Annotated in this window: 58 protein-coding genes and 3 pseudogenes (2 of these 61 only partly in view); 14 read left to right on the forward strand and 47 right to left on the reverse strand. The window is 34.9% G+C overall.

Annotated elements, in window-relative coordinates:
- From D2908_RS01190 to D2908_RS01200, 3 genes and pseudogenes are all read right to left on the reverse strand, one after another.
- A pseudogene (locus D2908_RS01190) lies at positions 1–1,148 on the reverse strand (SAG1250 family conjugative relaxase) (it extends 733 nt beyond the left edge of the window).
- Positions 1,135–1,500 (reverse strand): plasmid mobilization relaxosome protein MobC, encoded by a 366-nt coding sequence (locus D2908_RS01195; protein WP_049548767.1) that lies wholly within the window; start codon positions 1,498–1,500, stop codon positions 1,135–1,137. Before D2908_RS01195 ends, D2908_RS01190 begins: the two are co-directional and overlap by 14 nt.
- 9 nt (positions 1,501–1,509) lie before the next feature.
- Positions 1,510–1,869, reverse strand: coding sequence for an SAG1252 family conjugative relaxosome accessory protein (locus D2908_RS01200; RefSeq protein WP_050238673.1), 360 nt, complete (start codon positions 1,867–1,869; stop codon positions 1,510–1,512).
- A 361-nt stretch (positions 1,870–2,230) separates the two neighbouring features.
- Here D2908_RS01200 and D2908_RS01205 point away from each other — a divergent pair, with 361 nt between their 5' ends.
- Positions 2,231–3,406: an ATP-binding protein gene (locus tag D2908_RS01205; protein WP_033607241.1), complete on the forward strand. Its 1,176-nt coding sequence runs from the start codon at positions 2,231–2,233 to the stop codon at positions 3,404–3,406.
- 85 nt (positions 3,407–3,491) lie between these two features.
- Here the strand turns inward: D2908_RS01205 and D2908_RS01210 are convergent, their stop codons facing one another.
- From D2908_RS01210 to D2908_RS01225, 4 genes are all read right to left on the reverse strand, one after another.
- Entirely contained in the window at positions 3,492–5,309 is a 1,818-nt protein-coding gene (locus D2908_RS01210) for an ATP-dependent helicase (protein ID WP_033607239.1), read from the reverse strand.
- Positions 5,296–7,383, reverse strand: coding sequence for an AAA family ATPase (locus D2908_RS01215; protein WP_033607238.1), 2,088 nt, complete (start codon positions 7,381–7,383; stop codon positions 5,296–5,298). The genes D2908_RS01210 and D2908_RS01215 overlap by 14 nt, the downstream gene beginning before the upstream one ends.
- A 737-nt stretch (positions 7,384–8,120) precedes the next feature.
- A complete protein-coding gene (locus D2908_RS01220; RefSeq protein ID WP_117304278.1) occupies positions 8,121–9,338 on the reverse strand; it encodes a tyrosine-type recombinase/integrase in 1,218 nt (405 codons plus the stop codon).
- A gap of 81 nt (positions 9,339–9,419) precedes the next feature.
- Complete coding sequence (locus D2908_RS01225) at positions 9,420–9,623, reverse strand: excisionase (protein ID WP_000814512.1); 204 nt, start codon at positions 9,621–9,623, stop codon at positions 9,420–9,422.
- Between D2908_RS01225 and D2908_RS10065 the strand changes: the two are divergent.
- A pseudogene (locus D2908_RS10065) lies at positions 9,607–9,855 on the forward strand (hypothetical protein). The gene D2908_RS01225 and the pseudogene D2908_RS10065 overlap by 17 nt on opposite strands.
- A gap of 224 nt (positions 9,856–10,079) precedes the next feature.
- Here the strand turns inward: D2908_RS10065 and D2908_RS01235 are convergent.
- The 3 genes from D2908_RS01235 to D2908_RS10220 all read right to left on the reverse strand — a co-directional run bounded on the left by D2908_RS01235 (position 10,080) and on the right by D2908_RS10220 (position 11,089).
- Positions 10,080–10,310, reverse strand: a complete 231-nt coding sequence (locus tag D2908_RS01235) for a helix-turn-helix domain-containing protein (protein WP_000857133.1) — start codon at positions 10,308–10,310, stop codon at positions 10,080–10,082.
- On the reverse strand, positions 10,307–10,729 hold the full coding sequence (locus D2908_RS01240; RefSeq protein WP_000804599.1) for a sigma-70 family RNA polymerase sigma factor: 423 nt from the start codon (positions 10,727–10,729) through the stop codon (positions 10,307–10,309). Before D2908_RS01240 ends, D2908_RS01235 begins: the two co-directional genes overlap by 4 nt.
- Before the next feature lie 228 nt (positions 10,730–10,957).
- Positions 10,958–11,089, reverse strand: a complete 132-nt coding sequence (locus D2908_RS10220; protein ID WP_004249786.1) for a hypothetical protein — start codon at positions 11,087–11,089, stop codon at positions 10,958–10,960.
- A gap of 144 nt (positions 11,090–11,233) precedes the next feature.
- On the opposite strand from D2908_RS10220, the gene D2908_RS01245 reads away from it, so the two are divergent.
- The gene (locus tag D2908_RS01245; protein ID WP_001227347.1) at positions 11,234–11,587 is read left to right on the forward strand and encodes a helix-turn-helix transcriptional regulator; all 354 of its coding nucleotides are present in this window, start codon (positions 11,234–11,236) and stop codon (positions 11,585–11,587) included.
- 59 nt (positions 11,588–11,646) lie between these two features.
- Here the strand turns inward: D2908_RS01245 and D2908_RS01250 are convergent, their stop codons facing one another.
- The 16 genes and pseudogenes from D2908_RS01250 to D2908_RS01325 all read right to left on the reverse strand — a co-directional run bounded on the left by D2908_RS01250 (position 11,647) and on the right by D2908_RS01325 (position 26,109).
- A complete protein-coding gene (locus D2908_RS01250) occupies positions 11,647–11,814 on the reverse strand; it encodes a cysteine-rich KTR domain-containing protein (RefSeq protein ID WP_000336323.1) in 168 nt (55 codons plus the stop codon).
- A gap of 118 nt (positions 11,815–11,932) precedes the next feature.
- A pseudogene (tet(M), locus tag D2908_RS01255) lies at positions 11,933–13,854 on the reverse strand (tetracycline resistance ribosomal protection protein Tet(M)).
- A gap of 15 nt (positions 13,855–13,869) precedes the next feature.
- The gene (locus D2908_RS01260) at positions 13,870–13,986 is read right to left on the reverse strand and encodes a tetracycline resistance determinant leader peptide (RefSeq protein WP_001814923.1); all 117 of its coding nucleotides are present in this window, start codon (positions 13,984–13,986) and stop codon (positions 13,870–13,872) included.
- A 244-nt stretch (positions 13,987–14,230) separates the two neighbouring features.
- Positions 14,231–15,145 (reverse strand): conjugal transfer protein, encoded by a 915-nt coding sequence (locus tag D2908_RS01265; RefSeq protein ID WP_033705454.1) that lies wholly within the window; start codon positions 15,143–15,145, stop codon positions 14,231–14,233.
- 14 nt (positions 15,146–15,159) lie between these two features.
- Positions 15,160–16,161 carry a bifunctional lysozyme/C40 family peptidase gene (locus D2908_RS01270; protein ID WP_020224359.1) on the reverse strand — a complete coding sequence of 334 codons (1,002 nt, stop codon included), beginning with the start codon at positions 16,159–16,161 and terminating at the stop codon, positions 15,160–15,162.
- Positions 16,158–18,341, reverse strand: a complete 2,184-nt coding sequence (locus D2908_RS01275; protein ID WP_002345008.1) for a membrane protein — start codon at positions 18,339–18,341, stop codon at positions 16,158–16,160. The genes D2908_RS01270 and D2908_RS01275 overlap by 4 nt, the downstream gene beginning before the upstream one ends.
- Positions 18,342–18,343: 2 nt before the next feature.
- Positions 18,344–20,791 carry an ATP-binding protein gene (locus tag D2908_RS01280; RefSeq protein ID WP_117304280.1) on the reverse strand — a complete coding sequence of 816 codons (2,448 nt, stop codon included), beginning with the start codon at positions 20,789–20,791 and terminating at the stop codon, positions 18,344–18,346.
- Positions 20,775–21,167, reverse strand: a complete 393-nt coding sequence (locus tag D2908_RS01285) for a conjugal transfer protein (RefSeq protein WP_002345009.1) — start codon at positions 21,165–21,167, stop codon at positions 20,775–20,777. The genes D2908_RS01280 and D2908_RS01285 overlap by 17 nt, the downstream gene beginning before the upstream one ends.
- A gap of 86 nt (positions 21,168–21,253) precedes the next feature.
- Positions 21,254–21,751 (reverse strand): antirestriction protein ArdA, encoded by a 498-nt coding sequence (locus tag D2908_RS01290; protein WP_002345010.1) that lies wholly within the window; start codon positions 21,749–21,751, stop codon positions 21,254–21,256.
- Between the two features lie 118 nt (positions 21,752–21,869).
- Positions 21,870–22,091 carry a hypothetical protein gene (locus D2908_RS01295; RefSeq protein WP_001009056.1) on the reverse strand — a complete coding sequence of 74 codons (222 nt, stop codon included), beginning with the start codon at positions 22,089–22,091 and terminating at the stop codon, positions 21,870–21,872.
- Positions 22,092–22,133: 42 nt separating this feature from the next.
- Positions 22,134–23,339: a MobT family relaxase gene (gene mobT / locus D2908_RS01300; protein WP_015646596.1), complete on the reverse strand. Its 1,206-nt coding sequence runs from the start codon at positions 23,337–23,339 to the stop codon at positions 22,134–22,136.
- A gap of 34 nt (positions 23,340–23,373) precedes the next feature.
- Entirely contained in the window at positions 23,374–23,487 is a 114-nt protein-coding gene (locus D2908_RS01305; RefSeq protein ID WP_078102635.1) for a conjugal transfer protein, read from the reverse strand.
- Between the two features lie 28 nt (positions 23,488–23,515).
- Complete coding sequence (locus D2908_RS01310) at positions 23,516–23,953, reverse strand: hypothetical protein (protein ID WP_015646595.1); 438 nt, start codon at positions 23,951–23,953, stop codon at positions 23,516–23,518.
- 5 nt (positions 23,954–23,958) lie between these two features.
- Positions 23,959–25,353, reverse strand: a complete 1,395-nt coding sequence (locus D2908_RS01315; RefSeq protein ID WP_117304282.1) for an FtsK/SpoIIIE domain-containing protein — start codon at positions 25,351–25,353, stop codon at positions 23,959–23,961.
- 39 nt (positions 25,354–25,392) lie between these two features.
- Positions 25,393–25,779 carry a DUF961 family protein gene (locus D2908_RS01320; protein WP_000985016.1) on the reverse strand — a complete coding sequence of 129 codons (387 nt, stop codon included), beginning with the start codon at positions 25,777–25,779 and terminating at the stop codon, positions 25,393–25,395.
- Between the two features lie 15 nt (positions 25,780–25,794).
- Positions 25,795–26,109, reverse strand: a complete 315-nt coding sequence (locus D2908_RS01325; RefSeq protein ID WP_000420680.1) for a YdcP family protein — start codon at positions 26,107–26,109, stop codon at positions 25,795–25,797.
- Between the two features lie 430 nt (positions 26,110–26,539).
- Here D2908_RS01325 and D2908_RS01330 point away from each other — a divergent pair, with 430 nt between their 5' ends.
- Entirely contained in the window at positions 26,540–28,819 is a 2,280-nt protein-coding gene (locus D2908_RS01330) for a tetratricopeptide repeat protein (RefSeq protein WP_050088027.1), read from the forward strand.
- Here D2908_RS01330 and D2908_RS01335 read toward each other — a convergent pair.
- On the reverse strand, positions 28,803–30,044 hold the full coding sequence (locus D2908_RS01335; protein ID WP_050088028.1) for an aminotransferase class I/II-fold pyridoxal phosphate-dependent enzyme: 1,242 nt from the start codon (positions 30,042–30,044) through the stop codon (positions 28,803–28,805). The two genes, D2908_RS01330 and D2908_RS01335, sit on opposite strands and share 17 nt — an antisense overlap.
- A gap of 90 nt (positions 30,045–30,134) precedes the next feature.
- On the opposite strand from D2908_RS01335, the gene D2908_RS01340 reads away from it, so the two are divergent.
- Positions 30,135–31,031 (forward strand): tyrosine-type recombinase/integrase, encoded by an 897-nt coding sequence (locus D2908_RS01340; RefSeq protein WP_050088029.1) that lies wholly within the window; start codon positions 30,135–30,137, stop codon positions 31,029–31,031.
- A gap of 395 nt (positions 31,032–31,426) precedes the next feature.
- Here the strand turns inward: D2908_RS01340 and pezT are convergent, their stop codons facing one another.
- The 9 genes from pezT to D2908_RS01385 form a co-directional block, all read right to left on the reverse strand.
- On the reverse strand, positions 31,427–32,185 hold the full coding sequence (gene pezT / locus D2908_RS01345) for a type II toxin-antitoxin system toxin PezT (RefSeq protein ID WP_000405378.1): 759 nt from the start codon (positions 32,183–32,185) through the stop codon (positions 31,427–31,429).
- A complete protein-coding gene (gene pezA, locus D2908_RS01350; RefSeq protein ID WP_000579616.1) occupies positions 32,185–32,661 on the reverse strand; it encodes a type II toxin-antitoxin system antitoxin PezA in 477 nt (158 codons plus the stop codon). The genes pezT and pezA overlap by 1 nt, the downstream gene beginning before the upstream one ends.
- Before the next feature lie 152 nt (positions 32,662–32,813).
- Complete coding sequence (locus tag D2908_RS01355) at positions 32,814–33,041, reverse strand: hypothetical protein (RefSeq protein WP_000301902.1); 228 nt, start codon at positions 33,039–33,041, stop codon at positions 32,814–32,816.
- Positions 33,032–33,664 (reverse strand): DUF3990 domain-containing protein, encoded by a 633-nt coding sequence (locus D2908_RS01360; protein WP_117304283.1) that lies wholly within the window; start codon positions 33,662–33,664, stop codon positions 33,032–33,034. The genes D2908_RS01355 and D2908_RS01360 overlap by 10 nt, the downstream gene beginning before the upstream one ends.
- A gap of 81 nt (positions 33,665–33,745) precedes the next feature.
- The gene (locus tag D2908_RS01365) at positions 33,746–34,021 is read right to left on the reverse strand and encodes a hypothetical protein (protein WP_000495442.1); all 276 of its coding nucleotides are present in this window, start codon (positions 34,019–34,021) and stop codon (positions 33,746–33,748) included.
- Between the two features lie 38 nt (positions 34,022–34,059).
- On the reverse strand, positions 34,060–34,443 hold the full coding sequence (locus tag D2908_RS01370; protein ID WP_000159216.1) for a DUF5945 family protein: 384 nt from the start codon (positions 34,441–34,443) through the stop codon (positions 34,060–34,062).
- Positions 34,440–34,673: a DUF5965 family protein gene (locus D2908_RS01375; protein WP_000152419.1), complete on the reverse strand. Its 234-nt coding sequence runs from the start codon at positions 34,671–34,673 to the stop codon at positions 34,440–34,442. Before D2908_RS01375 ends, D2908_RS01370 begins: the two co-directional genes overlap by 4 nt.
- 50 nt (positions 34,674–34,723) lie before the next feature.
- Entirely contained in the window at positions 34,724–35,809 is a 1,086-nt protein-coding gene (locus tag D2908_RS01380; RefSeq protein WP_001019160.1) for a toprim domain-containing protein, read from the reverse strand.
- A 9-nt stretch (positions 35,810–35,818) separates the two neighbouring features.
- On the reverse strand, positions 35,819–36,460 hold the full coding sequence (locus D2908_RS01385; RefSeq protein WP_000933082.1) for a hypothetical protein: 642 nt from the start codon (positions 36,458–36,460) through the stop codon (positions 35,819–35,821).
- Between the two features lie 159 nt (positions 36,461–36,619).
- Between D2908_RS01385 and D2908_RS01390 the strand changes: the two genes are divergently transcribed.
- Entirely contained in the window at positions 36,620–36,817 is a 198-nt protein-coding gene (locus tag D2908_RS01390) for a hypothetical protein (protein ID WP_004249782.1), read from the forward strand.
- A 13-nt stretch (positions 36,818–36,830) separates the two neighbouring features.
- On the opposite strand, the gene D2908_RS01395 is transcribed toward D2908_RS01390, so the two are convergent.
- From D2908_RS01395 to D2908_RS01425, 7 genes are all read right to left on the reverse strand, one after another.
- Positions 36,831–37,127, reverse strand: a complete 297-nt coding sequence (locus D2908_RS01395; protein ID WP_000998891.1) for a DUF5966 family protein — start codon at positions 37,125–37,127, stop codon at positions 36,831–36,833.
- A 13-nt stretch (positions 37,128–37,140) separates the two neighbouring features.
- Complete coding sequence (locus D2908_RS01400; protein WP_117304285.1) at positions 37,141–37,425, reverse strand: DUF5962 family protein; 285 nt, start codon at positions 37,423–37,425, stop codon at positions 37,141–37,143.
- Positions 37,426–37,499: 74 nt separating this feature from the next.
- Positions 37,500–43,724 carry an SNF2-related protein gene (locus D2908_RS01405; protein ID WP_206269734.1) on the reverse strand — a complete coding sequence of 2,075 codons (6,225 nt, stop codon included), beginning with the start codon at positions 43,722–43,724 and terminating at the stop codon, positions 37,500–37,502.
- Positions 43,725–43,771: 47 nt separating this feature from the next.
- Positions 43,772–44,182, reverse strand: coding sequence for a thrombospondin type 3 repeat-containing protein (locus D2908_RS01410; RefSeq protein WP_117304289.1), 411 nt, complete (start codon positions 44,180–44,182; stop codon positions 43,772–43,774).
- 349 nt (positions 44,183–44,531) lie between these two features.
- A complete protein-coding gene (locus D2908_RS01415) occupies positions 44,532–44,744 on the reverse strand; it encodes a hypothetical protein (protein WP_033680325.1) in 213 nt (70 codons plus the stop codon).
- A 22-nt stretch (positions 44,745–44,766) separates the two neighbouring features.
- Positions 44,767–45,303, reverse strand: coding sequence for a DUF3990 domain-containing protein (locus tag D2908_RS01420; RefSeq protein WP_165847407.1), 537 nt, complete (start codon positions 45,301–45,303; stop codon positions 44,767–44,769).
- A 145-nt stretch (positions 45,304–45,448) separates the two neighbouring features.
- Positions 45,449–46,318 carry a LysR family transcriptional regulator gene (locus D2908_RS01425; protein ID WP_117304291.1) on the reverse strand — a complete coding sequence of 290 codons (870 nt, stop codon included), beginning with the start codon at positions 46,316–46,318 and terminating at the stop codon, positions 45,449–45,451.
- A gap of 127 nt (positions 46,319–46,445) precedes the next feature.
- Here D2908_RS01425 and D2908_RS01430 point away from each other — a divergent pair, with 127 nt between their 5' ends.
- The 8 genes from D2908_RS01430 to D2908_RS10075 all read left to right on the forward strand — a co-directional run bounded on the left by D2908_RS01430 (position 46,446) and on the right by D2908_RS10075 (position 51,558).
- On the forward strand, positions 46,446–47,570 hold the full coding sequence (locus tag D2908_RS01430) for a LeuA family protein (protein ID WP_078352170.1): 1,125 nt from the start codon (positions 46,446–46,448) through the stop codon (positions 47,568–47,570).
- A 2-nt stretch (positions 47,571–47,572) separates the two neighbouring features.
- Positions 47,573–48,223: an L-threonylcarbamoyladenylate synthase gene (locus D2908_RS01435; RefSeq protein WP_117304293.1), complete on the forward strand. Its 651-nt coding sequence runs from the start codon at positions 47,573–47,575 to the stop codon at positions 48,221–48,223.
- On the forward strand, positions 48,213–49,316 hold the full coding sequence (locus D2908_RS01440) for an MFS transporter (RefSeq protein ID WP_117304295.1): 1,104 nt from the start codon (positions 48,213–48,215) through the stop codon (positions 49,314–49,316). Before D2908_RS01435 ends, D2908_RS01440 begins: the two co-directional genes overlap by 11 nt.
- A complete protein-coding gene (locus tag D2908_RS01445; RefSeq protein ID WP_033680331.1) occupies positions 49,306–49,812 on the forward strand; it encodes a YbhB/YbcL family Raf kinase inhibitor-like protein in 507 nt (168 codons plus the stop codon). The genes D2908_RS01440 and D2908_RS01445 overlap by 11 nt, the downstream gene beginning before the upstream one ends.
- Positions 49,813–50,464: 652 nt before the next feature.
- Positions 50,465–50,728: a hypothetical protein gene (locus D2908_RS09995; protein WP_206269735.1), complete on the forward strand. Its 264-nt coding sequence runs from the start codon at positions 50,465–50,467 to the stop codon at positions 50,726–50,728.
- A gap of 55 nt (positions 50,729–50,783) precedes the next feature.
- The gene (locus D2908_RS09895; RefSeq protein WP_165847408.1) at positions 50,784–50,948 is read left to right on the forward strand and encodes a hypothetical protein; all 165 of its coding nucleotides are present in this window, start codon (positions 50,784–50,786) and stop codon (positions 50,946–50,948) included.
- A 1-nt stretch (position 50,949) separates the two neighbouring features.
- The gene (locus D2908_RS10070) at positions 50,950–51,198 is read left to right on the forward strand and encodes a hypothetical protein (protein WP_240628263.1); all 249 of its coding nucleotides are present in this window, start codon (positions 50,950–50,952) and stop codon (positions 51,196–51,198) included.
- A gap of 96 nt (positions 51,199–51,294) precedes the next feature.
- A complete protein-coding gene (locus tag D2908_RS10075) occupies positions 51,295–51,558 on the forward strand; it encodes a hypothetical protein (protein WP_240628264.1) in 264 nt (87 codons plus the stop codon).
- 34 nt (positions 51,559–51,592) lie between these two features.
- Here D2908_RS10075 and D2908_RS01460 read toward each other — a convergent pair whose 3' ends face one another.
- From D2908_RS01460 to D2908_RS01475, 4 genes are all read right to left on the reverse strand, one after another.
- A complete protein-coding gene (locus D2908_RS01460; protein WP_117304297.1) occupies positions 51,593–54,406 on the reverse strand; it encodes a phage tail tip lysozyme in 2,814 nt (937 codons plus the stop codon).
- Positions 54,407–54,474: 68 nt separating this feature from the next.
- Positions 54,475–56,775 (reverse strand): AAA family ATPase, encoded by a 2,301-nt coding sequence (locus tag D2908_RS01465; protein ID WP_206269736.1) that lies wholly within the window; start codon positions 56,773–56,775, stop codon positions 54,475–54,477.
- Positions 56,726–57,085 carry a PrgI family protein gene (locus tag D2908_RS01470; protein ID WP_001097589.1) on the reverse strand — a complete coding sequence of 120 codons (360 nt, stop codon included), beginning with the start codon at positions 57,083–57,085 and terminating at the stop codon, positions 56,726–56,728. Before D2908_RS01470 ends, D2908_RS01465 begins: the two co-directional genes overlap by 50 nt.
- A 53-nt stretch (positions 57,086–57,138) precedes the next feature.
- Positions 57,139–57,671, reverse strand: partial view of a conjugal transfer protein TrbL gene (locus tag D2908_RS01475; RefSeq protein WP_117304299.1) — the 3' portion only. 322 nt of this gene lie beyond the right edge of the window; only the last 533 of its 855 coding nucleotides appear in the window; its start codon lies off the right edge, out of view; its stop codon occupies positions 57,139–57,141.

A 57,671-nucleotide genomic window follows, 5' to 3' on the forward strand; every position in this document is an offset into this window, starting at 1 on the left:
ACGGTATCTCGTTTTTCCTTAAATATCTCAAAAGCTTCCTCAATCTCTTCAGTGGATACTTTATCCTTATCTCGTTCTTCTTGGAAAGCATGGTACTGTTCCTGTAAATTCTCTAATTCTTCTGAAGCAACGACTTCCTTATTTTTAAAATAATCTTGAAAAAATTTGACATCATATAATTTCTTATCACTTATTTTTTGATGACCTAAACTTATCTTTTGATTATCTTCTTCCAGGATAAAAGTTACATTTTTTTGTTTTAAGTCAATGGTTAGATTAAATTCTTTTGCTTTTGTTATTAACTCTTCTAAAGAATTGACACGGTTCAACAAAAATTCTAAACGACTTTCAATCTCTAGCTTAGCAAAATGCGTTCTAAAAAATTCTTCATCATATAGATCTCGTTTGCTGAGTTGGCGTCCTCGAATAGGTTTTGTCATTGCTCGATTCGTCATCATGAATCGACTATGCTTTTGACTAAAATCAATCTGAACATGCAACTGCTTTGCTTTCTCTAAAAAATCATCAAACGATTTAGATTGCTACAGCAAAAAATAAAGACGTTGTTTCAATTCAAACTTATGACTAGACTGCCTATATTTTTGATAGTCACGGTAAGAAAAACTCTTCTCAATAATTTTCGCCCCAGCAACTTTAGAAATACGGTCTGAAATCATACGGAGGTTTCGTTCCAAGGCATAGTTCCATATCAACTTTTTATCTGAATTGCGGTCAATAGAGTTGATTAGGATGTGATTATGAACATGATCTTTGTCTGTGTGAGTTGCTACGATAAACTTAAAACGACCTCCTGTCAATTCCATCATGGTCTCATAACCAATGCGGTTAATTTCTTCAGGTGTCAGATTATCTTCAGGAGAAAATGATTGGATGAGATGATGGGCATGAATTGTTTGTTGATATTTTTCTTGTCGGTCATTTCTGGATTCGTACAACTTGTCATTATTGGTGAAGTTGACATTGTACATCTCTACCATTTCTGCATGGCTAGGAAAGTCTAAGTAATTACTCATTCCAAAATCAGATACTAATTTTAGATTATCCGTTTTTTCTGGATTGAGGATATATTTAATCAAACGTCTACGGTATTTTTTACCATGTGTCGCAAAGTGTTTAGTGACTACCATAAAATTCCCTCAGTCTATTAACTTCAACTTGAAAATCTTTCTCTACTCCAGTAATTAACTCACTAATTCCCTTACTCAATTCTTGTAATTGTTCCTGAGAAATCAGATGGCTCTGATTGATAGCGCGCGCAATTTGATTAATATTATTTCCAATCCGTCTCAATTCAAAAACTAACTGGTCATAGGTATCCGTGTTAATTGTGACAAAAGCCATATTGGGATTAAGCAAAACTTTTCTGGCATAGACTGAGAAATTTTGACAATTGCTCTTAGCAATCCGTTCATTCAATTGGTGTAATTCTGGATCAGTTAGAAATACTTTTTTGAGATTAGTACGATAGCGATAAACCATTACATCCTCCTAACCCATATATTTTTCACGGAACTCACGACTGAGTGGCTGCACTTGATTCACTTCTGCAATCAATTCTTGAACGCAAGTCAATAAGATTGAGACGTGCTCTTTAGTCACTTGATGATTTTCTCTTGCGACAACCAGAACTTCATACACATCTCGACTAATCTGTTCAAACTTTTGAGACTGCCAAAGGGAGAACCAACTTTCAAAAATTCTATCCTGATAATTCTTTTTCAATAAATTCTGACGAAGAAATTCTGAGAAACTATCCACTTTTTGTTCCCTCATCATTTCTTTTATCTGTTTTTCTTCTTGTCTCGTAATTCTAAATTGCTTTCGGATTGACTTAATTTCTTGTCCCATTCTGATATCCCTTCAACATTCTACTTGTCTGACAGTGTAAGTCTACCTCACATTGTCAGTACGTTTCCTAAAGACCTCACTTGCTTCTTGTTCGGTCTTTGCGAGCTCAGATATTGTGTCCACAATATCCCAAAAATCATATCGCCAGCCGACCAAAACCTTCTAGTTTTGACAGCTAACGATAAGATAACTTGGTGTCTTCGCCCCCAAACCCCCATAGAAAATCAAAAATTGATTTTCTATGAATGATATTAGGATAACAGGGAAGATTTGGAAAAGGTATCACAGCTAATATAGTTATGATTGACTTTCTCTGATTCTATGATAAAATTTCTGTAAACTAATATTTGGAGAAATAAAAATGCTGAGTCTAGATCAAATACATTTACTATTGAATACTCCCGAAGATGAGTTTCATGATTTTAAACAAAAATGGCATCATTCAAAAACTGAATTGGTGCGTGATATCTTAAATTTTGTCAATACATCACATCACGAAGATTGTTATATCATCTTTGGAATTGATAATATCACTTTAGATATAATCGGTGTAAACAATGATGATAATAGAAGAAATGAAGAAGATCTAACAGATTTACTACATAAACTCTTTATATCAACAAATAATCAAATTAAAATTAGCATACAAACTGAAACTATAGACAACAAAGAAATTGACATCTTAATTATTCATGATACAGATAAAGTTCCTGTATTTTTAACAAAAGATTATAAGCCTAAGAAAGATACTGCATTACCAAAAGGATTAATATATGCTAGAAATGGCTCTATAAATACTCCTAAAGACTCCTCTGCTCCTTTTGAGTTAATAAATAAGTTGTTTCAAAAGTTTAATCATACCGACTTAAATATCAAAGAGCAGTATTTTCATGTTTTAAAAGACTATAAAAATTGGTTCTTCATTGAAAATGAAGACGGAAGATTTTTTATTTATAATCCTAATCCCGATTTTTATATTAAACTTACCGACGATGATGCAAATCGTTTCAAAACTATGGCTTATAGTTTAAATCAATACCAGACTAATATTGATTGGCAATTAGTACAACTTCGATATCGTCATCTTACAATTGACGAATGTATGGCTATGTATTTAGATCAAGGTAATTGTCTAGTTCCTTCCCCTGATTTAGAAAATTTTGAATGTGATTATTCTGACACTATTTATTACCACTGTTTATACAAAAATACTTTAAAATACCAATTGCTGAAAGTATTTTCTTCAATACCTGGTCTCGAAAAATATCCTTTAACTAGATTTAAAAATAGTATAGTAATTTATGACACAAAATTAGAATTGAAAAAGACTCACAACTTGATAAATAGTAAATTTTCATCAAAAGAGATAGTGAATCAACTTGAAGTTACAGAGAAAGATTTCGATTTTTACTATAAAAAAGCTAGACATAAAAATTCTGATTATAGCATCCAAGAAAATCAAGTAAATCTAACTGAATTAAACTTAGTTAGGTTATTGAAAAGTTTTCAAAAAACATATCTTGATAACCCACTATAATCAATCTTTTTAACTAGTAAAAAAGATAAAACAAGGCATAGAAATTAGTTTATCTAAAAAACTAATTTCTATGCCTTAATCATTATTAATTAATAACATCAACTAAATTGGATTGAGTCAGCAATGAATATATCTCATTAATATTTCTATTATTTTGCGGACTATTATTTCTCAATTTACAGTATGTGAATATTAAGTGACTTTTTGCTCTTGAAAGTGCGACAAAGAACGCACTTTTATCTTCTTCCGGTTGATCATTAAAACTCCAGAATGCAGAATCCTCCAAGCCTAGAAAATAGACTACCTCATATTCTAATCCTTTACTCTTATGGATAGTCATAATTGGAATTGAGTTTTCACCCTTGAAACTAGAGACTGTATCTAGCCATTCACCTTGTGTTTGAGAATATTCTTTGTATAATAACTTTGAAAAGTTCTTGACAATGATATCTAGGTCACTTTTTCTATTGTATGTTGAAAAATTTGAAATAATTCTTTTTTCATCTATTTTTTCAATAATACAATCAATTAATTTTAGCATACTTTCTTCATTGGGAATAACATTTGAAATTAGGTAAGTAATATCACTAACTATATTGTCAATCTCCTTATAGGATTTTGCTAAAATTAATTCATCAGTAAGTTCATCTATTCCATTGATATTTCCATAAAAATTACTAATATTTTCCCAAATTAAAGGATCTCGTTTTCCTTGACTGCATGATATTAAATCTAATAATAAGTTACAAGTAGGGTCTTTTAAAAGTTCTTGATATTCATTTTCAATTCTTGCTTTAATCCCTTTACTGCTTAATGTAATTATCAATTTTGAACTATAATCATCAACCTTCTGTTTTGCTAGGATACAAATTTCTGATGGTCGTATACCTCCTTGAATTTTTGATTCTATATCATTTGCAATTAACTTAGATTCTAAACTTTCATTTTCAAATTCAAATAATGTTATTTCACCCTCTTGAAATTCTGGATAATAATTTGACTGAATAGAACTGTGATTACTATTTAATATCTGATGAACCTCTTTTTGAAATTCTATAAGTTTAGGTACAGAGCGGTGATTCATCAATAATTGATATTCATTTGCTTTGAAGTCTAGCTTATAATCTTGAAAAATATCAGGATTTGCACCTGCCCATCTCATAATTGCTTGTTTATTATCTCCAACTGCAGTCAATTTACACGTCGAACCTAAAAAACATGTTTTTAATAAATTATACTGGTCATACGTAGTATCCTGAAATTCATCTAAAAAGACAAATTCATATGTCATTTGAAGTGCTTTCCGAATATATTTATTTGTATATATTATATACGTAGCTAGCTTAGTTATTTGTTTATAAAGGAGCACAGCCTTATTATTCCGTGTCCCTTTTAATAAGTCCTTTTTAAACTTTAAATTAGCCTCATCATTAAGTACGGTTTTTTCGACAGACTTTCTTATATCTGACATTCTCCTCCCATTAACATTAATACCATTTTTAATAAGTGTTGCTTTTATAACATCCCAATCATCAACCAGATAGTCTCTATCTGGTCTTATTTCTTCTGGGAGAGCATTTATATATTGATCTAAAATCATCTTCTCAAATGCTGAATAGGTTAAAGATGTAAATCGCGAAGCATACTCATCACCATAACGTTTTTTAACTCTATTTTTCATATTTGCTGCAGCATCTGTTTTAAAACTTAAAGCTAAAATTTTTTTGGGAGAAATACATTCATTTGTAGAAAAAAGATAGTCTAATTTTTGAGCTAGTAATTCAGTTTTCCCCGCACCTGGTCCAGCAATAACTAAACAATTGTTTACATTCTTAACAGCTTCTAAAGCTGCATTCTCTAAAATAATATCTCCTTTAGGAAGCCAATCATCACTCTTCACCATATTCAATATCTCCAAGTAATTCTTTAGCTCGTTTAACTATTTTCTCAAATACAGAAGGTAGGCTTTCGATTAATTCTTCATCACGAATAGATAATAAAAATTGCATATGAGTCGTCGGTTTGCCTCTACCTAAAAAGAAATATTGATACCAAATCATGAGTTCCTTTTCTTCTTCAGTGAAGCTATCACCAGGGCCACTCTTATCTTTTAAAGTCGCTTGTATAGCTTCACTGATGCGATTTTTAAAACCAATTAATTGATAATCATTTGTTCTGTCCATTTTAGTTATTTTTATTTTTTTATTGTCACTATTTTCGTCAGTATAAGAAACAACAGGTCCCTCATTGGTAGATAAAGTTTCCAGATAATAATCCTTATAATACTGTAACATTAAGAAATCAATATCAAGGGGTGCAGAAAAGAAAACATTGAATTTTTCTAAATGATTTATCCAGGATAACAATGGTTGAGAGAGGATATCAGATATCTGATTAGAACTAATTCTAGCAATGTCTTGATCGTCCAATATTCTACCATCTTTCATTCTCACTAAATCATTACGCGCAATACCTATTTTTAGTAACTGTTGGATAACATATTGTACTCTCCCCCAACCACCTCCGTATCTTTCATTATCAAAGTCTAGTAAAGTAATATGAGGTATTTTTAGAGAATTTAATAATTTCCAAAAATAGTTAACATGTCTTCCTCCTAAAGGCACAATTGAAATCTGAGAGCTATCTATCTCATTCCCAAGTAAATCAAAAAACTTTGGTAATAGCAGTTCCTCACTATCACCTTCACCTAGAACTACTAACTTGGCAAAATATAGTTCAGGATATGCTTGAATTGCTCCTTTAATATATTTATAAGATTCATCAGTATCTTGAGGTAGTTTTATATCAGAAACAATGGTTTGAAGAACTCTGCCATTACTTTCAATTCTTAAATACCTCAATTCTTCTGGTTCAATTCTTTTTACAATAGCTGGGGAATGTGACGTTAAAATTACTTGAGAGTTATCATTATTACTTAATTGCTTAAACCTTTTTACTAGTTTTCCAATGTGATGTGGAGCAATATGATTTTCTGGTTCCTCTATTGCTAAGATAGTTAGTATTGGAGGTACCAACTTAAATCTTGGATTATCAGGATTCTCTTCACGGTCTTTGGTAATTTCTAACTCAATATCAAGTATCGAATCAACAAGTGAAAAATAAAAAATAGATCTCAGTCCATCTCCTAGATCTGAAACTGTAAATGCTTCTTCAGTGGTTGTTGGTGAAAATTTTAAGGCAATCTGTCTAAGTGCTGCCGCCATCTCAGAAGAATTAATAATTAACTCTGCTTGAGAAAAACGGTTATCTTCATGATATAATTCCCATGATTTCTGAATCTCATTGTTAATCTGAGTTAATGCTCCATTTTCAGATAAAAAGGTGTTATTCAACTCATCAATTTTATCTTTAATTTCATTTATCTCATCTTTAGTCCAATTTATACTATTTACCAGCCTACTTAACATACTACCTGAAGCATTACCCAACTCCTTCTCAGGTGTTCTTGAAGCTGGTACATAAAGTACCCTAATTTTATCCAAATCCTTTCTAGGAGCACGATGTTTGTCTTCATCTCTAATAGTATCTTCATCAGATGAAATATAATAAATTTGAGTATCAATACTTCCTTCAACTGTTCCATCATCTTCCCAGGAAGATTCTAATCTGATTCGTAAAAAAGGTTTTGCACCATCTTGAGAAACTGTAAAGTGCTCGAAAAATGTTGGAATGGCTGGTCCATAGACAGTTCCAGCAAGTTCATCAAACTCAAAAATAGTTTCTATAAAAAGATTTCTTGTGTTTTCACCAGGTTTTAACCCTTTTGGTAAATGAAAATCACTTTTTCGAATGATTCTTTCACTTTGTTTATCTGAAAACAACTTACTCAATGCCTGTAATACAGTTGTCTTTCCTGAACTATTATTCCCTATCAGTACAGTTTGATTATTAAAGTTAATTGCTTGACACTCCCCAAAAGATCTAAAATTATTAATAACCATTTTTGTTAACTTCATTACTTGTCCTCGTTTCCTAAATTCAACTGTTTTAATTTTAAGTGCTATTTTCCACCTTCAACATATCTTCCTCAATCTTACTCTATTACCCAAAAAAGGCATCATTGAAGAGTGACAGAAGCTTAACCTTGATCTATTTTTGAAGCATAGACACATTTTCTATAAATTCAGTTGAAATGGTACTTGTTCCGTTTTTATAACAGCTAAGGGCTATTGCGTAAAATTTATACAATTCGAGCAAATCTGTTTTTGTCAGGCCATGTGTCTTTAGTAGAATTTTATATTGTTACCAATTATAGTATGCTCCTTTTACTTGATAATACTATTATAACATTTAAAAATAAAAAAACATGTTCTAAATTAATAGAAAGTATAATTCTAAAATTAGAATTTTTCGTGATAATCCTATAAAATGCTACTTTATCTAATAAACTTGTACTTATTTCCTTCAAACTACACAATTCTCTAGTTGTTGTAAGTTTGTAATTGACTCAAAAGTATTCGATATAATTTCAAAACAGTGTTTTAATTTATAGTTGGCCAATATCATCTAATTTTAACATAAACAAAGTATAAATTTCTAATTATCTTTTTATATTTTCTTAAATGCTCGTAAAGCCTTATTCTATGTGCTTTCGAGTATTTTTACTGTAGGAAGATACTTCACGTTTCTTTGCATATTTCCTCATGTCTTAGCTGTCAGAAGTGGTAAATAAGTAGTAAATTCATTTGTACTACTAAGCAACAAGACGCTCCTGTTGCTTCTCTTTATTCAAGCGTTTCATCTCTGACATTGCGGAATCAAATGTTGCGTGTGCGTAATAGTTCAGCGTCATGGCTATATTTGCATGCCCCATAATGTATTGTAATGCTTTTGGGTTCATTCCTGCATTTGCATAGTTGGTACAGAATGTATGTCGCAAACTATGTGGAGTGATGTGTGGTAACTTATCATCATTATACTTGTTGTATTTCTTAACAAGACCTTTCATCATACCATTATAGTCACTCGCCACTTTTGGATAGTTCTTTCTATTAAGAAAGAGGAAATCACTATATCCATCAATCTCAACACGCTTATCATTCTTTCGATTCGCTAACACTCGCTTAAATGCTTGATAGGCTTCTTCAACCATAGGAACTTGACGTTCACCACTTTTGGTCTTTGGTGTTTCAATGTAGTACCCAATTTCAGTATCTCTCAATAGCTGATGGTCTATATTGACAAGACGATTCTCAAAATCTAAATCTGGAAGTGTCAAACCACCAAACTCTGAAATACGAAGACCTGTTTTTAAGAGTATCAGAATTTCATCATAATTTTTGCTGTAGGTTTTATCAGCTTTCGCAAAGGCTAACAGTTTTTCTTCCTGTTCTCCTGTTAGTACGGTCTTAGGGACAGTATCATCATCAAGAACTGCATTCAGTTGAAAGTCAAATGGATTCTTCCGAACACAATCATCTTGTATCGCAATGTAGAATGAAGCCTTTAAAGAACGTTTATAGTTATTGATGGTTTGATAGGCATAACCATTTTCACTCATTCTAATCGCCCATTCTTTAGCGTCTGATGGTTTAATACTATCAATACTTCTTGCACCTAACTTGTCTTTCTTCAAAATATCCATAAGATATTTGCGTCCAGTTTCAGTATTTTTTCTAACCTTTGGTCTTTGAGCGTTCTGTTTTGCGTAAAACTGGCAGAGTGTCATTTTCTTTCCTACAACATCAATACCATCATGAATGTCTTTCTGTAACTCTGCGATTTTCTCCCTAAGTGAGATACAATCACGCTTTCCTGCTGGTACTCTGTCTGTAGCCACAAGTTTCCACGAGTAAACAAATTGCGGTTCTCCAAATGAATCTGTATATTTGTATAAGTATCTTCCGTCTTTTCGTTGGCTCTCTCCAGTCTTTAAAATTCGACCTTTATTGTCACGTCTTTTTTCTGACATGGCATTTGCTCCTTTCCATTATGGAAAGAGCCCTGATACGACTTAATACTATTTTATCATATACAAGACCCTTTGGCTACGCTAGATTGCGTTCAATGTATCTATAATTTTTTCAAATTGTTTTCGTTTAACCTGAATACGATTGCCATTCATAATCAGCCAGTTTGCATTTTTATTTTCTTCTGCCAAACGACGCAGCTTGTTTTCGCCAATACGAAAATATTTTGACGCTTCTTCAATAGTTAGGGTATAACGCTCCCAAATCGGAATGTCAGTCTGCTTCATAAAATCCTCCTTTCCAAATCACTTATTGGATTTCATAAAAGTTGTTTTACAAGCAATCGAACAGCTCTAGCAAAGCTCACGGGAGTTCCACCCCTGCATGGTTCTCATGTAGCCATACTCATTGCCTGCGACGCTTTTAACGCTCGGACTATTGACTGTATGGGAGTATCATTATCACGATAAGAAAGTCGTCGCTGGCAATCCTGCTAAAGATTGTTTTTCGGAACACTAACTGAAACGCTCGCTATCTTTAGAAGATAGGTCATGGCGGTTAGCTCCGTTGGCTCTTTTCTTATCGAAACGTATTCAATTACTTTTATTCAGTTTTCAAAGAACAATGGCTCGTTAGCCTATCAAAACACATTGAAAGCTCAATATGCTTTGATGGAATAACAAACCTCCCTGTTCGGGAAGCGTGGAATAGTATGGCACGCTTCCACGAAAAGAGAGAGGTTATTACTTAATTTCAAATGACAGAATCTTTGTAATCAGTCTGGTTTCCATTCTTCCACGTAAGACTTCATCAACGACCATACTTTGATTGCCATATTCATCTTTCATAAGTCGTAGGGAACGTTTCGTTATGTACCCTCTGTAATGATGTAGAATCTGGTTAATCGCTTCTGTATCGCCATCTGTTGCCTTTACAATGAGAGGAAAGGGAATCATAGGATATTGTGTTTTCATTCTTCAAATTCCTCCATAAACTTTTTGATTAAGGCTAGTCCACTGGTTCTATGCCGATAGACAGTAGAACGGTTCAATTTCAACAGGTCTGCAATTTCTGAATCGCTCATGTCCATAAAGTAAAACAGCAGTAGAATTTCACGTTTCTTGTCTGGCAACTCACGTAATGCTTCACTCAATAAATCATTTTCAACACCAACTGATATTCCATTGAGTGTAAAAATCTGAAAGTCAGTTGAATAGTTATCTGTTGTCGCAAACTGGCTAACAAGATAATCGCCAACATCAGAAAAGGACACTTCACGCTTTGCGATCCTTGAAAGATAAAGCAGATAATTCTTTCGCTCGTCTTCCATAGCACGTTTACAGATATAGTCAAACTGATTTTCTATTGTGGTCTGAAAAAAAGATGGTTTCATGTTTCTCACCCCCTTTCTGTCTAGGAAAGGAAGTGAGCCTTGCTCTTTTATCTCCTTTCACTCTTAGTCCCAATGTGAAAGGGGGATTTGTTGCATTACTGATGAATAAACTTTGTAAAAAAGTTCTGAATAACCAAAAAAGCACACAAACAGATTGATTTCTCTGTTTACATGCTTTTATTTTTCTATCTATATGATTTATAAAACCACATTGGTGGACGTACTTATCTATTGCAGATAGACGACTTTTTTTGATAAATACTCAATGTGGGGAACTTGATTGTATGTGATATACTTCATGGCGACTTTGACCTCCAACAAACCGCCATTTGGAAGTAAGATACAATATTTTAACAGCATAAATAGCACTACCATATAACGGTTTTTTTTATTGGCGTTTAGTAGTGCTTTTTATTAAATATGAACCTATAAACTATATAACATGTTTTTCTATACCTGTTTCTAATTCAATAGGAACAGTAAAATGTATAGAGGTGGTCTACTATGCGTAAAAAAGAAGATAAATATGATTTTAGAGCCTTTGGTTTAGCCATTAAAGAAGCTCGATTGAAACGAGGTTTAACTCGTGAACAAGTGGGAGCATTGATTGAAATTGACCCACGTTACTTAACTAATATTGAAAATAAGGGGCAACACCCCAGCATACAAGTTCTTTATGACCTTGTATCGTTACTTCATGTTTCCGTTGATGAATTTTTCTTACCTGCTAATAACTTGGTAAAAAGCACCCGACGATTACAGATAGAGAAATACATGGATAGCTTTACAGACAAAGAACTATCCTTAATGGAATCTTTAGCCAGCGGTATCAACGAAGCAAGAAACATCGAAGACTAATTAAAAGAATCCATACATAACGGAAAGAGCCGATAAAATGAGATTGTATTAATCTCATTTTATCGGCTCTGCGTCTTTGCGTCTGGCTCTGTAATCACAGTTACTTTGAACTGCTTTATTTCAATTAAATTTTCTTGTCTGCATTTCGGACAATAGAGGGGGAATTTTTTTAATTCAGTATCTTCCCTTATCTTTAATCGTGTTTTATTTCCACATACAGGACACAATATCCACTTGTAGTTTATAATAACTATCTCCTCCTTTACACTTTAATTCAAATCTTTATTAAAGAATATTTCATCTTATTTAACAAGAAACCATATTTATATAACAACATAAAATACACTAAGTTATTTTATTGAACATATATCGTACTTTATCTATCCGACTATTTGGACGACGGGGCTGGCAAACAGGTTCACCGGTAGTAACATGGTACCCTTTTAACTCTGTTAAACAAACACTACGTCCATTTGTAAAGAAAGTTAAATCACTACGATATTCTTGAATACACCGAGCAGGGATTTCTCCACTAAGAATGACCTCATTATTTTTCAATTGAGTGTCTACGATGTTCGCACAATATTTAGGAGCATCGTTGTATGCTCGTGAAAGATATTCCTGTGGCGCATAAATTTTAAAACTAAGATATGGCTCTAACAATTCTGTTCCAGCTTTTTTTAAGACTTGTTCCAATACAATAGGAGCAAGCATCCGAAAATCTGCTGGGGTACTAACAGGGCTATAGTATAAGCCATACTTAAAACAGATTTTACAGTCCGTCACATTCCAACCATACAATCCTTGTTCACAGCCATAGCGTATCCCCTCCATAACTGCATTTTGAAACGATTGATTTAAGTATCCAAGAGAAACCGAGCTCTCATACTGTACTCCGCTCCCTAATGGAAGCTGTGCTACAGATAGACCAATGGAAGCCCAGAAAGGATTCGGTGGAACTTCGATGTGAATGGTATACTCTGCTTTTTTTAACGGTCTTTCCATATAAATGACTGTAGGCTCTTTTATTTCTATCTCCACATGATACTTTTCTTGCAGCAGAGCACAAGTCACTTCCATTTGTACTTTCCCTAAGAAAGAAAGTATGATTTCATGTGTCGCAGAATCCACATAATATCGCAGAAGCGGGTCACTGTCGGAGATTTCTAAAAGTGCATCAAGTAACATTTCCCTTTGTTGAGGTTTGCTCGGTTCAACAGTCGTTTGCAGCAGAGGGAGGGGATTTTCAATTCTCTCTCTCTCTGTGGCAATAGCTTTGTATCTCCAAGAACACTATTTAACTTCAAAAACTCATTCTGCAAAATAACAATTTCCCCGGAATAAGCCTTATCAATTTTACATAATTCACCATTTATTGAAGTATACATTTCTGTAATTTTTATTTTTTCCTTTTCCGATATTCTAACCGAATCTCGCAAATGCAGTACGCCACTATAAAGACGTATATATGCAAGACGCTGTCTTTTTTCCGAATACTCAATTTTGAAAACTTTTCCGCAAAGTTCAGACTGACCTCGATGTGTTGATGAATAAAATTTATTCGTAATCACTTCTATAAGGTTATCAATCCCTATATTGTTTTTTGCACTTCCGTGATAAACAGGGAACAGAGAACAATTCTGAAATCTTATGCTTTCCTCTTGTTCGAGTTCCAATGCTTCTAATGATTTACCGGACATATATTTCTCTAAAAGGTCATCGTTTCCCTCTATTACCGTATCCCATTGTTCAGATTCGGTAAAGTTCGTCACACACATATTAGGATACAGTTCTACCTTCTGTTTGATTACAATTTCGGCAGAAAGTTTCTCTTTAATATCCTGATAAACCGTTGATAAATCAATTCCATTTTGGTCAATCTTATTGATAAAAAAGATTGTGGGAATCCCCATTTTCCTAAGTGCATGAAATAATATACGAGTTTGTGCTTGTACGCCATCTTTTGCAGAAATCAGTAGAATTGCCCCATCTAAAACTGATAATGAACGATATACTTCTGCTAAGAAATCCATATGTCCTGGCGTGTCTATGATGTTCACCTTCGTATTTTCCCACTGAAAAGAGGTTATTCCTGTCTGAATTGTAATTCCTCTCTGACGTTCTAAAAGCGTATTATCCGTCCTCGTTGTACCTTTGTCCACGCTTCCTAATTCTGTAATCGCTCCACTGTTATATAATAAGCTTTCTGTTAAGGTAGTTTTTCCTGCATCAACATGAGCTAAAACTCCAATATTAATAATTTTCATGTGATTTTCCTCCATTCAAAAACCCAAAAGGGCATAAAAATCCCAGTGATAAATACTTTTATCACTGGGATTTTTATGCATAACCATAGGCATACAAAGCATACAGATATTCTCCGGATACTTTAGAATCACATGATAAAGGTATTCTTAAACTGGGTACAAAAAACTAAGCCCTCCTAAAAAAGGACATCCAATTATTTGTTCCCACTATCAAATTGACAGTTTATTTAAGAATACCTTGCCGCATATTTATTAACTCCTTTTAAATAGATACTTAAATTATAGCACGTAAGAGCATATTTGTAAAGGAATCTCCAATTTTTTATCAAAGAGAGTACGTGATTACAAAATAGCTGTAATAATGTACCAATATTTGTTATTCTATAATCTTCCAATTACTCCCGTTCTTTTCAAGTACCAAATCAAATTGAGATACCTGCGTTGCTTTGGTCTGCTGGTCGATATACTCCACTGTCAGCGATACCGTGACTTGATTATCCTTACGATTGTGAATAGGATTTACCAGTTCTTGAAAGATGTACTCTTTTCCGATTGGTTTTAATATCCCGTCATTCACATAGTAGGAAAGTTCACTGGCTGTCGCTGTAGGATAGAGCTTGAAGAACGTCGTTAAAAACTCATTGATTTCATTGGTTGTAATGGAATCAACCGTACCCTCACTTTCAATAGCTTTTGGTTTATAGTCTGATTTCTTTGGTATGCTAGTAATGGTCGGATTCTTAATGAGGACCATATTTCCAGTACTGTCTACATAGACACTCACTATATAAGCAGAGTGGACGGTCTTTGTATTTTCCCCCTCTGTAATGAGTTGGTCTACACTGTAGGTTACATCAAATTGATTGTCGCCATCTGCTTCTACCGTCCATATCTGAAATCCTTTTACAGAAGACGATACAGGAATATCTTTACGAACTGTATCGACATTCAGAGCTTGAAGTTCCTCTGTCAGATATGCTTTCAGGTTTTCTATGCGATTATCAATGGACTTGTCGTTTAGTTCCCATGAATAGTAGACTTTCGCAAAGTTCTCTACAAAATTTTCCACATGATGAGTATCGACATATTCCTTTTCTATGATGGTGGTTTCATGAATGGTATGGGTATCAATGGCTGTAAAGTGCTTGAATATCGCAAAGCTGAAACTAAGTCCTAAAAGTACCCATAGGACAATCACAACCTTTTTACGAGGATTGACCTTATAGACACGAGGTTTCTTTTCCTTTGGTGTCTGTTTTTCTGTATTCTGATTTTTTCCGAATTTCATCATTGAATCGTCCTTTCTTATTGTTTGATTCGTCCTGCTCCCACTAAATGCTGTTGCCAGTAAGAGCTTGTTAAGTCGGCATAACCGATAGGGTCGCCTGCATGAAACATACGGTTATCGCCTAAATAAATCCCGATATGAGTAATATAAGAGCCAGCGTTATAGGTAGAATGAAAGAAAACCAAATCGCCGGCTTTTGCTTCCAATAATGGGATATGCCGGGTTACATCATATTGCTGTTGTGCTGTTCGTGGTAAGTTGATTCCAGCTTTTCCATACGTCCATTGTGTCAGTCCGCTACAATCAAAAGAGGTAGTCGGGGAAGCTCCGCCATAGACATACTTCCAGCCTTCAAATTTCAGAGCTTCGTCCATGATGGCTTGTACTGTATCATCATTAAACTCTGTTGTGACAAGATACTGCGTTACCAGTTGCACATAAAACATATTCCCGTAATTGTATCGCCAGCCCCCATTGATAGGTATGGCTATGGGATTGGGGTAAGACACTTTTTCGTCACCCGAATACTCTTTTGAGAAACTTTGAGCCAGTTCAAAGGTATATTTATTCCCACGATTAGCCACATATCCTAAGAAACCACCACCATAATTGTAGGACTGGATAACCGATTCTAAATCTACACCAAGCCTTTCGCTACTGGCTAATAACTCACTGAAATACTTCACACCTTGCTTAATGGATTCTTCTGTACTCAATGAATTAGGTGGAAGACCGAGGGATTCCGAGGACTGCATAACATCTTCTGCTGTACCACCCGATTCCACCTGTATAATCGCAAGAAGTATATTGACGTATTCTTCAATTCCATATTCTTTGGCAACTTTTTCTACCATAGGCTTATGAGCCAGCACTTCTGCGGAAACATCCACACCGCCATAGTGAATGTTGGAAAAACCGCCATCTTGTTCATCTGAAAATAAAATGGCGACAAACAGAAGCAGTGAGAAGACCATCAAGAATAATCCCGAACCACCAATCACTAAAGTTTTCAGCTTCATGGTTTCTTACTGCCTTTCTTAATGGTGGCGGTTTTGATTGGTGGTCTACTTTTTGTATTTTGTAGTGGTACTCTTTGAACAGTAGACTGACGTTCTTTTGTGATTGAACGTTGTGAAGCTCTATCTGTTGGTGCAGTTGAAGTTACTGGCTTTTGAACCGTTCTTTCTTGAACTGTATTACTTTGACGTTCCGTTTTTAAACTTGAAGAATCGGACTTAACTGTTGGACGCTCTTGTTTGGCTTGTTGAGATTCCCTATAGGAAGCCTGTACAGTTGTTTGCCTTGAAGTCTGTCCATCATGAGATTGTTCTTGCTTAGTGGCTGGTCTTTCATGAACGGAAGAAGCTGGCTGTTTTTTCTGTTTGACCTGTTCCATTTCAGAGCGACGCTCCGCAATGGTTTTCCGTCTTTGTTCCTGCTGTTTCTTGCGTCCACTGGCTTTATCCGCTTTGGTTTGAGAAATACTTCTGGTTAAATCATGGACATTATCCGTCACTTTAGATTTTCCTTGATATACTGCATATCTTGCATTGGTCGGCAAATCCTTAACCTGTTCTTTCAAATTACCAGCAGTATCTACCATTCTGTCTTTGGTATCAGCTACTGTACCGATGGTTTGACCGATACGCTTTCCTAGTGTTGATTTTTCCTGCCCGTTTGGTCGAGAGTGATCTGCTTGTGTACTCGCAGAACTTCCCGAACCCGACTGTCCTTTTTTACCCGTAGCACTGGCAATGGCAGACCCAGCCCCTAAAGCAGTCACGGAGCGTCCAAGTTTCCGCTGTAGACGGTGCATGTGAGCGTGCATAAGCATACGAGGTTTTCTCATCATACGACTTCCCACACTTTGAGAATCGTTACTCTGTAGAGAAAACATACTCATTAAATCGCCCAGCTTAAAGTAGATTCCTGCAAAGGTCACAATCTGTAGAAAAGCAATCAAAAAGAACGGATAACCAGCCGATAAGGTATAGAGCATGGTTGAAATACTAAATGCTGTCGTAATAATCAATGTGATTCCAGCTCGTGTCAAAATGGTATTAAAGAGCTTTGTTATGGCTCGTTTTGACATACCATCAAATGATGGAATCATGCTTAAAATAAAGCTCACAGGCAGAAACATAGCATAGATGATAAAAAGTACCTGCGAGAAAATCATGATTCCTGTTAATAGGAATACAAATATGGAAATCCCAATATTGAAGACAAATAGGAAGAAGACTGTACCTAAACGGTTAATCGTCTTTGTAATCGTCATATTGGTATTGCTTCTATCTTCAATTTCTTCCGCAACAATTTTTTCTCTGTCTTCCCCATTGTTGGAATCTGGACTGGTTGAGAGCAGGCTTTCCACACGGTCAATACCAATACTTTCAATGTCTGAACTGTTATATTGAAGCAGTAGCCACGGTTGCTGAACCTGTATGGAAAATAGGCTGTCACGTATCAAGTCCACACTGTCCTTGCCTTGACTATCTGAATGGGGCATGACAATTTTTGTACCCAGTGACAAACTAGCGTTGCTGATGTCTGATGAAAAGTCATTGATTTTCTTAATATAATCGGGAGCATAGGCAATAAAGGAAGCCGATAGGATAAAAACCAGCACAAAATTCATGAGGGCATGAATTGCCTTTGTGGTTTCTCTCTTTATCAGTCCTGTATAGGCAACATAAACCCCAAGAACCAAAATCAAGAGTAAAAGGAATCCAACATAGAAACCCTCTGTTGATAGTCCACTAGGCGTAACCCCTGCAAGGGTCTGCATATTCTTGCCAATGGAATCTGCTGTAGCGGAAATGAAGTCTAAGGAATAGGCTTCCTGTACTAAGTAACCCGTCGCATTGGAAACATAAAGACTGATTGTCCAAATAAAATTGGTAATGGCATATAGTCCATACATGACTTGTTTTCCAATTCCGTCCGACCAGTTCCACGGTAGCCAGCCCCAGCTATTATCCACATAAAAATCCAGTTGATAGTTTTCAAGTGGGTATCGGCTGTATTCATTTGCCACATTGACCGTATCATCTACCAAGCCCGCAGCTTGAACCACCGTTCCCAGCATGGCTAAAAGAAAAATGGCAATCACAAGTGTGAAAGCCACTGTCATTGCCACTTTACCTAGACGTTTCAGCGTCCAGTTTGATTTTATTCTGTTTAATATTGATGGTTTCACATTTACACCTCTTTTCGCACAGGTGGTCTGGTATCAAAGGCATGGAGCAGTTCTTCAAATACAGGGTGGAACTGTATCACACCGACACGACCATATAAATCACTGATAAGGCATTGCCCGTTTTCCAAATCACGCAATCGCTTCTGATTGTTTTCGTCCTCTGGGTCTACACCAAAAAAGGCAAGGGTTTTTTTAATCTCGTTAAGGTCAGTGGAACGAAAGGCAAATTTTAAGCCGAGGTTATTTTTCAGTTTTTCATCTAAGAGGTCATCTGTATTTTGGGTCACGAAATATACCCCAGCGTTCATAGCACGACCAGCACGAACCAGCTTCATAGATAGTGTTTTCCCTTGTGCCACCTGTAAGAAGCTCCATGCTTCGTCTAAGTCTACAATCTTGAAAATACTTCGGTCTGTATGGATAAAGTCCAACGCAAAGGTACTAATGACAATCAGCATTGCTACCGATAGTAACTCCATTGTGGTATATTCCTCAAAGGAAGTTTCCTTGTCAGGAAGTACCAAGTCGGCAACCTGTATAATGTTCAGTTGTTTTTCAAGGCTGATAGACTGCTCTACATAACCATCACTAAAAAGCAGATGGGCAAAGTCATAGTCTGTAAAACTTTCGATATGGTCGGCTATGCTGGTACTTAGTGGCGTATTCTCAACCCGTAATTCTTCAATCACTTTCATCAACCCTCGCACTTCACTATTGGTTACTGCACGAATGGCTTTTCTAAGGATTGGGAAGCGTTCCCCATCACGAGAGGAAATCCCCGTAAGGAATGTCAAAATATCAATAGCCAGTGATTCAGAATCTTTGGTATTTTTCATAATTACATAAGGGTCAAGTAAGCCTTTGTTTTTCTCATCAGAAGTCAGATTGACGATATTGATTTCATGGGAAATCTCTGGCAAGGTTTCTTTCCATCTGCCACGTTCTGCTTTTGGGTCTACAATCACTGCTTGTGCCCCATAAAGCACTGCATAATAGACGATAAGGTTATTCGCAAAGGATTTACCACCACCCAGCGAACCGACAAAGGCAGACGCTAACGCATTGGTTACTGAACCCTTAACCCCTTGACTGGCAAGAGCAGGTTTCAGATAGACATTGCGTCCAGTATCTAAGCTGTAGCCAACATAAATCCCCTCATTTTCACCCAGCATTTGAGTAGCACCAAAACCTAAACCAGCGAGGAAATCAGAGGTCACGTATTGAATATAGTCATTCATATATCTTTTGCTGGCAGGTAAAAATTCTTCATGTAAGCCCAGCATATCCCCAAAAGGTCGTACCAGTTTCACGCTCAAATCATCATAGAAATCTTTCACTTCATTACAACGACGTTTAAGTTCGTCAAGGTCATTTGCTGATACCCTTACAACATAGGACAGCTTATACATAGATTCCTTGCTTTGGTCTAAATTGGTTTCCAGCTCGTTCACACTTTCCAGAGCTTCCGCCACATTAGAGCTGGTTTCATTATCACTTTGCCATGCGTGGTTATCCAAGTCTTTCAGTTCTTTCTTTTTATTGCGGACAGTAGATAGGGCTTTACGATTCGCTACAATTTCCACATTCATTGACGTATCAATCGGAAAGGTAAATTGCTGTTGCTGGTAGTAGAAGATTTCAGAGGACGGGAAGTCCAGTTCGCCGACAATACTGTTGATGGTAAAGTAAGCTACATAGGCGGTTTCGTCTTCCTGCTGGATTTTCAAATATCGCTGTTTTTCTTCCACCAGACAGCTAGTAGGCTTAATGAGGTCATAGGTTTTAATCAGTGTTTCATGTTCCAGCTTTTTCTTTGATAGAGGATACTCATACTCTTCATAGGCAGTGCCTGTCTGTCCGTAAAGGTGTTCAATCAGATAGCCGAAGTCGTCCTTATCTAATCTTCGGATTTTGAAACGACGGGAGATTTTATTTTCTAAAAGCTTTTCCATCTTCTGAAAACGCAGGATTTCATCATTACTCATACTAACAAAATCGCCCATCAGCTTATGGTTCACATCATAGACAAAATCAGTAAAAGCATTTTTTGCTTCAACGGTAAGACTTTTCATAGAAAACTCCTGATCGTTGAGAAGCAACTTAAAACCGATAAAGAAACGGTAGTCCACTTGATTTTCGCCAATCATGGATATTAAAGCGTCTGTCTGTTGGTCGATTTTGTCATAGGCAACCGTTTTGAGCTTTCCAGTGACTTCATTTTTGGAACGTTCTTGTGCAGAAAGTATGCTGGATTCTGTACTGATTTGTAAAGCATGAATCTTGCCATCACGATTTTGTGCGATAAGCTGTCTGAAAGAATCATGTACTTGTATTTTCTGTTCCGGACTTAGAAATGAGTAATTGTAGGGAACAAGCTCATAGTAAGCGTAACATTCCCCATCTTTATTCCAGACCAGATTGTTTTCAATATATTTAATTGGATATGCCATAAAATTCACTCCTAACTGCTGTAATGGCTTCTTGTGGCTGGTTTCTGCCAAGCGTTACTTTTTTTCCTGCATAGGTCAGTTTTCGTCGCAGTGCATAAGCAATGACAGACTTCAAAAATCCATAAGGCTTTTTACCATCAAAGGTTTTTGTAGACATAAACCATGTGAAAGCCACAGGAATCCCAAAGTATTTGAGAAATGCTCCCTCTATCATAGAAAGAGGGGGCAAGTTGCCAAGTATCATAACTGCAAAGAGTGACACGACAAACCATGTCATTTGCGTAAAGGTTATGGGAAACGGAAGTCTAAAGTCATTGATGGAGTACAACACTTTCTCAACAGACCAGATACTGGTATAGCTTCGTATTTTCTTCATGTAATCAATCCTTTCATAAAAATGGGGATAGTCTTTTGACTACCCCGTAAACAAGAAAATCTGCCAGTAAGAATGTACCGACAGATTTAATAGACGATTTCAAAAATCCCGTGATTGGTTGAGATAAACGTTCCCGAAAGGTCTAAATCCCGACCATAGGATTCATAATCAATATAGTTTTGAAGACTGGCTGGCACTTCGCCTAAAGCACCCGTTTCTTCAATGTAGTAGCGTGCCACGTCAGACATATCATCACAATCGGAATGAATGATAATATCTTCTTGATGTTCGCTTAATTCTTCAATACTTGAAAAATGAGTGAGCAGAGCAGATAGCTCCGATTGTAGTTCTTCTGGCAACTCCGATACCATTTCCCATAGGCGATTGAGTTCGCTAATAGAAGTGTATTCGTCAACCGTAAAGGGTAACTCGTAATCATGAATGGCGTATTCCTCATATTCATCATTCAAGCCGATTTTCTCTTTGACTTCCTCAAAATCAATGGGAAAGGTAAACCATGCACCAACTAATTCGCCCTCATTGTATTTGCCTAAATTGGCAATGTAGACTTGCATATCGTCCATGTATTCACACGTCCTTTCTTTATAGAGATTCAAAAATCCCTACCGCACTTCGTTTGGTGTACCATTCTTTTGCGGAACATAAGAAAACCACTTATATTCCACAAAATAACGGTTTAATTTAAGCACCAATAATGCGATTGAATAGCTCTAGTAAAATGTCTTTTACTCCAGCAGCGTTGAAGACTAAGCCTACCGCAATAATCGCAATAATGAGAAAGCCAATGAGTTTACTGAACTCACGCTTGAAGCCAAGATACAAGCCAATCACAACGATTGCTAAAAGTACCAGTGATTGAGCGTTTGATAGAAACCAGTTATAAAGGTTTTGTCCAAAATTCATAAAAATGTTCTCCTCTCTATATTCAATGAATTTGTGTTTAGGTTATTTCTTTGTCGTTATCACGTCCTTATCTTTTGCCGACTGTTGCTTCAAAATCTGCTCATGCCGGTCTGTCAGTTTCGCATGGTCGAGAATGTCTTTCACAACCTGCGTCTGGTTGATTTCATCAAGTTTAATCGCAACCTTTAAAGTGGGTGCGACTTGATGGGAAAGCCAGTTCAGCGTCCGCTGGAAAGAGTAAGGCTCTGGTTTTGTGGTTAGTTTTAATCGTTCACGGTTGTTCCCAATAAACCAAGCCCATTCTTCATTCAGCTTCCAATCAGAACGAGGTTTGGAATCGTCTTTATCTACAAAACGGATATACCGATTGATAATTTTAAAAGCAGTCTTTTCTGGATTGTCATAGACGAGTAAATCACGGACTGCATAATAGGCACGCTCATTTTTCAGCCGAATCTCAAAACGGTTTTTTACTTCTGCGTCTTCAATGGGAATATCATTTTTCTTGTACTGTTCATAGTCCTTTTCATAGATACAGAAATAAACTTCACTCTGTAATGAACCGATATAGAGGGTATTTCCCATACATTCCTTTTCATCTTTGCGTACCAGTTCGCCACTGCGATAGCTTTTGAAACTGCGGAAGACGGATATACATTCTTCCTGTCTGCATTTTTCAGTGAGTACAGGGATATTCAAAATCCCTGTCTTATCGTTAATGGCAAGGTCAAGGCGTTTCATCACACCGCCAGCCACCAAAGCGTCCATAAAGAACTCATACCAGCTTCTTTGTTGAGCCAGAAGATAGCTTTCAAATTGCCGACACCCACGACCTTTCAATTCCACCAGAACTCCTTTGTCCAGTTCGTGGGAGCAGAGAACGAATATATCGCCTAAAGCATAATGCTCTGAATAAGAATAGAAACCATAGTCCTCATGAAGAAAATAGGACAGTTTCAGTTGTAAGATGTTTTCGACCACATGCTGTACGTCCGTTGTGGGAAAGCGAATCCTTACATAATCAAAGAGCATTTCAAGGGGAGCGTCGGGATTGAAGCGTTCCAGAGCTTCAAAAAGAGATTGCTGTAAATCCTCTGATGGCTTGACTTTTCCTGTTTCAATATCGCTTAGATACTGCCTTGTAATACCAGTCGCAACCGCTAAACGATTTTGAGATAGTCCATAAGCCAAGCGTTTTTCTTTTAACTGCTGTAACCAAGTTTGTTCATTCAGTAAAAATCCCTCCAATCAAAAAGGCGTATGTCAACTTTTAAAGCCCATTTTACATACGCTGAAATTTTGTAAATCCCTTGTAACCAAAGGATTTTCTAATGTTTTTTTGACTGTTTCCTGTCGATTTGTACCCCCCTGTTAGATACGGGGGGTTAATGGGCAGGGCAAGCCCTGCCCGACAAAGCCAGAACTTACGGTTTAAGACCGTAAAACCTGCCTTTGTCGTCTGTATCTGCCTTTGATTCTCCCTGTATGCCAGTGTAAATCACTACCAAATCAACTTCTGGTCTTAAATATTCCTGTTCAATCACTTCTGATAGACCGTCCGTTTTGAATGAATTTCTATCAAAAAGCTGAAATTCATATAGAATATTTTTGCTGGTAATACTATGTCGCTTCTCTAACCTCATTCTGAATGTGAACGGTGGTTTCTTCACTTCACGGATAATTTCATCAATCAGCTTATCTATTCTGGAATAGAATCGTACTTTTGGATTGACGGTAAAATGCCTGTATCGGTCAATGATGTATTGTTCACAATCTACCGTGAATTGGTCTGTATTCAAGCAAAGACAAATGACAGATTTTTCAGTCGGTGTATGATATATCTCCAATCTTTTAATATCCATTACTTTTATTTCTCCATTTCTTGTTGTTCTGATGATGGCTTTTTTATGTCCTGTCTGCTGTTGGATAACTTTTTAATTTCCTCTAAAAAGTCATGTCCTTTTGGTACAAGGGGAGTATAAAACTCTGATATGACACTTGTTCCTACATCAACATAGCCACGACCTTTGATTCGCTTTAAGAAGAAATCCTTTTGTACGTCACTGCCAAACATCATGCCATAGCCCATTTCAGACATACGACCTAAAGCCACTCTGAAATTAAACTGGTCACGGATTCCGTCGCCTAGATATTTTGCGTCTGGACGCTGACAAGCCAGTATTAGAAAGAAGCCAGCTTGACGACCTAACATGACAATCTGTTTCAACTTATTTATAACTGCGGTGTTTTCTTTTGTTCCCAGCATTTCCATGAAAGCGACATATTCATCAAAGATTAAGAAGTGTGCTGGAAGTTCTAAGTAAGCATAATTTTCGCCAGTCTTATAATTTTCCATCTGCTTCATTTCCTCACTGCGTTTTATCATTTCTTCATAGAATGTATCAATGCAGGAAAGCAAGTCTTCTTTTCTGTAGTGGACATTTGCCATCACAGAGCCTAAATCGGCTAAGTCTGCATTTTTCGGGTCTAAGATATACAGCTTAGAATCTGTATGAAGCAAGGCTTCAATCAGTGTCAGGATAAAGTAGGTCTTACCGCCACCTGTACCACCAGCTATGAGCATGTGAGGCAGATTGTCATATTCCCACCACATATTTTTCATTAAGCAAAGTTTCCCATCATGAGCTTGTACTTCATCAATAGAAATACGACGGGCTATCATATCATAGAGCAAGGTATATTCCACGTAGGAATCCTTTAACTCTTTATCCGTCAGCTCACAGTACAAGCCACTTTCTAATTTCTTTTCCAAGTGTAGGAGCTGGTCTTGATATTTCCCCAGAGTGATTTCCACTTGTATCTGTATTAAGCCATTTTTAAGGCGATAATAGATTTTAGGGAAGTAGGTTATCTTTTCTTTGGTACGACTGGGGGAATCCTTGAAGAAGCCATCTGTTTTGACCTGTTCTGATTCATACCACTTATTTTCAAGAACCATCTTCGCCAGCTTTTGACGGTGGTAGAGTTGTTTAATCGTATCATAGCGATACCGTTTGAATAGAAACGCCACCAGCAAGCAGACAAGAATTGCGACACTGAAACTGATACTTAAATACGGAATGTCAATCTTATCTGCTTGTGATAGGTTAAAGTCCTGCCAGTTGACCTGCTGGATTGTCTTCACATGAAACAGTCCGACAACAAGCAGTAAAATAGGCAGTAAGGACGCTACTGTAAAATGAAAGACTAAATCTTTGTCACTCGGACGAATCCTTTTACCACGAAAGACACGCTGTTTCATGTTTGATTTTCTCCTTTCTCTCTAATGGAAGATACGTGGCTATTTGTCCGTAGCAGGTTCTTTCTTAGGTGGCTGTTGATTTCTAAAGGAATTAGAATCCTTTGTCAGCACAATATCGTCTGCCTTGATGTACCAGTCAACATCTGCTCCTTGAAAGGTAGCAGTAGCGACAGTATCCGCAATGGGATTGATAAGTTCCACCCGTGCGTTATATTCAAACTCTTTCAAAGGCACGCTGGCAGGAATACTTACTTGAATCATGCGTCCTTGCCCTTTGGATTTTAAGTCATAGGTACGTTCTTTGATTTCCTCTGAAACCGTACCGTCTTCATTTTGGATTCTCACTTCACGACGTAGAGCAGAGAATTTTAATTCTCCAAAAGTCGTGTCTTTATCTAATACGATACCATTTGCTAATCTCATCATTTTTCCTCTCTTTCTTTATTCTTTTACCATGTCGTCAGCATGTAAAAGGTAATTTGTAAAACCACGAGTGCCGATTTTATAGCCCTCGGCGGTAATACGTGGATTGACTAACTTAACACGTTCCTCAAAGCCGAAATGTTTTTCGCCAGCTTCAGCAGGAAGTACGACCACAATATCATCTGCTCTTTGAACGTCTGAATAGAGATTATAGCTTCGAGATAAGACGGTTAGATGTCCGTTGATTCTTCGCTGTACGACTTTATCCTCGCCAGCAAATTCTAAATTGCCGAATGTTTTTTCCATCTTGGGAATCACAAATTTAAGTTCCATATTTTTACCTATCCTTTCTTTTTTATGGTTGAATGAATCTCGTTTGTTTGATGGTCTTTCACGGTGGGGAGCGACCTTTATTCTCTTGTTTTTCTATTTTCGTAGTATCACGTCCTTTCAAATCGGGTAAAAAAATAGACACCTCATTTTTGAAGTGTCCACCTTTTGCCTATTCAATTTTTATTGGAAGTATCTTTGTTTCTTCACTTTTCAAGGGTAAATCGTCGTATCAAAGCTCATTCATAAGTAGTAAATTAGTAGTAAATTGATTGGTTTCGACCTTGATAAAGTGTGATAAGTCCAGTGTTTATACGGATAACTAGATTTTCATACTATTTTTAACTAAAAAAATCATTATACAAATCAAGCTACTAAAGATGAATTTATGGTATACTGGTGATAATAAATTGTTATCGGTAGGAGATGTTTTATGTATTACGGTCGAGATACTGAAATAGAAGAATTAAAACAGCATTTTAAATTTTCTAGTAATGATAAAAATAGTTTATATATTATTAATGGTTTAAGTGGTAGTGGTAAAACCGAGCTAATCAAAGAGGTTTGTCAACGAGTTTACAGCCATGATAAAGAAGCCTTTATTCTCTACATTGATGTTATAAATGATGGGTTTGAAAGTAATAAATTTTTTGAAAATCTACTAAAAGGAGCGTATGTCCCAACACAATTCAGAAGAAATCTATGCTTATCAATACCTCAAAAATATTCGTTTTCAAATTATTTAAGAAAACAAAAACTAACAAATCTAACTCTGAAACATAGTCTTAGGTTAATCAGATCGTTTATTGCGTTCGATACAACTTACAAAAAAGTAATTGATTATCCTTGGGAAGAAGTTATTACTGAAATAAAGGAGGGAATATTTGAAAATGATTTATATTTAAGATATTTCAGTCATGTTTCAAAAAAAATCCGTCTTAATATTATTATTGATAATTATCAATTTTTATCTGAAGATATAAAAATAAAATTTGAAGATGACTTTAATACACTTCAAAGCGGAATCTCTTTAACAATTATAAACCGAACAAATGATAAGTTAAAATCGATTGATAAACTAGATACATTGGACAATTATACTCCTACTGTATTAAATTTATCGTATCTTACTGAGGATGAGTGTAAATTACTAATAAGAAATAAAATTGCTTTACTTGATAATGTCAAATTGAATCAAATCTGGCAGATAACACAAGGTAATTATAAAGATATTGAATTAATTATTAACAGACTTATTGATAATCCAAATTCAGAATTATTTAATATTTCTGATATATATGACAAACTTCCAGATATTCAAAAAAATATACTTATCATATCATCAATTTTTCCTGCTGGTATGAAAAAAGATATAGTTTTTAACTACATTAAATCTATATTAGACGAAAATACTGAAGTAGCTGATTCTCTAAAATCCCTTATTGATGCAGGTTTTGTCTATATTAATGGTGATACAAATGATAAAATCAAAATTTCACACGAATCAATTGTAAATGGTATTTTAAATCACACAAATGCTTCTGATCTTCAATTAGTAACCAACAATCTAAAAATATATTTAGAGCAAACTATCCTATCTATAGGAGTTGGTGGCGAGTTAGCTTATTTAATTCACTGCTTAATAAATATATGTAATATTGAAGAGTTGCGGCAAAATGTAGAATATATCAAACAGTTACTTGAAATCGAATACAGGAAAAATTCATATTTTTACATTGTATCTTTGAGTAAGAAGATACTTCATTTAATAGAATTATTACCCGAAAAATACTTACATTATATGTTGAACTCGTACCAGTGGATTTCTGATTTTAATGGAGGTTTAGCTATTTTAAACAGTCTTCAAAAAGATAATTATTCAAAAGATTTACAGCTATACTATCCTAGATTTCAAATTCAAAAATATGAATTTGAGGAGGCGCTAAAATCACTGGAAAAGTTAGAAAATTGCTCTGGAACATTACTCTACAAGCTAAATGCTTATGGTCATTTAGGTAAAGATCGAGAGGCAATTAAACTCCTTAATGAAAGCATGAATTCTGTAGAAAAAGACGACTTCTATTATATTATTTTACGAAATTCTGCTCATTATTTCCCAACTAAAGAAGCTACCGAAAATCTCAAACTAGCATTGGACTATTTTCAACGTAATGAATATCAAATACCTGTTGCAACAGTATATAATAATTTAGGTGTTGTTAATATCTGGGACGGAGAATATGATATAGCTTTAGAGAATCTAAATAAGGCCATAAAAATACTAAAAAAATATGATTCAAATGAAATTTTTGAACCATATTGTAATAAATCAATTATTTTTTTGATGAATAAAAATTATCAACAATCTCTGAAGTTTATAAATAAATCACTTCAAGAATGTCCTAAAGCTTTGACCTTAGATATTAGGATGCTCAAGTTAAACAAATTAATTATTGAATTGATTTCTGAAAGAATCTCTTTTACAGAATTTCAAAATTCACTAAGAAACTTTGAGGAAGAAATTCCACTCATAGACGATCCTTGGTATAAATTTCAAATAGTATACAATTTACAACAATTTGATGATATTCCTTTTGTTTGTGAAAAAACTTATATTGATGATTATCAAGACGGACTCACTAAATACTATCTGTTGATTCCTTACAAAAAATATAATTTCTGTATAGGTCTTTCTCCTAATTGGAGATATTAATTTGTTCATGGTACTTGCGAATGAGATCTAAATATATGGAATAATCATATTGTTTATATTTTAATAAATTAGCTACTAGTTTAGCTAATTTTTTAATATCATCATCAGTATAGGATAAATTTGTAATTCCGATTGTTCCTAATCTTATTCCTGAAGTCGTCATTGGTCCGTGTGTATCATTTGGAATTTGATTTCGGTTAACTAATATTTTATGTTGAAAAAGTAGATTCTCTGCATCCTTACCACTCAAGTTTAGATTCAGTAGATTAACTAAAATTATATGAGTCTTTGAGTTTTTATAAACAACATCAACCCCTTCTTTACTTAATTGTTTTATAAACAATAAAGTATTTTTTATAACCTGTTGTGCATAATCTTGAATATCTATTGATAATAATTTGATTAAACAGATACATTTCGCAAATAATGCATTTTGTGTAGGACCTCCCTGTGTTCTAGGAAAAATTGAATTAGTTATTTTTTCTTCAAATATAGAACGATACATTAGTACTCCTCCTTGAGGCCCACGTAAACATTTATCCATTGTAAAAGTAACGAAATCGACATATGGAAAAATCGACTTATGTAGCTTTGCCATAATATATAAAACACTATGGCAAATATCCGCTAAAATAAGGGTATTGGGGCTAACCTCTTTTATAATTTCATAAATTTGTTGATAATTAAATTCATTTCCATACGATGAAGCACCAATAATAATCAATTTAGGTTTATATTTATCTAATAATTCCTTTAATTCGATATAATCAATATTTAAATCATGATCTAAGTGATAATATTTTACAGTACCTTTGCCTGTATAAGTGTGTGAAATATGTCCTCCGTCTTTTGGAGATAACGATAAAATATAATCGTCACTTTCTAAAACACAATTATAGACTATTTGGTTAGCCTGAGTTCCTGAATGTGGTTGCACATTAACTCTATAATCACCAGGATTTAAATCAAAAAGTTGAAGACACAATTCTTCTGAATATATTTCAATATTATCCAATGAAGTACAATGAGGAAAAAAGCGTTTTTCAACAGCTCCCTCTGTTGGCAGAGTAGCGAGAGGGAAACTTTGAATCTCTAATACTTCGGTGAATGGATAGCTAATACATGCAGCAAGATTTATTACGCTATTCTGTTCTTGGTTATATGAATCAAGAATTTTATTTAACTTCTGATAGATTTCACCTTCAAATTTATTAATTTTATACACTGACTTCTCCTATCGATAACAATTTATTATCGCTATACAAAGCACCTAAATAGGTTTATAATAGCATGATTATTGATAAAGGAGATTTTTATGGATTATAAACTTATTTCTACTTACTTAGATTATTGCAAAACTCATAAGCGTTTGAGTTCGCACACGATTCGCGCTTATAAGAATGATCTTATGCAATTTTATAACTCAGACTATGATAATGTCGAATCCTATATAGAACAGTTGACACGATCTAACATAAAAACGAATACATTAAGAAGAAAAATTGCTTGTATGAAGGTGTTTTATAACTATCTAAAATACCAGAACATAATTGAAGAGAATCCCTTCAATCAATTGCGCTTTCAATTTAGAACTGAAAAAGTATTGCCTAAAACGATTCCGTATGACATTCTGAAAAGCATTTTTATATATTTAGAACGGAAAGTAATTGTATCTAAAACTGACTATCAAAAACAACACGCTGAAAGAAATCTACTAATTATTTCACTTTTACTTTCAACAGGCATCAGAATTTCTGAACTTTGCCACATTCATCTCAAAGATATTAATCTTTCCAATAAGACACTCCATATTATAGGAAAGGGTAAGAAAGAACGTATCCTATTTTTAGGAGATCAAAAAACATTCAATTTATTAGAAACATATATAAATAAAACAAGAAATGAATCAAATGATTTCTTGTTTCCAGGGAAACATTCTCTTAAACCATTGTCAGAGCAAAGTGTACGTTTAGTTATAAAGAGAATCGTTGAACAAAATAGCTTATCTAAAACTATTACACCACATATGTTTAGACATAGCTTTGCGACAATGCTTCTAGATAATGATGTAGATATTCGATACATTCAACAAATTCTTGGACACAGTTCTATATCAATCACACAAATCTATACTCACGTATCTCATTCAAAACAAAAAGAAATACTTAGTTCTTTTAATCCTGTATCAGCGATTCATTCTGAAATCGAATAAGAGAACTTTCCAAAGCCTACAGTTTAGTTCATCTAAAATTAATTTTTGTAGTTCGAATTTAGTTAATAGATTTTATGCTCAACAAAATCAAAAAACATATAAAACTTCACTTTGAATCAGCATTTATAATATATTCTGTATTTAAGAACTCCATAATTGTTTTTCTAAAATATATCTTTCAAATATCCTTAAATATAATAAAAAGAGATGGGCAAAATCTCAATTCCTGAAGAAAATGGAGTAAATCTTCCCACAAGAAAACGCATAATTTCAAGTTTTTCAACACCTGAGATTATGCGTTTTTTGGTTCTAAAAAATTTTCGCCCACCTTAATTAAACAACTAACAAAAGTTATAAGTAGACTATATTTTAAAATTTGTGTTCTAACAACTATTTCAATTAGTTAAATCTTTAAATCTTTCTTCTCCAGATTTAAGCATCTCTTTCTCTACCTGACTCCACTCCCCAAACAGTAACTCTTGAAGAATATCTGCTGCTGAAATTTTATCTTCTCTTGAATCATGTACACAACTTCTATCTCGTTGATAAATTTGAATTCTTTCAAAGATAGCTAGTTCTTCCAACTGTCGGGTATTATCAACTAGATGATTTACAATGAAATCATGATGTTCTTTTGGAGTTGCGCGTGCTTGATTTGGATTGATGGCGTACAGTTCTTCATAACGGATAAGAGTACTTATATAGGACAGCTCAGGCTTTGTTGCAATTAAGGCTAATTGTACTTCATATCCCTTATTTTTCAAGAGTTGTGCTGTTTTCTTTGGAACATCAACTGTTCGTAAAGTTCCCTCTATCAAAAGATTGTATCCCAAATTGCTTAATTCTGTTACTAAAGACTCCACCATTTTGCCTGCAAAATCTTTAGTGTATTCAACACTATCTTTACCATATACTTGCTGCAGTTCTAAATAGTGTGGATGCTGAGAACGAAAACTATCGCCATCTATGATAACAATATTTCCTTGAAATTCTTTCTGTTTAATTCGATGAATTGTAGTCTTACCAGCACCACTTTGCCCTCCAAGCAAAATCGCTATAGGTTGCTTACTGGACTTTTTTCCTCTTGTCAGAGAGCGAAGGTTCCTCTCTAAAGCATGTTTGAATTCACTATCGGTATAATCTTGGATTTCCATTAGGCTACCATCCGTTTTTCAGATATCTCTAACATACGTTCAATTCCATCCAAATAGCCGCTATACCTCTCTATTTCATCAAAATTCTCTACTAAATAGATATTCGTATGAATCAAGTCAGATAGATCATCACTCATTAAAATCCAAGGATTAGATTCATCATCAATGCTAATTCCCTGTCTATCTTGATAACGATAGATTCGAGATAATAGATTAGCACCTCTTTCTTTCACTATTTCAATTTTTAAAGTCAATTCATAATCTTCAACAGGATTCAGCATTTTATCTTCTCCTACAATATCGACATAAGATACATTAAACTTCTGACAAATGATGTCTATTAATTCGGTAGAGACTGAACTCGTTCCATTTTCATAACGACTCAGACTATTTCGTGAAATACCTACAATCCGTGCAAATTCGGGTTGTGTTAAGTCATGTGTTTTACGTAAGGATTTTATGTTCTTTCCAATCATGGCAAACTCCTTTATTTTTCTAAATCCATTATAGCATAAAAAAGCAGAACGCACCAAAATTGGTGCGTTGTTTGTTGTTTTTCTAGCCTAAACTTTACTTCTAAAAAAGCCACCTTAAAGAGTAATTCCTTTTTCGGTGGCTTTTCAAAATACTATACAATAAAATACTCTTGTTTAATTTTTGTAAGCAGGTTGTTAGCAACCGAAGTTACACCAACATGCATCAGTTCAGGATCAGAATAATCTAGATTACGAGCATAGCCTTCTGCAACAGTCTGAGCAATACGCTCATCCAATTTATAATTAGAGGCTTTTAATAGTGCTTGAAATAATTCTGAACTATATAGTTTAATATTATTTTCCAACGATACTACTGCCATTTTTGTAACTCCTCTCCTGTCTTTGATTGATAAACTTTCTCTATTTTCATTATATCACAAAAAGATTGGTTGTGAATGGATAATTGTTTAAAAGAATAGGGTTTTCTAAACTCAGCAAGCATTTCTTCTTTTGTAATTTCATTCTGACGAAAACGAGCTAAAGCTTGGGTTGGATTGTCATCAGTCTGAACACCATAGATAAAATCAAAATGGTGTTGTAATTCATCTGGATTTTCCCGATTTTGAACGACAAGTTCCGCAAAATCTAAATCTGACTCTGACTTTTTATGTTTTGCAAAATAGTGACAATGATAGTCAGGGTTCTTAAAAATTTCTATAAAATTTGAAATACGAAATTCTACTATAATTCCTACTTCTTCTTCTGAGTCAAAAATATTATTATTAGAAGTGCTTCGATTTAATACTTCAACTTGCTTGTTAATAAATTTTCTAGCTTGTTCAAAGTCAGGTGTGATATAGAAACCAGGTCCAAAGTCTAGCTCACTTCCTAAATTAAATTTAACATCGATTCCTTTTTTTAAGGATTCTAAATGTCTCAATAATGTAGCATGAAACCACTGCGTCTGACCTAGTTGCTTTTCCTGCTTGGTAGTCAACTCCAAAATATTTACTTCCTTCTCTAGTCTATACTAAAAGTATAACACAAGACTTTATGCAAGTAAAAGAAAATTTTATAAAACCATTTATTTCATTCCATTTTTCCTAAATCTCTCTAAATTCTTCTCCAATTGTTCTTTATGAAGTTGGTTCTTAGCTTCCTTTAATGTGTCGTCCAAAGTTTCTTCTCTGTAAGTTGCTTCTGTTTTTAGCTGTTCGGTTTCTTGATCTGGAGTGAAAATAATATCTAGCAGTCGGTCTATTTTTTCAAGATCTTGGACAGACATATCAGATAGTCTATGAATTAGCTTTTTAAATACATCACTATTGTCGTGATTTTTCTTAAAAAATGTTGTAAACATCTATAACCTCTCAAAAAAAAGCAGCCTATCAGGACTGCTTAGTGTAATTCGGAAATCGCATCATAAATGGACTGCAATTTCTTATTTTCTTTATTCTTTGTGTCAATCAACGTATGTAGCTCTTCAATTTTCTTTTGACTACTTTGAATATCGCTATTGTTATCCGCAATAAGTCTTTTAAGATGTTGCTGATAACTTGTAGTGATATCTGTCTCTTTTCCTGTTCTAACCTCTGTAACTTTGGGTTTAGAACTAGAATTTGATTCCGTCACAGGTGCTTGTTTGCGCTTTTGAAAAGCTGCTTCATAATTTACATCATTACCTCCTTGATGATTTCCAAATAAGGCCGCAATTTTATCTGGATCTTCTTGATTTTCTGATTTACTTTCTAATGGTTGATTAAAATTCCAATCTTTTGTCATTCACTCATTTCATCCTTTCTAAATTCAGAATCATCGAATTGTCTTTCTTTACCAAAGGCATGATCAAGAGCTTCTTCAAAACTCATGTGACTGATGCTTTGACGCCTTTTGAACGTCGCAAACATCGCTGTCTCCAGTTGCTCTTTGTAAGCAGCTAGTTTTTCTGTCTCTCTTGCTACCTTACTTTCTTGCCTAGTGACCTTTTCTTCTAAGCGTTCAATAATGGTCATATACTATCCTCCTTCATTCTAATATTAGCTAAAACATCTTGATTTTGTTATCACAATTCTAAACATTGAGAGGTTTGTCTTACTGGTTGATTCCTCAATGTCTCTTTTGCATTCTCGAACATCAATTGTAAATCTGATTTCTTTTCTCGAAGAATATCGTTCCAGTCTCTTTTTTCTTTCCCATATTCATTATCAGGTAAATCCAGTAAAACAGGAAATCCTGATTTAGATAACTTATCAGAAAAATCTTTACCTGCATCATCACAATCTACTGCCAGTGTCAATAAATCAGAATGATTATCAAAATAGCTGGTGGTATCACGAATTGTATTGAACAAAGGCAATAACTTTGAAGGTATTACTGTATCTAAAAATTCCAACTTCTGATTTTCTTCAGCTATCAGTCGTAAAGTTTGATAAGCAACAACAGACCTTTTTAATCCCTCCATAGATACCAAACGAACATCTGATAGGCTTTGTTGATGAAGTTCGTAATAGCTCATCAAGTCGATAAACGATTCACAAAAGACCAGTCTATTTGGTTTACCAATATCAAAGGATATTCCAACATGTCCATGGCTTCCTTTTAGAATCGTTTTTAACCTCTCTCTAGGAAGAGAGTGATTCTTATAAATCCCTTGTATACTTGCTGCCTGCAGTTTGTGACGATGATCAAAGCTTTTAAAAACAATAACAGGTTCAACAGTTTCATTTGTTTTCCAACTAGCTTGTGCTATCAAACCTTGTTGAATCATCTTTTCTATGATTTCTTCTGAGATTCCTCTACATTTTGTTAAGTAATATCTGGCCAGACTGCAGTTAGAATCTTCTACTCTCTTTAAAGGATAATAAAATGGTCTCTCTCTTTTTTCTTGAACAGCTTCTTTTTGAAAAGGTTCTTCAGAAAGAAAAGCTAGAGCTTCTTTAAAGGAAATTCCCTTAACAAGTCGAACAAAATCAATAACATCACCTTGAATATCTCTTGAAAACCATTTAAAAGTATTGGTAGTTGAAAAAATTCGGAATGAATCGTGTTCAGGATGTTCATAGACACGGCTAGAAACTTGTTTAAAGGAAATACCTAAACGATTGGCTACATCAAGAATTGAAATTTGCTTACATTCCTCTATATTCATAAAACATCATCATTTTGTCGTAGTATTTGGCAGTGATGGTATTGATGATGATTCTTCTAAAGTTTTAGGAGTTGCCTTATCTAAATCATCTAACCCAGATTTCCAAACCTGTACTTGATTGACCAATAACTTACCTGGTAGTTTCGAATAAGACAACTTAACTGTTCTTGTTTCTGTCTGATTAGTCTTTGATTGGTTGGCATTCTTTAAATCAGATACATAGGTTACATTATAAGAGACCATGGCAATGGCTTGATTCGTAGTCTGATTGACAAAGATATCTGCTTTTTCAAAATGATAATCCAAAATATAATCCTTATACACTTGGTTCATAGCATCATTTTGACTTGACAATTCTTGAGAATAAGCCGATTCAGTCATATAAGGTTGAATACGTGTATTATTTTCTCCGAGCTTTTCTTTCGTATAGTACTGCGTCAAAAATTCTTTTACAGTATCCGATGACAAAATGCTGGCTTTATCTTCTGCTTGTTTGTCCTCTACAAGTTTAGCTGCAGCCAATTCGATTTCTTTGCGACTTTGTTTAGCAGTAGAATGTTGACCAGCAGTATATCCCATCATGAGAATAAAGCTAGTTGCGGCTACTGCTCCAACACTAATTAAGGCTTTAGTTTTGACTTTATTTAACATCTTAGACCTTCTTTCTATAAAAACTAGGTCAAGAATAACAAAAAGAACTTGTAAGTTTTATCACATCACAACGAAAGGTAATTCCTACATTTCAGGCGCCAAATCGTACAGTTCAGAGAAAAATATCAAAATTAGCTGTCTTCAGCTTATAATATAAATATGAACAAATTAAAAGAAGAAAATTTGAGAAGAGCTCTTTCTCATATTGAACGACATAAACAAGCTATAAATACAAGTAATAATAGTGAGGATAATGATTTTCATAAATTATTACTCCAATTTAGCTATGAAGTATATGAAAGAATCAAGGCAAATAAAAAACCTTATCCGAATTTAGATTCAGATAAAGTCTTTTGATTATCTAAAAAGTTCATATTTTTTCCTTATTTATGGAGTTAATGAAGTGCCAACTGAATCCTAGAACCAACATCAGATTGATGAAAAGGTACACAGCCGTAAAACTAGTTAAACCATGTTGTCTGATATCATCAAAATATAAACTAGGTTCAGTAAAGAACAAATAAATTCCATAGACCTCCACGAAAATAAGAAAACTAATAAAACCAATAAGGAAAAGTCCACTGGCAATAAGAAAGAGTCTCCATAAAAGAATGAGAATTCCTCCTACTGCTAAAAAAATTACTGGGATAAGGAGTAAATCATTCATGACTTTCTCCTTTCTAGTCAATCAATTGACGATAATGGGTGTCAAGAGAGGAATCAAACTCTTCTAATTTTTGAACTAAGTCCAAATACTCCTCTTTTTCATATTCTTCAAAGTCCACACCTCGATGATTTTGAAGAGCTATTTCCAATTGACTAGTGAGTTCTCGTTTAGAAAAACTGTAATCCCCAGTAACTTCCTCATAATGTTCCTTTAGCTCCTTGTAGGCTTGGTATTCTTCAGGCGTTTGAAATCCCTGTACCAAGGCCTCTTCTAATTGATAATAGGTATCTTCCATCATAATCGTTACCTCGTTTCTTTCTATCTTTATTTTACCGCGCTTTTCTTTTCTTGTCCGCTATTTGTATCTATTTTTTAATCTAATTCAAAAGAAAGTTGTTCTTGCCTTTCTTTTCCTTTTTCGTGGAATTGTCTTAAGGCCTGATCAATAATATCTAAATCCGTTTCTGTTTCAATCAATGGCGAGAGTACATCGTATTCGGCCTTTTTAGTTTGATAATCCTCTTCCTTTGGAAAATTTTTCTCAATTTCAACTTTAGCAGTAGTCAATTTATCCTGTAATTCATCCAATAAGTTCTGAGTTTTCACTTGGTCCTCCTTAATGTGATCAATCGTATGCTGAAGTCTTTGAATTGTCCCCAAAGGAGAATACAAATCTAAACTGACAGAATACTGATTTTCTCCCACAATCTTAACAGAGAAGGTTTCAGGAAGAGGTTGATTTGTTGGAAGACTAAGCATTTTAATGTCAAATCCTCGATAGCTTGCTAGGGTTCGGAATTCTTTGCTGTCAGCTTGATTATGACGGATAAGACGGTGTAGGGATTCACCTGCTTCAGCTCGTTGCTCAAAAGCTTGCTTGCCTACTGTCATAGAAAATGCCTGGTCTTTCGACATTTCAGACTGTTGAATGTCGCCTTCATACTTGCTTAATCGTTTCTCAAGAATGGGCATATTTTCTTCACAGTAAGAGATTGTATGACGATAGTGATCCTTGCTGCGTTGAAAGGCACGTCTTTGATTTTCTAATAGGGTCAAATCATTCTCTAGTTCCATCTTATATTTAAGATAAGGATTACCTGTTGCTAGTGCCTTAAAATCAGAAGCTGTCATGGTCTGCTCATCAATATCTTCTGCAGCACGAATTGGCTCCTTAGAAGTCATAATCTGCTTAATATAACGGAGTTTGTTCTCCTGAGTTGCCCATAGATAATTATCAAACGAACCTTTGGTAATGTAGTGGTAAATATCCACTTCCTTATTTTCATTTCCTTGTCGGATAATCCGTCCATTGCGTTGCTGAATGTCACTTGGTCTCCAGGGGACATCCAGGTGATGAACTGCTTTCATCTTGCTCTGAACATTTAAACCTGTTCCTCCTTTTTCAGTTGAGGCAAGGAGAATCCGCACTTCTCCTGCATTGACCTTTCGAGACAAACTATTCTTCTTTTCATCACTATTGGCATCATGTACAAAGGCAATTTCCTTACTAGGGATTCCTCTATCAACTAATAAAGCCTTTATTTCAGAATAGACATCAAAGCCATTATCCTTTTTCTTAGGTGTTCCAATATCTGAAAAAATCATCTGAGTAGCCTTATTTTCCATTCCCTCACGATAAATTCTTTCAACATTATCCACTACCTGAAGCAGTTTATGATTGTCTGCTAGACTATAACTAGAGTCCAATAAACGCATATCAATAGCTAGTTTTCGTGCCTCACCCGTAATTTTTAACATGTTATCCTGGCTCGGATCAACTGTTCCACATTTGACCATATCTGACCTCATAACTAATTCTTCTAAATAGAGTATCTGGTTTTCAGTTAACTCACTCTCAATAGGGATAATATGAGCTTCTGGAACAGGTAAATCCAACATATCTTGTGTTTGAATGTCGGCTGTTTCTTTATAGATTTTCATCAACTCAGGTAGATTGACAAACTTTTTAAATCGTTTCTTAGGTTGGTACTTATCCCCTGTAGGAGCTAATTCCATAGAGTTTTGAATTTCTCCAAAAGCACCTACCCAAGAGTCAAAATAATCAACTTGATAGCGTTTTAAGATATCTGGTTGAATATAGTTCATCATAGTATACAACTCACTAATAGAATTGGAAACAGGTGTCCCTGTCGCAAAGACAATATTTTTAAAATCATGTTCTTCCTGAATCTGTCGAACCTTCATCTCCATATCCACGTTCTTCTTAGAGGTTGTATTGGTAATACCTGCTACATTCCCAAGTCCAGTAATTGGACGAATATTTTTAAAGTGATGTGCTTCATCCACAAAGAGAAAATCAATTCCTAAGTTCTCAAAATCAATAAAACTATCACGATTGAAACGTTGGAGTTCTTCCAATTGTTTCTCTAGACCACTTATTGATTGTTCTGCTTCTTTAACGGTATACTTATTTTCAGAATGTGTTTTAATCTCTCGTAGTTCATTGAGTTTATCCTCTATATAGTTCATCTGTCTTTCCTTACTGACAGGGATTTTTTCAAATTGAGAATCCCCAATGACAATAGCATCGTAATCTCCTGTAATAATACGTGATACAAATTGTTTTCTTCTCGCCTTCACAAAATCTTTCTTAGTGGTCACAAAGACTTTTTTAGTAGGGAAAAATTTCATGATTTCTTGGCCAAATTGAGCAGACAAACTAGAGGGCACCACATACAATGGCTTATGAACCATCCCCAACTCCTTTAATTTAAACCCAGCACCAAGCATAGTCAAGGTCTTTCCTGAACCTACCTCATGAGCTAACAATGCTCTTTTTTCTTCTACGATTCTTTGAATGGCATTCTCTTGATGAGGACGAAGACTGATGTTTTGTGCCAAGCCATCAATGACTAGATGGCTACCGTCATACTCTCGACTAACTGTTCGATTATAAAGACGATTGTAGCTTTCCTCAATGACTTGTTGGACTTCTGGATACCGTGAGACAAAGTCTTGAAAGAGCTCTTGTAAATGCTGCTCTTTTGCTCTTAGAACAGAGGTTTTTTCCAAATCTGTGATAGTCTTTTTCTTTTCTCCTTCCGTAACAGTCATAGTAATCGTCGGTTGGTTTGAATTTAGTAAATTCTCAAAAATCTTTCTTCCTGTATCATAACGTGACCCACTGACTCCAAGACTACTATCTTTGGCACTTGGATAGCGATAAGCAAATGATGTCCTTAAATGAACCTGGCCATCGACAGGATTCACTTCAATGACTTGTTCAACATCAGGCGAAGACAATTCAAATTCACGATTGGTAAAACATTCAAAGGCAAATTTACCATAAACGGATTGAGGAATCCAACGTGACCCTATTTTAAACTCAATATCTGCCAGATGAATCCGTGGAGGACGAACAGATTCTAACAAATCTAAAGCATGAGACCAGTCACATTCTTGATTGTTTTCCTCCACTAATAGTTGAACTACTTCTATCTTGTTGAGAATATCTCCTGACAAAAACTGGTTCTTAGAAAGATATTTTCTTTCCCCTCTTAAATAGCTTTCTGGATCTATTAAAATCTGGTCACCTAACTCATCTAAAATAGCAGCTTGGCTATGTTCGGGATAAATTGATACCATATAGTCTAAATCAACCCCTCTACCATCCGATAAACTGGAGTTTAAGGCATCTAAAGCCGTTGAAACTCTTGCAATAACTCTCTCTGGTCTAACCAATGCTTTCTCAAAGGCTAAAGATTTTTTATATTTTACTTTCTGATCTTTAGAATCAATGTATTCATCTTCTAAACTTGCTAGTAAAGAATACTTATCGTCACTATCAAATAAGTTCCGATTAACTGAGGCATTCAAGTATCCAAATTGACTTACAAAGCGGTCATAGTCACGATTGAGTTTACTAAGTAATACCTGAAAATCTGTCCGACTATAATCTTGATGACGTTGAATTTCAATTAAGGATTGATAGGTCTCTCTCAAATCAACCATGCCCTTAATACGACTAATATCCTTATCCGATAAGGGACTTTCATAAAAGACCGTTTTTTTGAACAGTCCCTTATATTTCCCTCTTTTACTCGCTTCTTCTGACTTGTAAACATCTAGTGCTTCCTCATCTGTCAAATGAAGTTGCACGAATCGGTCTATTTTATGTTCAGACAAAGAACTGTCCCAGGCTTTAAAATCTCCCTTCTCGTCTACATAATAACTAATTTCGTCTACTTTTGAACTTTTCCGAATACCATGCGTATCTCGATAATAAATTTGATTTCCCTCATATCCAAAAGAATAGAGCGCTAAGTCCTCACGTATACGACTTGGGATAGAATTATCCACTTCTTCTTTGATAAAAACAGGTGCTTTCAAAGAATTGTCAATTTGTTTAGGTGCTTCCACATTCTCGAATGCTTTCATTATTTCAGTAGCTAATGTTTCTGATACTCCCTTAACATTGAGAGTTCCTCCATTAAAATTACGTATCTCATATTCACCCAAAACTTGTGTATTGTATTTCCCATCAAAATAAGGATTGATCCAGACACGCTTATCCTCCTCAAAGGGAATAGAGCCACCAAAGACAAGCTCATCTTCATTAAGATTCTTTGCTTGATCCTTTTGAAAGAAGAGGAGGTCTGTGGTCACTCGAGTACCTGCAATCTTTTTAAAAGCCGTATCCGGCAAACGAACTCCCCCTAAAAAATGAGTGTTGGTTTTAATCTCTTGTAAGACATTATCTGTCCGCTTATCCATTGTCCCGATAGATGAGATAATCGACACTTGTCCTCCGTCTCTTACTAAATCAAGTGAGTGTTTGACAAAGTAATCATGAATCATATAAGGTTTATCATAGTTTTTATCGGCAATGCGAAAATTTCCAAAAGGAACATTCGTTAAGACTAAATCAAAACTATTATTTTGATAGGGAACATCTTCAAATCCTCGCACTTCAATATGGGTATTGGGGTGGAGTTGTTTTGCGATTGCGCCTGTCACACTGTCTAATTCAACCCCATAGAGTTCTGATTTATCTAGTATACTTCTAGGCATCGCCGCAAAGAAGTTCCCAGTTCCCATAGAAGGATCTAATATCCTTCCTCCCTCAAAACCATCATCCAGTAATTTTTGCCAAATCTGGCGAATAATCATTGGGTCTGTATAATAGGCTGTGAGAGAACTTTGTTTCATAGTGGAGTACTCTGATTTACTTACTAAACTCTTAAGAGTTAAACGTTCTGTTTCATACTTTGGATTGAGTTCATCGAAAAATTCATTGGCAAGACCGCCCCAGCCGACATACTTGGCTAGTAGCTCTTGTTCTTCTGGATTCGCTTGTCGTCCCTCTTTTTCTAATCTTTTAACAAGTTCAATTGCGGCGATATTCGTTTCAATTTTTTCTCGATTTGTCTTAGGATAAAAGTCCTCTAAATCATCTGGAAAAACAAAATCTAGAACAGGGATATCCGTCTCTTCTATGCCTACAATAAGCGTTTCTGTTTCCTTATCCTTTTCATTTTCATTATCTTCTTCCAGATAGGAAAACAAATCTATTTCCTGACTTTCACTTGATGAATCAATATCAATCTCTGAATCTTCTTTTTCAAATTCTACATGAGACAATACTTGTTCAATCTCTTCCAAACTGTTCAAGTATAAGATAGGATTCTCTTCAAATAACTGGTTGGAATTATTGAATAGCTCTAGGCGAACTAAGTCATTTAACTGTGCATTTTCAATCGAAACCAACTGAAATACTTGTCCTTTATAACTTACTTGTGAATCAATCGGATATTCCCTCAAAGCTTCTTCTACAATTTTATCTACTTTAGATAGGGAATGAACTTCTACATTTTCTTCTACCTGGTCAGTATTATCTAAAGATAAGACTGCTTCCTCTACTTGCTTAGACTTTTCTCTTATAGCCTTTACTTCATCAAAATGAGTAATAATCTTTAGCTTTTGTGTCAGTGGGAGTTGTGTGTAGTTTTCTTCATGATGGACAAGTTCCGTAACGGTATCTAAAGTAGCCATCAATTCTGAACCCAAATAGGCTAGAACATCTCCCTCTTTTTCTTCAAAATGAATCTCAAGAACTTCTTTTTTTAGTTCTTTGGAATCAACCATTAAAAGAAATTCCTCTATATCTCTACTAATACGGTCAGATAGATTATTCGCAACCCGATAGACATTGACTAAATTGACATCCTGATTCTGATGACATACAAGCTCACTTAATAGTTCTAACTTCTCTTTTTCAGATTGGATGTAAAATCGAGTGGAAAGGTTATAGGTTGCGACTTCTAGCACCAAGTTTTTCTCAAAATTACTTAATTGAGATAATTTACTTAGACCTGCTTGCCCAAAACTTCTTGTGTAACTTTCTAAATCTTGGTCATTATTTTCAGAACTAGCCTCTAAGAAAGAAACAATATCTTGATCAAAAGAATAGACGTGAGGAATCTCTTCTATCTTACCTTCTTCGGACAAAAAATTTTCTACCAAGTCCTGCCATTTCTCATCAAAATGTTGCGCTTGATAGCGAAGAAATAGGTCCATTTTCTCCCTATCTTTTGGAATTGTTCCACGAAACATAGCCAATAATTGCATTACTTCCATACTCGCTCCTTTCATCTATACGAAAATAGGAGAATCACATGATTCCCCTACAACTCTATCTCCATTTCAACCTCTTGAGGACTGGTTTCTAAATCACTAGACAAAAGAGAAACGGCATCTGTTCTCATGTAGTAAGTATATAAGTCTTCTAGGTCTTGTTGGTTCTCAATCCCTGTTTCAATACTAATAAGAGCCTGTATAAATTCCTTGTAGTGACTCTCCATCATATCTGAAATCTTTTCTTTCATTTCCATAAATACTAAAGACGGTTCAGTTATACTTGTTTGGTCCATGTCTTGTAAATCCTTTTCTAAGGGATTGGTTCCTTCTTCTACTTCCACTAGATCTGAACGACCATCACCATCAGAATCTGCGCTAAGAGGATTGGTTCCTAGCGCCAATTCTTGAGCATCAGTTAGTCCATCTTGATCCGAATCACGTTGATAAATGGCTTCCATATACTTCCTTCTTTCCTAGTTAATCTTTTTTCACTCCAATCCTACCAAATATTCCTTGAAAGAAGTATCACAAATCGAGTAGGGGATAATCTCTAGCCCCTCTCACACCACCGTACGTGCCGTTCGGCATACGGCGGTTCAACTAACTTTTAACGCATGTAGTTCAAGGTAATAATCCAAACACGAAACCAGTCCACGTTTTTCGCGGGTGCCCACGGAGGACTTACACCTCAGATGCACGACATGCCCGTCGTACACAAAAAACGGTTCATTACCTAATATGGTAATGAACCGTTTTTGAGAATATAAAGAAAGATTTGGATTTGATAAACCTAACTCAAATTACTTATTAATGTACTGAGTAACGTTTTGCAATATCCGCGATATTATCAGCGATAAGGTCTGAAGTCAAATGAGAGCCTCCATTATCCAACTCTTCAAACCAATTCTTCAATACAACATTTGTGACAGAAGAAACAGTATCAGGAGTAATGCGATAATTCTTCCGTAAAAACTGTTCTACCTCAACTCTAAGAGCTTGTTTTTCATTTGTCAAAATCATATCGTGTCCTCCTTAACTAAGATTAGTTTATTTGCAATTTTTTGATCACATATACAAAGTTGTGTATCACCCTGATATTTTCCCAAAAGAATATCAGCGGTTTTTCTAAGGAATTTACTCCCTTGAAATAGTCATCTAAAGTGACTTTCAAACGAGTAACTTGACCATCAAGAACTGGGCCAAATACTGCTGAAAAATTATGAAAATTAATTCCAGCCTTAGCGTCTAACTTCAATCTATTTTTATAAACAAACTGAAAGTATTCTTTATCAATTTCAAAAATCTTCGTTTCAACATCATTAGAATCTTGAAACTGATAACTTAAAACAACAGGCTTTACGTTTGGATTAAAAGGAAGTTCATCTTTTGTTTTTCGCTGAGCCCATTTAACAGCCTGATCAAATTTAGATGTCACATAAAATCCTATACCAAAATCACAGTTCCGTTTACTATGATAAACATCTATTCCATCTTTTAAAGATGGAACCTGAGTAGATGTCGTTCCGTGATACCAAACGGCTGTGTTGCTAAATTGATTACTAAAGCTTAACTCTCCCATAAATTAATTATATCATTTTACTATAATTTATGCACGTACTATTTTATAAATTTCATCTCTCATTAACTATTTTCCGTTTTAGTCATTAATCCATTGATTAATATGTAAATCAAAAATCACTAATAGTATCAGTGACCTTTGATTCTTAAATTGAATTTTGCTCCTTTAAAATAAAGTCTTTAAACGCATTATTGAAAATAGTGATAGCCTTAGAAGCTTTTCTGCTCATTAAGTAAGTAAAAGAAACGGGGGTGGTTACTGTAGTGGTTTCAAGATGAGCAATCTTATCTGTAAAAGTCTTTTTTAAGTAAAGGGGCAGAAAGGAAATGCCTTGATTCATTTCTATTAGTTTGGCAGTTACTGTAATATCATTGATAGTAGTGAAATCGGCTTCTGGAACTAGCTCAATGATTTCTTTTTTTAGATTTTCCCAATAGACGGGGTGGCTATCGGATAATATTTTATAGTTTCTAAATAATTGTAATTCGTCGCATTTTACTGTTGTTTTAGGATAAAAGAGGGCAATCTTTCCTTCACAAATTTGTTCGGATATGATTTTTTTACTATATGGAACTTCTCTATCAATACCAATATCGAATGTATTAGTTTCAATAGCTTGTTCAATATGGCTATTTAGCACGGATACAGAGATATCAATATCTGGATAGCGCTGAAAGAATTCCTGTAAAAATTGTGGTAAAAGGTATGTGGCAATGTAAGGAGATACGGCTATTTCTATATGAAATTGTTGTTTTTTATTTTGTAGCCTAATCTTTTGAATACTTTGCTCATAGGTTTGTATAAGATTTTCAGCAATCTCTATAAATTCTCTTCCAACAGCAGTTAGTGTCAAGTTTCTTCCCACTGTTTCGAAAAGTTGAACTTGAAGGTGCTTTTCTAATTTCTTAATTTGTTGATGTAGTGTTGGTTCGGTAAGAAATAGCTCTTCGCTGGCTTTACGATAATTGAGATGTTTTGATAATACCAAAAAAGTGTAATACCAATCTAAGTTCATAGTTACTCCTATTTATAAATTTTTTCTTAATGATTTCTAAACTTTTTTCAAATTTTAAAATACCTTGATATAGTATACCATATTATTACAGATAGGAGCTCGTATCTAATAAAATAAGGAGTGAGGTATGATATACATTCAAGATAATACAATTAGAGATGGTATGCAGCAAACGTCGATTAAGAAAGATGTTGCAACTAAGAAAAAGGTTATTACTGAGATTAGTAAATCCAAAATTCATTCGGTTGAGATTGGTATGTGTGATACTATTCAAGATTTGAATATTTTAAAAGGCTATATGCGTATATTAAGAAAAGATCAATCTGGGGTAGTTTTAACTCGCTTGATTGAGAGTAGTATTGACTTAGCATTCCAGCTGTATAGTATGTTTCCTAATACGGTTATTAAACTACTGGTACCTGTTTCTAAGATGCATATAACCGAAAAATTAAAAACTAGAGAGGATATCTATCTAAAACGCTTAGAGAGAATTTTGGATTATTCTAAGGAAAAATCACTGCATGTAGATATGGTCTTAGAAGATTCAACACGTGCTAATAGAGAATTTTTATTCCAAGTATTAGATATTGTTTCAAACTATGAAGTAGGATTTGTAACTTTAGCAGATACTGTTGGATGTTCTACGCCAGATGAATATGGAAAAATGTTTAGTGATATTCATAGTAGATTTCCAGCTCTAAAGTTATCAGCGCATTGTCATAATGATTTAGGATTAGCAACAGCTAATACAGTAGCTGCGATTATGAATCATGCAAGTCAGATTGAGACAACCTTTTTAGGAATTGGGGAACGTGCTGGTAATACATCTTTAGATGAGGTGATTGCTATTTTACAAAAGAAGAAGTTTGATGAAATTGACTTTGATTTGCAGACTGTATATCAACTGTCTATAAAGATAAGTGATATTTTAGAGTATGATGTAGCACCCACTAAACCTATAATAGGGAAGAATGTCTTTGTACACGAATCAGGAATTCATCAAGATGGAACTATGAAAAATATTGAAATGTACCAGTATTTATTGCCGAATGAATTAGGAATTCCTAATTCCACTAATTATACAATTAGTGGAATATCTAGTAAAAAGGTTTTATATAGATATTTTGAATCGTTAGTAGGAGGTGATGTCAATATTGATGAACTAATAGGTTTTTATAGAAAATTGAGTAAAATTACTGATAAGCTTAGTCCAGAAGATTGTTTAGAATTGTTTAAATTAGAAAGAGGTTAATAGTGAAAATTTTAGAATTAAATCAGGAGAATTTAGAAGTTCTCAAATCTAAATTAAACGCTGGATATCCCATCATAGTTCCAACAGATACTAACTATAATTTGTGTTGTCTTCCAGATAATAGGATGGCTATTAACCGAATTTTTGAATATAAAATTCGGCCTAAAAATAAGCCTCTCTCTATTTTCATGTCCAATCCTAATGATTGGGAAAAATATGGTAAGACTTCACAAACAAATTTAATGAAATTATTGGTCGATGAGTTTTGGCCAGGGGCACTAAATATAGTGGTAGAAAATATTAGTCCATTTCATTATGCAATAAATGATAGTTCCACAATTTCCTTGGGATGTGTTCAAAATGAAGTTTTTAGAGAATTTGTAGAATATTTAGGAGGAGTAGTTGCAATTACCTCAGCTAATATCTCTGGAACAGCTGATGACCTACTTATCACAGAGGAGGTCGCTGATGAACATATGGGAGATAAAGTTGATTATTTGTTAAAATCAAATGTAGAATCATTGGCTACTAAATCAAGTACTATAATAAAAGTTAATGATATTGGAACTGTCACTATTTTGAGGGAGGGAGATATTAGCAAAAAAGAAATCCAAAATGTATTACAAAAGGAGGGATATGTAATTGAAAAATAAGTTGGGAATAATATTCTATCGGATTTTATCAAGGGCATATTTCTATTTACCCTTTTTATTAATAATTTTATATTCAAAAGGATACTCAATTATAGGTATAGAATTATTGATGTCTTGTTATGGAATAGGAACGTTTGTAAGTTCTACTTTTATTAAAAGGTACATTAGCAATATTCCATCAAAGAGATTATTAATTCTGAGTGAAGTTGTCAAATTAATTGGATTAGGGATATTAAGTTTATCTGATAGTACAATTTTAATTGTTATTGCTCAACTATGCTTAGGAGCAAGCTATTCTATTGGAGCTGGTGAGGATACTAATCTTATCCAGTACTTCTTAGATTCTGAAGCAACTGATTTTCAAAATAGAACAAATGGCTATATGTTCATCTCATTATTATTTTCTGGAATTATTGGGGGGACTCTTTATAAACTGAATCCTAATTATCCGATTTATGCCACGATTATTGCCACGATTATTAATACAATATTACTTTCTTTATTAGTACCTCTAGATTATAAGAAAGAGCAACGTGAATTTAGAAATACTACTAAATATCATTTGACGAATTTTGAAAAATATTGGGTTGGTCATTATGTTTTCCTAAGAGGAATCATCCTAGGACTATTTACAGGATTTTTACCATTTTATTTTTTTACAGATCTGCATATTTCAACTCAATATTTTGTCTTAATATTGGCTTCATACACTTTGATGGGAAATATCTCCTCGAAATTTTTTGTTAATAAGAATAGATACTTTTCTTCCGTACTATTGTTCCCATCTTTGCTATTATTTCTTACCAACAATATTATTTGTATTTGTTTAGGTATGGTTTTATTGGGGCTATCATCTGGAATTACTAGACCTCAGACTATTAAAATGTTAAAAGAGAGTAATAGCAAATTGTCTATTGTTCTGAAAATCGCAGAAGTGTATTATGCTTGTTTTAATATCATATTTCTTATGTTAGGAGGTCTCTTATATTTAAATTTTAATTTTGAAGGGGTAATATGTATGTCGCTAATCGCTTTAGCTATTTATTGTATATTTAGCTTTATAATTCTTAAAGGAGAAAAAAATGAAAATTAAAACAACATTTAATAATATTTTACCAAAGGAGTTTGGAAAGGAAGCAAAAAGGGAAGATATAATGCAAGGAAATCCGGTTCGTTCTTTTGCGTTTGAAGTTGATAATTTACCCAAAGGTACTGAATATATCGCTTTTACTCTTATTGATTATGATGCCATTCCTGTTTGCTCTTTTCCTTGGATTCATTGGAGCGTTGCTGATTTAAAAGTTAATGGTGATAGTATTCAGATTGAAGAAAATATGAGCCGAATTGGTCAATTAATTCAAGGTAAAAATAGTTTTTCTAGTCAATTTTTAGATGGTGATTTTTCTGAAATTGATACAATGTTTGTTGGACCGACTCCACCTGATCGAGACCATAACTATACTTTAAAAGTGTTTGCATTATCAGAGAAAACAGGACTTAAAAATGGCTTTTGGGTTAATGAATTACTAAATAAAGTAAAGGATTTAACTTTGGGTACGGTTGAGTTAGACCTTATTGGAAAATGTTAAAGTCATGATTGGTAAACCTAAATAAATTAAACGTTTAGGTCTTGTTATTATCTTGTAAAACCAGTAAAGTAGCTAAATCTACTATTTTTAGGGGAGTTAGTCACAAAGAAAATCAAACAGTTAGACTGACTGTTTGAGTATGAAAAAAGCAGATAAAAAATCCCTTGAGTAAATAACTTGAGGGATTTTAAAGGTTGGGATAGGGTATTGAAAAGCTCGTACAAAGTATAATAAAAATCCCCACCAAAATTTGAAAATCTATTGAAATGTATTGAAGTTTATTAGCATAATACATAAGTGGAAAGCTTAATTTTAATACATTTAGAAGATTATTGAAAAAGAAATATCACACTTTCATTCTTATTAAAATTCTTATAACTGTATTTTGAATGATTTTCCCCAACCAAGCATCCCTCTCTCTTATAAAATATATAATACATTCAGTTGTATGAAATGTAATATTGTTCTTATCAGACTTGAAACTTTTACTAATCCAACTATTTATCTTATACATTTAATTTAAACCTATAGTATCCTATTTTCTTAATATTCTACAGTGTAGGTTGTTTGGAGCATATCATCAACAAAAAAGAGAACGAGCCAAAACTTCGTTCTCCTTAAAATATAAAACATTACTATTAAAGTAAAAAAGATGGCTTACAGAACCTGTAAGCCACCTAGTCAGTCGGTTTATTCTGGTGTCTGCCACCGCTTGGCCCTTACGTCCAAGATTGCTATCGGATTTCGTTCTGGTGTCCGCCACCGCTTGGCCCTTATGTCCAAGATTACTATCAGATTGACCATGAGCCGACCACTCATCTACACAATTATTCTAACGAATATGAGCTACAAATACAAGAGAAAAACTTATTTTGGATTTATACACTATAGAAAACATACACTATCTTTAGATTGAACTTTTGTTCAAAATAAGCTATAATGAATTTAAGTAGAAACAGGAGGTAGAACAAATGGCTACAATCAGTTTAACACGTGATATAAAACTAACAAACGAAGATGCTCTAAAAATTCTTAATCATAAACCATCTAAAAAGCTACAAGCAGTCTTGAAATCTATTGAATCACAAGGCGCTACCGCTCCAACGAAAAATAAACTCATTTCAAAGTATCTGTAAGATGACAATTCAAGTAACACCACTTAAGCAATATCTTGAAAATATTCAAGTGCTGGCTCCTGATAAAACTGAGAAACAAGTTCAGGAGCTATTTAAAACTATCATTTTAGAAAATGTTGATTTCAACGGTAATGAAGAGATGTTGACTTATCTATCTGATAAAGCTCCCAATTTTGAAAAACAACATCGTTCTCGTAATTTTATCGTTGAAGAAACTGAAACAAATAACATCATAGGATTCTTTAGTTGATCTCTCAAAGTTGTTGATATTTCTGATTTAGAGAAATCCTTAAAAAAGAAACTCGTCCTAAAAGGGAAAAGTCCCAAAAATATTGATTATCTCCCTGTGTTACTTATCGGTCAATTCGGCAAAAACACAAAGCTAAATAAACTATCAGGACAAGAGTTATTTGAAATTGTAATTCAAAAAATTGAAGAATTTCGAGCAATTGTAGGAACTCAGATGGTATTTTTAGATAGTATCAATCATCCTAAAGTCATTCAATTTTATGAACAGTTCGGATTTGTTGCTTACAGTCAATTGATTAAAGACAATCATCAAGTAAGTTATCAGCCTATGGCATTAAATATGTCACTCTATAAAAAATAAGAATCATGTCACCTAAACTGATGACATGATTCTTTTATTTCACCGTATAGGCAAAACTGATGGCACTATCTGCTTGAGAGATTTTTCTAAAGGTATAGTTAGGATTACCCCCATAGTTTGTCTCAGACACAAGAAAAGAACCATCATCATAAACTTTCTCGACAAAAGCCACATGACCATAGTCTGCTGGTGTCCCATGTGTACCTCCTACAAAAGAAACAATAGCACCTGCTTTTGGTGTGGAACCCGTTTCTCCACCAAGACTTGAAGCTGTCGCAACCCAGTCCTGACCATTTCCCATGGTATTAATAATTGAAATCTTCTCTCCATTACTTCCTTTTAATTTTAAGCCTAACTGATTCATACGAGCCGCAACACCCCATGTACATTGTCCATAGGCATAGGCCATACCATCTCCACCATCAGGAACAGAATGATCATACAAGTCCCCACGAACCCCTTCAAGGGATTGCGGGTCACTCTTTGCCTGTCCTCCATTTGTTTGGCTGAAGCCTTTTTCAATTTGGTAATACCATTCCGTTGCTCTTGTTTGTCTTTCTAGTAGCTTGTCACCAGAATTTCCCTCCCAATAGGTAAGGAAGAGTTGGGCCAGATTGGCTGCACTGCCCGTATTTTTAAAGAAATCCTTTAACCAACTTTGATAGTAAGGACTATCCCCATGAAGCATAAAATCAAGTTGGAGGGCTAAATCATACCACTTCTTATTTTTGCTATGTGCATAATTCAATAAAGCTGTATGCCGTGTTGACCCATCTGCGGTATCTGTCCATTGCCCTAACCCCAAACCTCTATGAAGAATATTAGGATAAGCTCCTCCATAAATGTCTGGCCCTCCTATCGCTAACCAGGTTTCATCATCCCATGAGGAATCGGTAGCGCCAACTGGAGGAGATAAATAATCTCCTTCAGCTCGTTTAGGATTGATAGAAGACTCTACCGACCAATTTCCTAAAATAGCCGCAATGGCTTGGGGACTTGCCCCTTGAGATTTCAAAAACTCATAAATATGTTTTGCTCGTTCAAACTCATCCCCACCAAACTGACCAATGGCAGGTAAGATAGTGGTCTGAAGTTGAATGACCTTTGGAAAATAAAATTGCGGATTGACATACACCAATTTTTCTTTCTTGTTCTTATACTTTTGATAGGAAACTTTCAAACCTGTATCGTCTGGTGTTTCACCAATAACATCACCCGTTAGGACTCTTGTCCCCTCAATCGCACGGCCGTTATGAATAGAATATAAGGTCAATCGGCTCTCATTCTCTCCTTTTCCGTTAGTGAGAATAACATTGTCACCATCTAGAGATACAACTCCATCCATTGGTGCGACAATCGTTTGGTGAGCCTTCGCTTCTAGTAGAATGTACTCCTGAAGGGTAGGTTTTCCGTCTAAATCATAGTATCCATAACGATAAGTCATGGTTAGACTATCTTCGTTGCTTTTCCCCTCAAATGGATTGTCCAATTCCTGCATGGAAGCATAGACACCTTCTTCTTTTAGTTCCTTCATTTCCTCTTGATCGTCTTTCGATAGTTTATACTTAGGAGTTTCATAAAGGTCTTGCATGGATTTCAAATCTTCCCCATCGTTTAAATCATGCCACAAAGTAGACAGATAATCCTTGTAAGTTTCTGAACTAAATAAGTGAACTGGTTTGTGTAACTCATAGTCATGGAATTTAAAGTTCATATACCCCATCACATCATCAACTTTTGTGTAATAGGTAATGCCTTTGTCATTTGTACGAGTATGTTCTGCGTCTTCCCAAGTTAGGTGGGTATAAGCTTTTGTTAATTCAAATTCATCTTGTTGAATCAAACTAGCAGATGAAAATCCTAAAAAGAAGCTCATCATAAGTAAAAGAAGAAAGACTATTCCTCCAACTATCCAGGTTGCAGGATTTCCAGCCGCAAATGTAAAGAAGGAAAAGGCTGCTTTTATTTTTTGATAGATATTTCGGACACTTGTAAGACCTTGTTTCTTTAATTTTCGAAACCGATTTTTAAAGGAACTTGGGTTATCTTTCGCTAGTTTCCATCCTTTTCCATCCTTAAAATGATGGTATCGCTCTTTTGTGTTGGTCAGTCTTTTCTTGGTAAAACGACCTGTTGCTTGTCCTGTTTTGACACTAGCTTTCCCCAGATTATAAGAAAGCCGACTGTAGCGTTTCCCTTTTCTAATGGTCTCTTGAAGTGTGCGATAGCCTTCTAAATCTTCATTTTCTGAAGCTAACTCTCCACCTTCACGTCCAAGGACAAAAAGAAAAGTTTTGGCTTTCCTACTGACTTTTTTGGACTTATAGGCTTGTTTAGTAGATTTTAAATTTTCTTTAGCAGCCTTGACTTCTTTCTTAGCTTTTAATTCTTCTAAACTCTTCCCTTGAAAGAAAAAATTAGATTTTTGTTTCGATTCCTGACCGTAGAGAAATTTTTGATTGGTTTTTCTTTCTTTACGACTCTCTTTTCTTTCTTCTTTTGCTTCTACCTTTGCTTCCTTAAATTGTTTCTTGGCTATTTTCAATCGTTTCCTAGCATGAGGCAACCGTCTGTCTCTTAATTCTTTGCGATTCAAAAGAGATGGAGGACTATTTTGAAGAATATGATTGTAGTCTTCATTTGCTTGTTTTACTCTCTCCTTTGAAGCTTCTCTCATCTCCTCTAGCTTTTGCTTCATCTCTTTTTTCCATGCTTTTTCATCCAGTACAGCGGAATCTTTTTTCTGTTTCCTCACCTCCTTCTTTCCTTGTTTCAAGAATTTCTTCTCATCTTTTAGGCTTCTTCTAAATGCCTTTCTTGCACGTATGATTTCTCTTTTATCCTTCATTTACCTTCCCCTTAGTTAGAAGCCATTTTATCAGGATCCGTACTCATGATATCAAACAATTGAGTACCTTAAGGAATCTTATTTTTAAAGGGTACGACAACTGAACCAGCTTTTATCAGTCCTGCCCCTTTTTCTGGATTGACAAGGTATTTTTCGAGTTCTTTTGACAAGCCTAAGAGTTGAACCAGTTCTTCTCGGTCATTTTTTGCTTGCTTGAGGAGAATCATAAATTCACTATTTGCAATAATCCGTCTACCATTTGGATCTAACAATAAGGTTTCGACGTTTTGAGTTATTCCAGTCGGACTGGCTCCATATTTTCTGACACGACTCCACAATTTAAAGAAGAAATCACTGGCATATTTATCTAATAAGAGAAGCTGCATCTCATCAAAATAAATCCAAGTCTTCTTCCCTAATTTTTGGTTCCGAACAACACGATTCCATATCTGATCAAACACTACCATAAGAGCGATTTGTTTCAGCTCATCTCCTAACTTTTTAACGTTATAGATTAAGAAGTTAGATCCTGTCTGAATATTGGTCTTATGAGAAAAAATATCAAGAGAACCTTCGACATACAGTTCCATATCAAGTGCCAAATTCTGCGCTTCTTCTTCTGGTTGTTGGCTCAAGACAAAGACCCATTCTTCCAAAGAAGGCTCTTTAAATGACTGATAGGTGAGTCTGGTTACTCGGTCGATAATCGATTTTTCTCTTCCATCCATTTTCCTATCCAATAACTTGCCGATAAAGGATAAAAGAAATTCTGATTTTACCTTTACAGGATCTTCATCCATATTTTCATCAGACAAGTCAAGTACATTGAGATAGGTTTGGGAATCTGGCGCAATATCAATCATTTCCCCACCAAATGCTCGTCCAATGACACTGTATTCTGCTTCTGGATCCACGATGATAATTTCAGTATTTTCACCAGATTCCTTGATTTTTGTCGTGATAATTTCATGCTTGGTTGCCATCCCTTTCCCAGCTCCAGATGTCCCTAAAATCAGACCAGACGGTGTATTTAATAGGCTTCGATCAATGGTAATAATATTGCTTGATATTTGATTGATACCGTAATATTTCCCACTGCGGTCTTGTAAGTCTACTGAAGTCCATGGAGAGTTCACTGCTACATTGGACGTTAATAAACTCCGTGATACTCCCTCTAAAAAATCACAACCAAATGGCAGCAAACTATTAAAGGCTGCTTCTTGCATATATGGAAGTTTATCAATCATTAGGTCATTTGAGCCGGCCACTTGTTGGATCGTGTCTAGGGCTTGTTTGAGTTCTTCTTCATCCTGACCAAAAACCCCAATCATAAAGACCGTTTGAAACAGTTTATCTCCTGTCTCGGTCATGGTTTTTAAGAGTTCTTCAGCTTCATCGATATTGCTTTCTAATACATGACCTACTTTTTCCAAATAGATACCTGTACGAGCAAGTTTTTGTTGTTCCCCAATCTTTTGGGACTCCATTAAGGTTTTCTTTGTTCGTAGTTTCTTCATGGCATCAGCCTTGGTCGAACTTTGAGCATGGAGGCTCACTATCAATTCCAAATCTCCTTGCATGAGGTCTCTGATAAACTGATCCCCTAATTCCATACCGTAGTCTCTGACATAGACAATCTGTAATAAGCGGTCATTGATTTGTAGGTAATTCTTGTTTTTAAAATCCAAGAGATTAGGTGCTATGAAGTGACGAGTTGTCTGACCAGATCTCGTTAAATCACGGTAAGAAAAAGGAAGATGGTGTTCTCCTCTAAGCATGTCTGCCAACAAGTTCACCCGTTCTTCACCAGCCAAGGATTCAAAACGTGCATCAATTTCTGAGAAACCACTCTTGAAATATTCTCCAATTTGAGACAAGGAACGATAAGCTTGTTTGGGATTAGAATCCTTTCTACCAAAGCTAATCAGTTTCACAGCTGAAAAATTATTTTCGCCACTGTCTAAATTCTGATTCATCATCCGATTCAATTCTTTACGATAGGTATCATACCCATCTTCTTTTTCCTCATACAAAACACTTTGTCTGAATTTTTCTAAATTCAATCTTTTGTTAAAGATAGTCAATTGGAAGTTGGTTTGGTCGTCTAAAGAGTTAATCAAATCAGAATACTTCTCAATGATTGCGCCCTTGTCTTCTAAACCAACAGTCTGGTAATTGACATCACCAAGTAAATAGCTTTGTGAGAAATAATCTTCTTTTACCTGCATCAGACCATTTTGATACAGGGCTTGATAGGAAAGAGTATTAGCCGTTGATGGTAACACTTCCTCTTTTTTTCCTTTAACTACTTCTTTCTGATTAGTCATTGAAGTTTTTTGTTTCTTTAATGTATTTGATTTTCTTTTCATGTTCAGGTCCTTTCTTTCCTGTAATTGTGCGTAGGGGAACCGTTAATTCAAAATGAAGACGGTATTTCAAATAATGTTCAAAATATAAATCATTGGGTTTATAGACTCCAAAAAGCATGAGGGGGATGGTAAAAGCAAACACAAAACCGTAAACAAACCAATCTCCAAATTGCCAGAAAAAGAGATTCAAGCCCAAAACAATAATTGTGACAATAAAGGCTGGTAAAACAAAGATGATTTGTCTTGTGGTGAAACCTAACCAAGCCCTGTGTTGGTATTTTGAGATGTCTTTAAAGACACGTGTATTCATGACTTTCCTTTCTAAAAAGGCTAAGAAGCAATCACTTCCTAGCCTTTATCTAATTACATACCTAAAATTGAGCGAGCCGTACGTTGAGAACCAACGAGGGCAATAATCAGTAAGATAGCTTGTACCAAACTACCAAACATAATCGCAAGTGATTGCAGGACTCCTGCACCATTTGAAACAGCTATTTTCCCAGCAGATTCAAACAAAGGAACAAGAGAAACAATCAGAAAAATAAGAACCCCTTGTACTGCATAGACCATAATATTTTTTAAATAGCCAATACCAATAGACTTCCACTCATCACTTAAAAATGTTGGAATCGTAAGAGGGGCAAATGGAATCATAAGGTAGAGTTGAATAAATCGAATAGATACCAAAAGATTGACCATGGCTGCACTTACTATCCGAACAAGCCAAATGAGGAGGGCGAAAAAGCCCACAATCATCCGACCAATAAATCCTGACCCTTTTAATCCAGAGATGGTATCATACTTCGCCCCACTGTGAGCCACAATCGAGGCCACTTGTTCAATGGCGTGACTCGCAATCCCGATGATAGCTTCTACAATGACGGTAGTGTTTGTAA

Origin of the sequence: Streptococcus sp. LQJ-218 (genome assembly GCF_003428885.1) — a bacterium.
Classification (GTDB): Bacteria; Bacillota; Bacilli; order Lactobacillales; family Streptococcaceae; genus Streptococcus.

Excerpts from the sequence above, each read along its gene's own strand:
- D2908_RS01285 (WP_002345009.1), bottom strand. The coding sequence starts at position 21,167 with ATGAAGAAAATACGAAGCTATACCAGTATCTGGTCTGTTGAGAAAGTG.
- D2908_RS01200 (WP_050238673.1), bottom strand. The coding sequence starts at position 1,869 with ATGGGACAAGAAATTAAGTCAATCCGAAAGCAATTTAGAATTACGAGA.
- D2908_RS01195 (WP_049548767.1), bottom strand. The coding sequence starts at position 1,500 with ATGGTTTATCGCTATCGTACTAATCTCAAAAAAGTATTTCTAACTGAT.
- D2908_RS01240 (WP_000804599.1), bottom strand. The coding sequence starts at position 10,729 with ATGAAACCATCTTTTTTTCAGACCACAATAGAAAATCAGTTTGACTAT.
- D2908_RS01270 (WP_020224359.1), bottom strand. The coding sequence starts at position 16,161 with ATGAAGCTGAAAACTTTAGTGATTGGTGGTTCGGGATTATTCTTGATG.
- D2908_RS01290 (WP_002345010.1), bottom strand. The coding sequence starts at position 21,751 with ATGGACGATATGCAAGTCTACATTGCCAATTTAGGCAAATACAATGAG.
- D2908_RS01320 (WP_000985016.1), bottom strand. The coding sequence starts at position 25,779 with ATGATGAGATTAGCAAATGGTATCGTATTAGATAAAGACACGACTTTT.
- D2908_RS01420 (WP_165847407.1), bottom strand. The coding sequence starts at position 45,303 with ATGGGAGAGTTAAGCTTTAGTAATCAATTTAGCAACACAGCCGTTTGG.
- D2908_RS01395 (WP_000998891.1), bottom strand. The coding sequence starts at position 37,127 with ATGAATGATTTACTCCTTATCCCAGTAATTTTTTTAGCAGTAGGAGGA.
- D2908_RS01205 (WP_033607241.1), top strand. The coding sequence starts at position 2,231 with ATGCTGAGTCTAGATCAAATACATTTACTATTGAATACTCCCGAAGAT.
- D2908_RS01470 (WP_001097589.1), bottom strand. The coding sequence starts at position 57,085 with ATGAATACACGTGTCTTTAAAGACATCTCAAAATACCAACACAGGGCT.
- D2908_RS09995 (WP_206269735.1), top strand. The coding sequence starts at position 50,465 with ATGGCTTACAGAACCTGTAAGCCACCTAGTCAGTCGGTTTATTCTGGT.
- D2908_RS01375 (WP_000152419.1), bottom strand. The coding sequence starts at position 34,673 with ATGACCATTATTGAACGCTTAGAAGAAAAGGTCACTAGGCAAGAAAGT.
- pezA (WP_000579616.1), bottom strand. The coding sequence starts at position 32,661 with ATGATTGGAAAGAACATAAAATCCTTACGTAAAACACATGACTTAACA.
- D2908_RS01215 (WP_033607238.1), bottom strand. The coding sequence starts at position 7,383 with ATGAAGTTAACAAAAATGGTTATTAATAATTTTAGATCTTTTGGGGAG.
- pezT (WP_000405378.1), bottom strand. The coding sequence starts at position 32,185 with ATGGAAATCCAAGATTATACCGATAGTGAATTCAAACATGCTTTAGAG.
- D2908_RS01295 (WP_001009056.1), bottom strand. The coding sequence starts at position 22,091 with ATGAATTTTGGACAAAACCTTTATAACTGGTTTCTATCAAACGCTCAA.
- D2908_RS01245 (WP_001227347.1), top strand. The coding sequence starts at position 11,234 with ATGCGTAAAAAAGAAGATAAATATGATTTTAGAGCCTTTGGTTTAGCC.
- D2908_RS01385 (WP_000933082.1), bottom strand. The coding sequence starts at position 36,460 with ATGTTAAATAAAGTCAAAACTAAAGCCTTAATTAGTGTTGGAGCAGTA.
- D2908_RS01310 (WP_015646595.1), bottom strand. The coding sequence starts at position 23,953 with ATGGATATTAAAAGATTGGAGATATATCATACACCGACTGAAAAATCT.
- D2908_RS01465 (WP_206269736.1), bottom strand. The coding sequence starts at position 56,775 with ATGAAAAGAAAATCAAATACATTAAAGAAACAAAAAACTTCAATGACT.
- D2908_RS01415 (WP_033680325.1), bottom strand. The coding sequence starts at position 44,744 with ATGATTTTGACAAATGAAAAACAAGCTCTTAGAGTTGAGGTAGAACAG.
- D2908_RS01265 (WP_033705454.1), bottom strand. The coding sequence starts at position 15,145 with ATGATGAAATTCGGAAAAAATCAGAATACAGAAAAACAGACACCAAAG.
- D2908_RS01380 (WP_001019160.1), bottom strand. The coding sequence starts at position 35,809 with ATGAATATAGAGGAATGTAAGCAAATTTCAATTCTTGATGTAGCCAAT.
- D2908_RS01445 (WP_033680331.1), top strand. The coding sequence starts at position 49,306 with ATGAAAATTAAAACAACATTTAATAATATTTTACCAAAGGAGTTTGGA.
- D2908_RS01430 (WP_078352170.1), top strand. The coding sequence starts at position 46,446 with ATGATATACATTCAAGATAATACAATTAGAGATGGTATGCAGCAAACG.
- D2908_RS01370 (WP_000159216.1), bottom strand. The coding sequence starts at position 34,443 with ATGACAAAAGATTGGAATTTTAATCAACCATTAGAAAGTAAATCAGAA.
- D2908_RS01355 (WP_000301902.1), bottom strand. The coding sequence starts at position 33,041 with ATGGCAGTAGTATCGTTGGAAAATAATATTAAACTATATAGTTCAGAA.
- D2908_RS01410 (WP_117304289.1), bottom strand. The coding sequence starts at position 44,182 with ATGGAAGCCATTTATCAACGTGATTCGGATCAAGATGGACTAACTGAT.
- D2908_RS01460 (WP_117304297.1), bottom strand. The coding sequence starts at position 54,406 with ATGAAGGATAAAAGAGAAATCATACGTGCAAGAAAGGCATTTAGAAGA.
- D2908_RS01425 (WP_117304291.1), bottom strand. The coding sequence starts at position 46,318 with ATGAACTTAGATTGGTATTACACTTTTTTGGTATTATCAAAACATCTC.
- D2908_RS09895 (WP_165847408.1), top strand. The coding sequence starts at position 50,784 with ATGGCTACAATCAGTTTAACACGTGATATAAAACTAACAAACGAAGAT.
- D2908_RS01400 (WP_117304285.1), bottom strand. The coding sequence starts at position 37,425 with ATGATGGAAGATACCTATTATCAATTAGAAGAGGCCTTGGTACAGGGA.
- D2908_RS10070 (WP_240628263.1), top strand. The coding sequence starts at position 50,950 with ATGACAATTCAAGTAACACCACTTAAGCAATATCTTGAAAATATTCAA.
- D2908_RS01225 (WP_000814512.1), bottom strand. The coding sequence starts at position 9,623 with ATGAAGCAGACTGACATTCCGATTTGGGAGCGTTATACCCTAACTATT.
- D2908_RS01405 (WP_206269734.1), bottom strand. The coding sequence starts at position 43,724 with ATGGAAGTAATGCAATTATTGGCTATGTTTCGTGGAACAATTCCAAAA.
- D2908_RS01325 (WP_000420680.1), bottom strand. The coding sequence starts at position 26,109 with ATGGAACTTAAATTTGTGATTCCCAAGATGGAAAAAACATTCGGCAAT.
- D2908_RS01280 (WP_117304280.1), bottom strand. The coding sequence starts at position 20,791 with ATGGCATATCCAATTAAATATATTGAAAACAATCTGGTCTGGAATAAA.
- D2908_RS01210 (WP_033607239.1), bottom strand. The coding sequence starts at position 5,309 with ATGGTGAAGAGTGATGATTGGCTTCCTAAAGGAGATATTATTTTAGAG.
- D2908_RS01315 (WP_117304282.1), bottom strand. The coding sequence starts at position 25,353 with ATGAAACAGCGTGTCTTTCGTGGTAAAAGGATTCGTCCGAGTGACAAA.
- D2908_RS01235 (WP_000857133.1), bottom strand. The coding sequence starts at position 10,310 with ATGAAAACACAATATCCTATGATTCCCTTTCCTCTCATTGTAAAGGCA.
- D2908_RS01330 (WP_050088027.1), top strand. The coding sequence starts at position 26,540 with ATGTATTACGGTCGAGATACTGAAATAGAAGAATTAAAACAGCATTTT.
- D2908_RS01340 (WP_050088029.1), top strand. The coding sequence starts at position 30,135 with ATGGATTATAAACTTATTTCTACTTACTTAGATTATTGCAAAACTCAT.
- D2908_RS01390 (WP_004249782.1), top strand. The coding sequence starts at position 36,620 with ATGAACAAATTAAAAGAAGAAAATTTGAGAAGAGCTCTTTCTCATATT.
- D2908_RS01365 (WP_000495442.1), bottom strand. The coding sequence starts at position 34,021 with ATGTTTACAACATTTTTTAAGAAAAATCACGACAATAGTGATGTATTT.
- D2908_RS10220 (WP_004249786.1), bottom strand. The coding sequence starts at position 11,089 with ATGCTGTTAAAATATTGTATCTTACTTCCAAATGGCGGTTTGTTGGAG.
- D2908_RS01220 (WP_117304278.1), bottom strand. The coding sequence starts at position 9,338 with ATGTCAGAAAAAAGACGTGACAATAAAGGTCGAATTTTAAAGACTGGA.